This window comes from Synechococcus sp. MU1611 (assembly GCF_020514255.1).
Classification (GTDB): Bacteria; Cyanobacteriota; Cyanobacteriia; order PCC-6307; family Cyanobiaceae; genus Parasynechococcus.
This window is the reverse complement of record NZ_VTLC01000002.1, coordinates 1-54340: the sequence shown is the minus strand read 5'-3', so window position 1 is coordinate 54340 and position 54340 is coordinate 1. Positions and strand designations below refer to the sequence as shown.

General features: G+C 61.5%; 57 protein-coding genes, 1 tRNA gene and 1 pseudogene (1 of these 59 cut by a window edge). 32 read left to right on the top strand and 27 right to left on the bottom strand.

Going from position 1 to position 54340, the window contains the following annotated elements:
• The 3 genes in view from FZZ92_RS04760 to FZZ92_RS04750 are tightly spaced (each overlapping or abutting the next) and all read left to right on the top strand, a layout consistent with a single transcriptional unit that may run on beyond the window.
• On the top strand, positions 1-387 hold the final stretch of the coding sequence (locus FZZ92_RS04760; protein ID WP_226422716.1) for a heavy metal translocating P-type ATPase. Its footprint begins 1923 nt before the window's first position; 387 of the gene's 2310 nt are visible here — the last part of the coding sequence; its start codon lies off the left edge, out of view; the stop codon is at positions 385-387.
• Entirely contained in the window at positions 384-1013 is a 630-nt protein-coding gene (gene tmk, locus FZZ92_RS04755; protein ID WP_226397363.1) for a dTMP kinase, read from the top strand. Before FZZ92_RS04760 ends, tmk begins: the two co-directional genes overlap by 4 nt.
• Entirely contained in the window at positions 1010-1951 is a 942-nt protein-coding gene (locus tag FZZ92_RS04750) for a DNA polymerase III subunit delta' (RefSeq protein WP_226397362.1), read from the top strand. The genes tmk and FZZ92_RS04750 overlap by 4 nt, the downstream gene beginning before the upstream one ends.
• 17 nt (positions 1952-1968) lie before the next feature.
• Here FZZ92_RS04750 and FZZ92_RS04745 read toward each other — a convergent pair whose 3' ends face one another.
• From FZZ92_RS04745 to FZZ92_RS04730, 4 genes are all read right to left on the bottom strand, one after another.
• Entirely contained in the window at positions 1969-2757 is a 789-nt protein-coding gene (locus tag FZZ92_RS04745; protein WP_115024390.1) for a response regulator transcription factor, read from the bottom strand.
• Between the two features lie 281 nt (positions 2758-3038).
• Positions 3039-3110, bottom strand: a tRNA-Asn gene (locus FZZ92_RS04740).
• 16 nt (positions 3111-3126) lie between these two features.
• A complete protein-coding gene (locus FZZ92_RS04735; protein WP_226422715.1) occupies positions 3127-3864 on the bottom strand; it encodes an ABC transporter ATP-binding protein in 738 nt (245 codons plus the stop codon).
• A complete protein-coding gene (locus FZZ92_RS04730) occupies positions 3806-4069 on the bottom strand; it encodes a hypothetical protein (protein WP_115095001.1) in 264 nt (87 codons plus the stop codon). Before FZZ92_RS04730 ends, FZZ92_RS04735 begins: the two co-directional genes overlap by 59 nt.
• A 164-nt stretch (positions 4070-4233) precedes the next feature.
• On the opposite strand from FZZ92_RS04730, the gene psbD reads away from it, so the two are divergent.
• Positions 4234-5289 (top strand): photosystem II D2 protein (photosystem q(a) protein), encoded by a 1056-nt coding sequence (psbD, locus tag FZZ92_RS04725; RefSeq protein ID WP_166018486.1) that lies wholly within the window; start codon positions 4234-4236, stop codon positions 5287-5289.
• Between the two features lie 53 nt (positions 5290-5342).
• Here the strand turns inward: psbD and FZZ92_RS04720 are convergent, their stop codons facing one another.
• Positions 5343-6083 carry a hypothetical protein gene (locus FZZ92_RS04720; RefSeq protein ID WP_226422714.1) on the bottom strand — a complete coding sequence of 247 codons (741 nt, stop codon included), beginning with the start codon at positions 6081-6083 and terminating at the stop codon, positions 5343-5345.
• Positions 6084-6170: 87 nt separating this feature from the next.
• Here FZZ92_RS04720 and FZZ92_RS04715 point away from each other — a divergent pair, with 87 nt between their 5' ends.
• Together FZZ92_RS04715 and FZZ92_RS04710 are read left to right on the top strand one after the other, a co-directional pair.
• On the top strand, positions 6171-7106 hold the full coding sequence (locus FZZ92_RS04715; RefSeq protein WP_226399062.1) for a hypothetical protein: 936 nt from the start codon (positions 6171-6173) through the stop codon (positions 7104-7106).
• 29 nt (positions 7107-7135) lie between these two features.
• Positions 7136-8626 (top strand): annotated as a pseudogene (locus tag FZZ92_RS04710) (DUF2079 domain-containing protein); the annotation flags it as partial.
• Between the two features lie 7 nt (positions 8627-8633).
• Here the strand turns inward: FZZ92_RS04710 and FZZ92_RS04705 are convergent.
• Genes FZZ92_RS04705 through FZZ92_RS04690 form a run of 4 tightly spaced genes read right to left on the bottom strand, consistent with a single transcriptional unit; the run spans position 8634 to position 14322 of the window.
• Positions 8634-10082 carry a DUF2079 domain-containing protein gene (locus tag FZZ92_RS04705; protein ID WP_226422713.1) on the bottom strand — a complete coding sequence of 483 codons (1449 nt, stop codon included), beginning with the start codon at positions 10080-10082 and terminating at the stop codon, positions 8634-8636.
• Positions 10060-11595 (bottom strand): glycosyltransferase family 39 protein, encoded by a 1536-nt coding sequence (locus FZZ92_RS04700; RefSeq protein WP_226422712.1) that lies wholly within the window; start codon positions 11593-11595, stop codon positions 10060-10062. The genes FZZ92_RS04705 and FZZ92_RS04700 overlap by 23 nt, the downstream gene beginning before the upstream one ends.
• Complete coding sequence (locus FZZ92_RS04695; RefSeq protein ID WP_226422711.1) at positions 11558-12688, bottom strand: glycosyltransferase family 2 protein; 1131 nt, start codon at positions 12686-12688, stop codon at positions 11558-11560. The genes FZZ92_RS04700 and FZZ92_RS04695 overlap by 38 nt, the downstream gene beginning before the upstream one ends.
• Positions 12689-12711: 23 nt before the next feature.
• The gene (locus tag FZZ92_RS04690) at positions 12712-14322 is read right to left on the bottom strand and encodes a glycosyltransferase family 39 protein (protein ID WP_226422710.1); all 1611 of its coding nucleotides are present in this window, start codon (positions 14320-14322) and stop codon (positions 12712-12714) included.
• A 70-nt stretch (positions 14323-14392) separates the two neighbouring features.
• Here FZZ92_RS04690 and FZZ92_RS04685 point away from each other — a divergent pair, with 70 nt between their 5' ends.
• From FZZ92_RS04685 to FZZ92_RS04660, 6 genes are all read left to right on the top strand, one after another.
• Positions 14393-14533 carry a hypothetical protein gene (locus FZZ92_RS04685; RefSeq protein ID WP_226409869.1) on the top strand — a complete coding sequence of 47 codons (141 nt, stop codon included), beginning with the start codon at positions 14393-14395 and terminating at the stop codon, positions 14531-14533.
• A gap of 219 nt (positions 14534-14752) precedes the next feature.
• Positions 14753-16264: an iron uptake porin gene (locus FZZ92_RS04680; protein WP_226422709.1), complete on the top strand. Its 1512-nt coding sequence runs from the start codon at positions 14753-14755 to the stop codon at positions 16262-16264.
• 221 nt (positions 16265-16485) lie between these two features.
• Positions 16486-18138: an iron uptake porin gene (locus FZZ92_RS04675; RefSeq protein WP_115025403.1), complete on the top strand. Its 1653-nt coding sequence runs from the start codon at positions 16486-16488 to the stop codon at positions 18136-18138.
• Positions 18139-18249: 111 nt separating this feature from the next.
• Entirely contained in the window at positions 18250-19218 is a 969-nt protein-coding gene (gene cysK, locus FZZ92_RS04670) for a cysteine synthase A (RefSeq protein WP_166018493.1), read from the top strand.
• Positions 19215-19883, top strand: a complete 669-nt coding sequence (locus FZZ92_RS04665; RefSeq protein WP_166018494.1) for a J domain-containing protein — start codon at positions 19215-19217, stop codon at positions 19881-19883. The genes cysK and FZZ92_RS04665 overlap by 4 nt, the downstream gene beginning before the upstream one ends.
• Positions 19880-21946 carry a glycosyltransferase family 39 protein gene (locus FZZ92_RS04660; RefSeq protein ID WP_226422708.1) on the top strand — a complete coding sequence of 689 codons (2067 nt, stop codon included), beginning with the start codon at positions 19880-19882 and terminating at the stop codon, positions 21944-21946. The genes FZZ92_RS04665 and FZZ92_RS04660 overlap by 4 nt, the downstream gene beginning before the upstream one ends.
• Here the strand turns inward: FZZ92_RS04660 and FZZ92_RS04655 are convergent.
• Positions 21925-22179 (bottom strand): NAD(P)H-quinone oxidoreductase subunit O, encoded by a 255-nt coding sequence (locus FZZ92_RS04655; protein ID WP_115025407.1) that lies wholly within the window; start codon positions 22177-22179, stop codon positions 21925-21927. The two genes, FZZ92_RS04660 and FZZ92_RS04655, sit on opposite strands and share 22 nt — an antisense overlap.
• Positions 22180-22261: 82 nt before the next feature.
• Here FZZ92_RS04655 and FZZ92_RS04650 point away from each other — a divergent pair, with 82 nt between their 5' ends.
• Positions 22262-23191, top strand: a complete 930-nt coding sequence (locus FZZ92_RS04650; RefSeq protein WP_226422707.1) for a TIGR01777 family oxidoreductase — start codon at positions 22262-22264, stop codon at positions 23189-23191.
• On the opposite strand, the gene FZZ92_RS04645 is transcribed toward FZZ92_RS04650, so the two are convergent.
• From FZZ92_RS04645 to FZZ92_RS04630, 4 genes are all read right to left on the bottom strand, one after another.
• The gene (locus tag FZZ92_RS04645) at positions 23139-23411 is read right to left on the bottom strand and encodes a hypothetical protein (RefSeq protein ID WP_166018497.1); all 273 of its coding nucleotides are present in this window, start codon (positions 23409-23411) and stop codon (positions 23139-23141) included. The two genes, FZZ92_RS04650 and FZZ92_RS04645, sit on opposite strands and share 53 nt — an antisense overlap.
• Positions 23408-24577 (bottom strand): lipid-A-disaccharide synthase-related protein, encoded by a 1170-nt coding sequence (locus FZZ92_RS04640; protein ID WP_226422706.1) that lies wholly within the window; start codon positions 24575-24577, stop codon positions 23408-23410. The genes FZZ92_RS04645 and FZZ92_RS04640 overlap by 4 nt, the downstream gene beginning before the upstream one ends.
• Positions 24578-24745: 168 nt before the next feature.
• Positions 24746-25165, bottom strand: a complete 420-nt coding sequence (locus FZZ92_RS04635) for a hypothetical protein (protein ID WP_166018499.1) — start codon at positions 25163-25165, stop codon at positions 24746-24748.
• A gap of 49 nt (positions 25166-25214) precedes the next feature.
• Entirely contained in the window at positions 25215-25607 is a 393-nt protein-coding gene (locus FZZ92_RS04630; protein WP_166018500.1) for an iron-sulfur cluster assembly accessory protein, read from the bottom strand.
• 70 nt (positions 25608-25677) lie between these two features.
• Between FZZ92_RS04630 and zds the strand changes: the two genes are divergently transcribed.
• Genes zds through FZZ92_RS04615 form a run of 3 tightly spaced genes read left to right on the top strand, consistent with a single transcriptional unit; the run spans position 25678 to position 28056 of the window.
• Entirely contained in the window at positions 25678-27144 is a 1467-nt protein-coding gene (gene zds, locus FZZ92_RS04625) for a 9,9'-di-cis-zeta-carotene desaturase (RefSeq protein WP_166018501.1), read from the top strand.
• On the top strand, positions 27144-27581 hold the full coding sequence (locus FZZ92_RS04620; protein WP_166018502.1) for an SRPBCC family protein: 438 nt from the start codon (positions 27144-27146) through the stop codon (positions 27579-27581). Before zds ends, FZZ92_RS04620 begins: the two co-directional genes overlap by 1 nt.
• Positions 27556-28056: a hypothetical protein gene (locus FZZ92_RS04615; RefSeq protein WP_226422705.1), complete on the top strand. Its 501-nt coding sequence runs from the start codon at positions 27556-27558 to the stop codon at positions 28054-28056. Before FZZ92_RS04620 ends, FZZ92_RS04615 begins: the two co-directional genes overlap by 26 nt.
• Here FZZ92_RS04615 and FZZ92_RS04610 read toward each other — a convergent pair.
• The 5 genes from FZZ92_RS04610 to FZZ92_RS04590 form a co-directional block, all read right to left on the bottom strand.
• Entirely contained in the window at positions 28035-28829 is a 795-nt protein-coding gene (locus FZZ92_RS04610; RefSeq protein ID WP_226399051.1) for a uroporphyrinogen-III synthase, read from the bottom strand. The two genes, FZZ92_RS04615 and FZZ92_RS04610, sit on opposite strands and share 22 nt — an antisense overlap.
• Positions 28826-30028 (bottom strand): glycosyltransferase, encoded by a 1203-nt coding sequence (locus tag FZZ92_RS04605; RefSeq protein WP_226422704.1) that lies wholly within the window; start codon positions 30026-30028, stop codon positions 28826-28828. Before FZZ92_RS04605 ends, FZZ92_RS04610 begins: the two co-directional genes overlap by 4 nt.
• Before the next feature lie 65 nt (positions 30029-30093).
• Complete coding sequence (locus FZZ92_RS04600) at positions 30094-31695, bottom strand: glycoside hydrolase family 3 N-terminal domain-containing protein (protein WP_226422866.1); 1602 nt, start codon at positions 31693-31695, stop codon at positions 30094-30096.
• Complete coding sequence (gene rbfA / locus FZZ92_RS04595; protein ID WP_226422703.1) at positions 31676-32080, bottom strand: 30S ribosome-binding factor RbfA; 405 nt, start codon at positions 32078-32080, stop codon at positions 31676-31678. Before rbfA ends, FZZ92_RS04600 begins: the two co-directional genes overlap by 20 nt.
• Positions 32080-32286 carry a DUF751 family protein gene (locus FZZ92_RS04590; RefSeq protein ID WP_226422702.1) on the bottom strand — a complete coding sequence of 69 codons (207 nt, stop codon included), beginning with the start codon at positions 32284-32286 and terminating at the stop codon, positions 32080-32082. The genes rbfA and FZZ92_RS04590 overlap by 1 nt, the downstream gene beginning before the upstream one ends.
• Before the next feature lie 289 nt (positions 32287-32575).
• Here FZZ92_RS04590 and FZZ92_RS04585 point away from each other — a divergent pair, with 289 nt between their 5' ends.
• The 5 genes from FZZ92_RS04585 to FZZ92_RS04565 all read left to right on the top strand — a co-directional run bounded on the left by FZZ92_RS04585 (position 32576) and on the right by FZZ92_RS04565 (position 35991).
• Positions 32576-32830, top strand: a complete 255-nt coding sequence (locus tag FZZ92_RS04585) for a DUF1651 domain-containing protein (protein ID WP_166018557.1) — start codon at positions 32576-32578, stop codon at positions 32828-32830.
• 216 nt (positions 32831-33046) lie between these two features.
• Positions 33047-33658, top strand: coding sequence for a hypothetical protein (locus FZZ92_RS04580; RefSeq protein ID WP_166018511.1), 612 nt, complete (start codon positions 33047-33049; stop codon positions 33656-33658).
• Between the two features lie 205 nt (positions 33659-33863).
• The gene (locus tag FZZ92_RS04575) at positions 33864-34505 is read left to right on the top strand and encodes a hypothetical protein (protein WP_166018512.1); all 642 of its coding nucleotides are present in this window, start codon (positions 33864-33866) and stop codon (positions 34503-34505) included.
• A 241-nt stretch (positions 34506-34746) separates the two neighbouring features.
• Complete coding sequence (grrA, locus tag FZZ92_RS04570; protein WP_226422701.1) at positions 34747-35109, top strand: GrrA/OscA1 family cyclophane-containing rSAM-modified RiPP; 363 nt, start codon at positions 34747-34749, stop codon at positions 35107-35109.
• A 156-nt stretch (positions 35110-35265) separates the two neighbouring features.
• Positions 35266-35991, top strand: coding sequence for a glutathione S-transferase family protein (locus FZZ92_RS04565; protein ID WP_226422865.1), 726 nt, complete (start codon positions 35266-35268; stop codon positions 35989-35991).
• Here FZZ92_RS04565 and FZZ92_RS04560 read toward each other — a convergent pair.
• Positions 35957-36634, bottom strand: coding sequence for a DUF6816 family protein (locus FZZ92_RS04560; RefSeq protein ID WP_226422700.1), 678 nt, complete (start codon positions 36632-36634; stop codon positions 35957-35959). The genes FZZ92_RS04565 and FZZ92_RS04560 overlap by 35 nt on opposite strands.
• On the opposite strand from FZZ92_RS04560, the gene FZZ92_RS04555 reads away from it, so the two are divergent.
• Positions 36633-36896 carry a chlororespiratory reduction protein 7 gene (locus FZZ92_RS04555; protein WP_166018518.1) on the top strand — a complete coding sequence of 88 codons (264 nt, stop codon included), beginning with the start codon at positions 36633-36635 and terminating at the stop codon, positions 36894-36896. The genes FZZ92_RS04560 and FZZ92_RS04555 overlap by 2 nt on opposite strands.
• Before the next feature lie 2 nt (positions 36897-36898).
• Here the strand turns inward: FZZ92_RS04555 and FZZ92_RS04550 are convergent, their stop codons facing one another.
• Positions 36899-37474: a shikimate kinase gene (locus FZZ92_RS04550; protein ID WP_226422699.1), complete on the bottom strand. Its 576-nt coding sequence runs from the start codon at positions 37472-37474 to the stop codon at positions 36899-36901.
• A gap of 51 nt (positions 37475-37525) precedes the next feature.
• Here FZZ92_RS04550 and FZZ92_RS04545 point away from each other — a divergent pair, with 51 nt between their 5' ends.
• The 4 genes from FZZ92_RS04545 to FZZ92_RS04530 all read left to right on the top strand — a co-directional run bounded on the left by FZZ92_RS04545 (position 37526) and on the right by FZZ92_RS04530 (position 40800).
• Complete coding sequence (locus FZZ92_RS04545; protein WP_226422698.1) at positions 37526-38446, top strand: 6-carboxytetrahydropterin synthase; 921 nt, start codon at positions 37526-37528, stop codon at positions 38444-38446.
• An 8-nt stretch (positions 38447-38454) separates the two neighbouring features.
• Entirely contained in the window at positions 38455-39129 is a 675-nt protein-coding gene (locus FZZ92_RS04540) for a dihydrofolate reductase family protein (RefSeq protein WP_226399023.1), read from the top strand.
• Positions 39130-39207: 78 nt separating this feature from the next.
• Positions 39208-40383 carry a GNAT family N-acetyltransferase gene (locus FZZ92_RS04535; protein WP_226422697.1) on the top strand — a complete coding sequence of 392 codons (1176 nt, stop codon included), beginning with the start codon at positions 39208-39210 and terminating at the stop codon, positions 40381-40383.
• A gap of 9 nt (positions 40384-40392) precedes the next feature.
• A complete protein-coding gene (locus FZZ92_RS04530; RefSeq protein ID WP_226399025.1) occupies positions 40393-40800 on the top strand; it encodes a DUF4346 domain-containing protein in 408 nt (135 codons plus the stop codon).
• Between the two features lie 3 nt (positions 40801-40803).
• Here FZZ92_RS04530 and FZZ92_RS04525 read toward each other — a convergent pair whose 3' ends face one another.
• Positions 40804-42378, bottom strand: a complete 1575-nt coding sequence (locus tag FZZ92_RS04525; protein WP_226422696.1) for a B12-binding domain-containing radical SAM protein — start codon at positions 42376-42378, stop codon at positions 40804-40806.
• A 144-nt stretch (positions 42379-42522) separates the two neighbouring features.
• Between FZZ92_RS04525 and FZZ92_RS04520 the strand changes: the two genes are divergently transcribed.
• Positions 42523-42615, top strand: a complete 93-nt coding sequence (locus tag FZZ92_RS04520) for a cytochrome B6 (RefSeq protein ID WP_115025429.1) — start codon at positions 42523-42525, stop codon at positions 42613-42615.
• Here the strand turns inward: FZZ92_RS04520 and FZZ92_RS04515 are convergent.
• Both FZZ92_RS04515 and rimO read right to left on the bottom strand, forming a co-directional pair.
• Positions 42608-43831 (bottom strand): MFS transporter, encoded by a 1224-nt coding sequence (locus FZZ92_RS04515; RefSeq protein ID WP_226422695.1) that lies wholly within the window; start codon positions 43829-43831, stop codon positions 42608-42610. The genes FZZ92_RS04520 and FZZ92_RS04515 overlap by 8 nt on opposite strands.
• Complete coding sequence (gene rimO, locus FZZ92_RS04510; protein ID WP_226422694.1) at positions 43828-45204, bottom strand: 30S ribosomal protein S12 methylthiotransferase RimO; 1377 nt, start codon at positions 45202-45204, stop codon at positions 43828-43830. The genes FZZ92_RS04515 and rimO overlap by 4 nt, the downstream gene beginning before the upstream one ends.
• Before the next feature lie 85 nt (positions 45205-45289).
• Here rimO and FZZ92_RS04505 point away from each other — a divergent pair, with 85 nt between their 5' ends.
• Positions 45290-46219 carry a vitamin K epoxide reductase family protein gene (locus FZZ92_RS04505; protein ID WP_226422693.1) on the top strand — a complete coding sequence of 310 codons (930 nt, stop codon included), beginning with the start codon at positions 45290-45292 and terminating at the stop codon, positions 46217-46219.
• Position 46220: 1 nt separating this feature from the next.
• Here FZZ92_RS04505 and nadB read toward each other — a convergent pair whose 3' ends face one another.
• From nadB to FZZ92_RS04490, 3 genes are all read right to left on the bottom strand, one after another.
• A complete protein-coding gene (gene nadB, locus FZZ92_RS04500; protein ID WP_226422864.1) occupies positions 46221-47879 on the bottom strand; it encodes an L-aspartate oxidase in 1659 nt (552 codons plus the stop codon).
• 71 nt (positions 47880-47950) lie between these two features.
• Positions 47951-48358 carry a photosystem II complex extrinsic protein PsbU gene (psbU, locus tag FZZ92_RS04495; protein ID WP_115025434.1) on the bottom strand — a complete coding sequence of 136 codons (408 nt, stop codon included), beginning with the start codon at positions 48356-48358 and terminating at the stop codon, positions 47951-47953.
• A gap of 112 nt (positions 48359-48470) precedes the next feature.
• Complete coding sequence (locus FZZ92_RS04490) at positions 48471-49181, bottom strand: DUF3120 domain-containing protein (RefSeq protein WP_226422692.1); 711 nt, start codon at positions 49179-49181, stop codon at positions 48471-48473.
• Between the two features lie 111 nt (positions 49182-49292).
• Between FZZ92_RS04490 and FZZ92_RS04485 the strand changes: the two genes are divergently transcribed.
• Genes FZZ92_RS04485 through FZZ92_RS04470 form a run of 4 tightly spaced genes read left to right on the top strand, consistent with a single transcriptional unit; the run spans position 49293 to position 54212 of the window.
• Positions 49293-50156, top strand: coding sequence for an undecaprenyl-diphosphate phosphatase (locus tag FZZ92_RS04485; protein ID WP_226422691.1), 864 nt, complete (start codon positions 49293-49295; stop codon positions 50154-50156).
• Positions 50157-50175: 19 nt separating this feature from the next.
• Positions 50176-51573 (top strand): TIGR03279 family radical SAM protein, encoded by a 1398-nt coding sequence (locus FZZ92_RS04480; RefSeq protein WP_115025437.1) that lies wholly within the window; start codon positions 50176-50178, stop codon positions 51571-51573.
• 24 nt (positions 51574-51597) lie between these two features.
• Positions 51598-53415: a TolC family protein gene (locus FZZ92_RS04475; RefSeq protein WP_226422690.1), complete on the top strand. Its 1818-nt coding sequence runs from the start codon at positions 51598-51600 to the stop codon at positions 53413-53415.
• Positions 53409-54212, top strand: a complete 804-nt coding sequence (locus FZZ92_RS04470; protein WP_226399034.1) for an inositol monophosphatase family protein — start codon at positions 53409-53411, stop codon at positions 54210-54212. The genes FZZ92_RS04475 and FZZ92_RS04470 overlap by 7 nt, the downstream gene beginning before the upstream one ends.
• The last annotated feature ends 128 nt before the right edge of the window (positions 54213-54340 follow it).

Genomic DNA, 54340 nt, shown 5'->3' with positions numbered 1-54340 from the left:
CTGCAACGCCTCGAGCAGCTGCGTCAGCTCGAGCGGGTGGCGATGGTGGGCGACGGCATCAACGATGCGCCGGCTTTGGCCGCGGCTGATCTTGGGATCGCCATCGGTACTGGAACGCAGATCGCGCAGGACTCCGCTGGTCTTGTGCTGCTTGGCGATCGGCTCGACAACCTTCCCGAAGCCCTCAACCTGGCCCGCCGCACTCTGGTGAAGGTGCGGCAGAACCTGTTCTGGGCCTTCGGTTACAACCTCATCGTTCTCCCCGTTGCTGCGGGAGCCCTGCTCCCCAGCCACGGCGTGCTGTTGTCGCCTCCGCTGGCAGCGCTGCTGATGGCCTTGAGTTCCATCACCGTGGTGATGAATGCCTTGGCTCTTCGCTTGCCATGACTGGACGTCTCATTGTTTTGGAGGGCATTGATGGCTGCGGCAAGACCACGCAGATCCGTCATCTGGTCGATTGGTTGCCCACAAGCGGTCTGATGCCGAAGGGCGCTTCTTTGGTTTGTACCCGTGAGCCCGGAGGGACCCCCCTCGGACGCTCGATTCGTGAACTCCTGCTGCATACAGTCGACCAGGAGGCACCAGCTCCCACCGCCGAGTTGCTGCTGTATGCCGCTGATCGGGCTCAGCACGTTGAAACGTTGATCCGTCCGGCCCTGGAACGTGGCGACTGGGTTCTCAGTGATCGCTTCGCGGGTTCAACCTTGGCGTATCAGGGCTATGGCCGTGGCTTGGATCAAGACTTGATTCAACGGCTTGAACAGATCGCTACCACTGGCTTGCAGCCCGATCTCAGCCTCTGGCTCCGCCTTCCTGTTCAAGCCAGTCTTGAGCGGCGCCTTGGGGACAAGCAAGACCGCATCGAAGCGGAGGGAGCTGCATTCCTGGAACGGGTCTCGCAGGGTTTTGCGCAGTTGGCGCAGCAGCGCTCCTGGTGCTCTGTCGCTGCTGACCAGTCAGCGAGTGCCGTCAGTGCTGCTCTGGAACGTCGGCTTCAGGAGCATCTGGCTTGAGCGCGCTGTTTGAGGATCTGATCGGCCAGCCCCTCGCAGTTGATCTGCTGTCGGCAGCCCTCGCCCAGGGGCGCGTGGCACCGGCCTACCTCTTCGCCGGCCCTGAGGGGGTCGGGCGTCAACTGACGGCAGTGCGTTTTCTGGAGGGTCTGCTGGCCGATGGTCAGCCCTCTGCCCGGGAGCGGCGACGCTTGCTGGAGCGCAATCACCCTGACCTGCTCTGGGTGGAGCCCACGTATCAGCATCAGGGGCGTTTGCTCACCCGTGCTGAAGCCGAGGAGGCGGGACTCAGTCGCCGGACCCCGCCACAGTTGCGGTTGGAGCAGATTCGAGACATTGGCCGCTGTTTGGCACGGCAGCCCGTGGAGGCCCAGCGAGGCATGGTGGTGATTGAAGCCGCCGAAGCGATGGCGGAGGCAGCGGCAAACGCCCTGCTGAAAACGTTGGAGGAACCAGGCCATGGGGTGCTGATCCTGTTGACATCAGCCCCTGAGCGGCTGCTCAGCACCATTCGCTCCCGTTGTCAGTTGATCCGTTTTCTCAGGCTCAATCCCGAGGCCATGGCACAAGTGCTCGAGCGCACCGGTGCCATGGCTCAAGACGCGCCAGAACTGCTGGCGCTGGCTGCCGGTTCTCCAGGTGCTTTGATCGATCATCGCCGCAGCCTGGCGGGTGTACCGGAGGACTTGGTTCAGCGCTTCAACGCCCTGCCTGCCAATCCGATGGAGGCTCTGTCATTGGCGCGCGATCTGTGCGAAGCCCTGGATGGCGAGCAGCAGCTGTGGCTGATCGGCTGGTGGCAACATCGGCTTTGGCACTGCGGTAGCTCCGCTGCGATGCTCAAGCGACTGGACATGCTGCGCGGTCAGTTGCTCTCTTTCGTACAGCCTCGTCTGGCCTGGGAGGTGGCGCTTCTGGATCTCACGCCATCCGTTTAACAGGCCGTCTGAGCTGGTCAGGCCGAGGCCCGATCCCCTTGCTGCTTGCGTTCTTCGCGGGCCATCGCAACGACGTCCTCAAGGCCATCCATCTGGGCGCTAGTGGGGAGCTCCAGGCAGTAGCCCGCTCCATACACCGTCTTGATGAACCGTGGCTTGCGGGGATCGGGTTCCAGCTTGGTCCGCAAGTGCCTGACATGCACACGGATGGTCTCAATGTCGTCATCAGGCTCGTAGCCCCAGACTTCCTTGAGGATCAACGAGGGAGCCACGGTCTGTCCGTGACGCTGGAGCAGACAGTGGAGAAGTTCGAACTCCAGGTGCGTGAGCCGCACGGGTTGATCGAACCAAATGGCTTCAAAGCGCTCGGGCACCAGGGTGAGGGGGCCGTAGCTGAGGATTTCGTTGTGATTGCTCGATCCAACGGGTGCACGATCACTGCGACGCAGCAAGGCCTTGACCCTGACCTGAAGCTCCTCCAGATCGAAGGGTTTGGTCAGGTAGTCATCGGCACCTGAATTGAAACCGCTGACTTTGTCCTTGGTGCCACCCAGAGCTGTAAGCATCAGGATCGGTATTCCCGCTGTGCGCTCATCTCGCCGCAGACGCTGACAAAGGGTGAGACCGTCCACCTTTGGCAGCATCAGATCCAGCAGGATCAGATCGGGGGTGTACTGGAGAGCAAGGGCCTGACCTTTGATGCCGTCGTCGGCGCGCTGCACGTCGAAACCACTGTGCTCCAGATGACCGCTCACCAGGTCGCGCATGTCCTGGTCATCTTCGATTAGCAGGATGCAAGGCTTCATTGGTTCGGCGGCAATGCGGCTGGAGAAAAAGGAGCGCTTGTCTGTCGGGATTAACGCTGAGCAGATTCTCTCAAGCTTTTCAAGTGTCTGCAGATTTTGGGTGGCGAGTCAGTGATGGGCTTGGTTGCAGGAGATCGTCTGCAGTGACAGCGATGTGAAGGCTTTTTTAGTTTTGTTTCTCGATCAGCTGTTTAGGAAGTCTTCCGCTTCGGGCAATCACCCGTCACGAAATTCCTTTTTTTGTCAATAAAAAAGCCACAGCATCTGCTGTGGCTTTAAAGCTCCCCGGGCGGGATTCGAACCTGCGACCAATCGATTAACAGTCGACCGCTCTACCGCTGAGCTACCGAGGAATGGCTCCCGGAGACCTTACCTCTCGAATGCGCCGCCCTGCAAGCGTCGTTGCAGTTCCCTTCCACTCGTCCAGGGGCCAATTCGACCATCGCGCATGCGGGCTGCACCGTCAGCGAAGCTCAACTCCCCCAGCCTGTGGGTGATCCAAAGGGCTGTGATCGGTTGGATAGCGTCTCTGCAAAGGCGTTGCACGGTATTCAGCACCGTGGTCTGACTCTCGGGGTCCAGCAGGGCGGTCGGCTCGTCTAGCAGCAGTAGGCCGGCGTCACTCGCCAGGGCTCCAGCGATGGCCAGGCGTTGTTTCTGGCCGCCGCTGAGGCTGTGAATGGGTCGGTTCTCCATCTCAGCGAGGCCGAACTGTTTCAGCAGGTCACGCACTGCGCTTTGGCGTTGCCTCCCCAGCCCTTGGGAGTCCATCCCGAGCATCAGGTCACTGCCGCAACTGGGAAGCAACAATTGATGGTCGGGGTTTTGAAAGACCAGAGCAGTTTTGGTTCGGCAGTGAATTTGTCCGCTCTGCGGTTCCAAAAGTCTTGAAATCAGGCGGAACAGGGTGCTTTTGCCGCTTCCGTTGCTTCCCACAAGCATCCATAGGCCAGGGCCTGGGATCACGAGGTTGCAGCGATCGAGGGCCTGATGGCCGTTCGGCCAACGATGGCTGACGGCCTCAACGCTTAGTTCAGCGGTGGCGGTTTCAGGAATCAAAGGAAAAGCCGGGTCGCTTGCTGCCACCCGTCGCTGAAGCCTTCTCATAAAGCTGAACAGCGAGAACCTCACTAACCAGCAGCGTCACTTTTTTCCCTTCCACTTTCTCGCAGGTGAGCTCCAGGAGACGGGGTTGGCTGTGGTCGATGGCTTGGCGGATCTGCTGATACAGCGCATCGGCATCAGCCAGTTCTTTCCGCTGGACAGACACAGGGAGAGGACTCATGCGCAGGGCCAGTTCGATGACGTACACAGCGTTGGAAAAGATCGATGCGTCATCTTCGCGGAGGGGGCGGCATCCCGTCGGTTCAGAAATGCGCATTTCTACTCATCCCTTGCAAATGGGTGCGGGGAGCCGCCCCATTTCGGCGATCCCCCCCTAGGCTCGCTCGTGTAACGGATCATGAAGCACCTCTCATGACGATCGCTGTAGGACGCGCGCCACAGCGGGGATGGTTCGACGTCCTCGATGACTGGCTCAAGCGCGACCGCTTCGTATTCATTGGCTGGTCTGGCATCCTTCTCCTTCCAACGGCCTACTTGGCCATTGGTGGCTGGCTGACCGGCACCACTTTCGTGACCTCCTGGTACACCCACGGCATTGCCTCCTCGTACCTGGAAGGTTGCAACTTCCTTACCGCTGCTGTGTCCACCCCCGCTGATGCGATGGGTCACAGCTTGCTTCTCCTCTGGGGCCCTGAAGCCCAAGGTGATTTTGTTCGCTGGTGTCAGCTCGGTGGTCTTTGGGCCTTCGTTGCTCTACACGGCGCCTTCGCTTTGATCGGCTTCATGCTTCGCCAGTTCGAGATTGCTCGTCTGGTTGGCATCCGCCCTTACAACGCCATCGCCTTCTCCGGTCCGATTGCGGTGTTCGTCAGTGTCTTCCTGATGTATCCCCTCGGCCAGAGCAGCTGGTTCTTCGCGCCCTCCTTCGGTGTGGCAGCGATCTTCCGCTTCCTCCTCTTCCTCCAGGGCTTCCATAACTGGACCCTGAATCCCTTCCACATGATGGGCGTCGCCGGCATCCTCGGCGGTGCACTGCTCTGCGCCATTCACGGCGCCACCGTGGAGAACACCCTGTTTGAGGACGGCGAGCAGGCCAACACCTTCAAGGCGTTTGAGCCCACTCAGGAAGAAGAGACCTATTCCATGGTCACCGCCAACCGCTTCTGGAGCCAGATCTTCGGTATCGCCTTCTCCAACAAGCGCTGGCTGCACTTCTTCATGCTGTTCGTGCCTGTGATGGGCCTGTGGACCAGCTCCATCGGCATCATCGGCTTGGCCCTCAACCTGCGCGCCTATGACTTCGTGTCACAGGAAATCCGCGCTGCAGAGGATCCCGAATTTGAGACCTTCTACACCAAGAACATCCTTCTGAATGAAGGTCTGCGTGCCTGGATGGCACCGGCTGACCAGCCGCACGAAAACTTCGTCTTCCCTGAAGAGGTTCTGCCCCGCGGCAACGCCCTTTGATCGCAAGAAGATTGTTTCCATCAACCGCCCAACAGGGCGGTTTTTTTTTTGGTTTATTGGTCGTCTTGAGCGGCAGTTAAACGAAGAGTGATGTCGACGCTGTCCTGTTGGGCAAGCAGTGCACGCATCAGCGCATCGATAAGAAGAATGATCCCAACCAGTTCCAGTGCTTCTTCGAGACCTGTGATGGCGCCATACCAGGGGCTATGCAGGCGGATCAGGCTCGATCGAACAGCAAAGCTGCCGATCATCTCCATGCCAATGGCTCCGCCTACATAGACGGCGCCTGAACGCAGCAACCCTGTTGCCGTTGCTCTGGGGATCGACCCGAGGAAGCTTCGAAATTTCCAGAGCATGATGAGGGCTAGGGCTGCGTAGGGCACCACCCAGGTGGATGCCAGGGCTGGGTGCACCTGGTGTCGTAGCCCTGGAATGATCAGGATCTCGTGAATCTGCAGTGCTTCGTCGAGTGCCAGAAAGATGAAAATCTTGGACAGCAAACGCCAGTCATCTCCTGCGTCGGGGTTGCTGTTGTGACCCAGTCGCTGCATCAACAGTGCTGATATCAGCAACAGAGAGCTGCTGAACAGGGTGGGCAGGTTGAGCTCCCGGTCCATGTTGAGGCTGTCGAGCCAATGCTTCTCCGCCCCGAAGCCATAAATGCCCACTTGAACGACGCAGTGGGCCACCAGAAACCCTGCGGTGATCGCCGTTAGTAGGTTGCGGACAGACCGGGGCGTGATGGGGATGATCCCTGCTTGGCTTTGGTCCGCTGCACTGGGTTGCTGAGTCACGATTGGCTTGTGTGCAGGACGAATATCGGCCCCGCTCTCCGGTTCTAAACCTCTGCTTAACCTGCGCTTCGCGCAAGAGACAGGTTGGTGGCAGTGATCTACACACGGGGTCGCGGCCTCAAGACCGCTGTTACCAGATTGTTTGTGGTGATTGCGGCGGCGTCTCTACTGACGGTGGTGGTGCAACTGGTGAGCACTTCGTCTGGCGGATCTTCCCTGGATCTCGGTTGGGTTGTCTTGGCGGGGGTGACTACGGCCGTGGCGATCTGGGCTGCCCGCTCCAAGTGGTTGCTGCGGTTGCTGTCGGTTGCCGATCCCTTGGCTCATCAAGGGCGTTCCCGCTCGGTATGGGGGCTCCTGGCTCTTGTGGTTTTGCTTGTGGTGGCGCTGAAGACCGGCTCGGCGGATCGTGATGCCTACAAAAATCTGGTGTTTGGCGAAGGGGGGCTGGTCGAGTGGAGCCAAGTGCTTGTCCTGGTGCTCGCCACCCGAGCGGCCTGGCTGATCGGCACTGATTTGAATGCACGTCTGGAGGAACGCCGACCTGGGCGCCTGTTCCAGATCGGTGCCGGATGCCTCGCCCTGGTCTTGATGGAGGAACTCGCCTGGGGTCAGGTGATCTTCAGTTGGCGGACCCCGCCCTTGTTGAACGAGATCAATGCCCAGAACGAGACGACCCTGCACAACATCGGTTGGTTTCAGGATCGACTGGATGTCGGCACGTTCTTCGCGACCCTTGGGGTTTTGGCTGTTGTGGTTTTGGCGCCTCGCTGGATGCGAGCTCTAACCAAACAGTGTTCGGAGCCGATGGCGGCCGTGACCAGGGCCCTCACCCCCGCTTCCTACAGCTGGCCGTTGTTCCTGGCGGTTTCTGCACTGGCGTTCTTCATTGCCACGCGGACCTTTTCCGACGTGATCCTCAACAGGGATCAGGAGTGGGGTGAGCTGGTGCTATACGCGTCGATCTATCTCTTGCTGCTGCGGACGCGGGTGCTGCTTGGCCCCGTGCAGGACGCTCCGTAACCTGCCCAAAATCCATCCAGGACGGCTGCATGCGTCGACCCAGCGGCATTGATGCGCCCTCCACGACACGGTGGCCACGCAACGTGTTGGCGATGGCGGGCCTGTTTGCCCTGATCTGCTTTGCGTTGCAGCTCTGGCGGCTGTTCAGCCTCAGCGCGACCTATGACCAAGCCCTGTTTCTGCAGGAACTCTGGGCCACCGCTCAGGGGCGGCCTTTTGAAAGCAGCCTTTCATCCGTGTTGTCCGGAGCGGTGGTGGTCGGCGATGGTCTTCCGTCCATCGATTACTTGCACTTGGGGCAGCATGCCAACGTCCTCACCGTGCTCATGGCCCCCCTGGTGGCTGTGTTCGGGATGTGGGCGCTTCCTTTGCTTCAGGTGGGGCTTCTCGCCGCCGCGGGGCTCGTGTTGTGGAGATTGGCCGACTCGCGACTGCCGCGCCCCTTGGCGGAGCGGATCACGCTGGCTTACTTCCTCAGTGGCGCGGTGATCGGTCCGGCCCTCGAGAACTTTCACGATCTGGTTTGGTTGCCTTTGTTGGCGTTCCTGGTGGTGGGAGGCCTGCTCGATGGCTGCCGTTGGCGAGTGTTGCTGTTTGGTGCCTTGTTGCTGTTGGTGCGAGAAGACAGTGGTTTGTTGCTGTTTTCACTCGGGCTTTGGGCCTTGGTCCGTCGTCCCGGTCAACGCATCACCGGCGCCCTGCTGATGCTCGTTTCCTTTGCGTGGGTTGTGTTGGTCACCGGATGGATTCAACCGATGGTGGACTCCTCCTTGTCGGATCGCTTTCTCAAGGAGAAGTTCGGCCATCTGGTGGACGATCCTTCGGGGGGAACCGTTGCTGTGCTTTGGGCGATGCTGCGCCAGCCCTTGGCCTTGCTAGACGCCTTGGTGTCGCCGCCGGGAGCAACCCTCGGCTTTGTGCTGGCGTTGAGCCTGCCGCTCGTGCTGGTGCCCTTGCTCTCGGTGGATGCGGCTTTGCTGATGTTGGCTCCGTTGCTGATTGCGTTGCTCTCCCAGGGGCGATCGGCGTTGTCGGTCACGCTGCGCTACGTGCTTGCCCTGGTACCCGGGCTCTATCTCGGTGCTGTGCTCTGGTGGCAACGGCACCCGGAGGTCTGGTCGAAGTTGTGGCTGCGTCGCTGTTGGACCGGGGCCCTGTCCCTTGGCCTTGTGCTCACGCTGGTGGCTAACCCGCATCGCACCTTTTCGGCCGTGATCCCCGACAGTTTTTCCCCTTGGGCCTATGTGTCACCGCAGCAAATGCTGGACCGCCGCCAGGCGGCTTCACAGGCTGTGGCTCTGATTCCAGCTAATGCCAGCGTTGCTGCGGATACGCCTGTGCTGCCGTTGTTGGCCCAGCGGGAGGCGGTGATTCGTTTCCCTCGGCATGCTCAGTACCGCGATCGCCAGGGACGCGTTCAACCGGTGGACTGGGTTGTCGCCCTGCCCGGTTACTACACGCCGTTGGCTGAGGTGTTCAAGGGTTCGCGCAACAAACAGCAGCGCATTAAGCGGGAACTGCGGAAGCTCAAGGAGTCGGGTGACTATCGCTTGGTGCATTGCCATGGCGGGGCTGTTGTTTTGCAGCGGCAGGGGCTCGACACAGCTCCAGGCCCGATGGCCAGCTCCGACAGGTCCAGTTCCTGTCCCTGGCTTGAGTAAGCAAGCTTTTTTGAACCTTTCGGCTCGATCCCCAGCCCGGGTCACTGGGATTGAGCAGCAGCACGTTCCAGGCCGCAGCGTCGTGGGCCATGCTCTGCTTTTTCTTGGGGAAGCTGATGATGGTGCGCTGGCTGAGCTGCGGTACCAGATAGCTGGTGGTGAGCACCGCGTCCTCTTGTTGGATCAGGACCTTGGCCTCGTGAACGGCCTGCAGCTGGGGCAGTCGGGCCAGGTAGGGCCCGGTGAAGAACCAGGGCTTGGCTAGCACGAGCCAGCAGGCCACAGCCCAGCACAGCATCCAGGGAAACGTCCGCTGGGGTTGGTGTTGCTGCTGCAGACCATCGATGCAGGCCGCCACGGCCACCACCGCCAGGGGCAGGCTGTAGTGATGCACCAGGGTCCGATAGCTGGCGGCCGCAGAGAGCAGATTCACCAGCACCAAGGGCAGCCCCATCAGCAGTGTGCTGACGGAGCCCCGACGCCACAGCCAGATGCAGGGCAGGCAGAGCAGCAGCAGGTATTCCGCACCACCGCTCCAATCAAGGCCACTGAGAACGGTGGTTGGATCGCCACCTAAATGGCTGAACATGCGTGATGCGGCTTTGGGCCCTTCGCCGTTCCGCAGCAGTGGATAGAGCCAACGGCTGAGGATGAGCAGCCATCCAATGCTTAGGCCGCCCGCCGCAAGGCTCCAGCGCCAACGCCGGCGCCACGCAAGATCGATGGCCATGCCGGATGTGATCAGCACAAGGCCATCGCGGCAGCCGAGCAGCAGCAGCAGCAGTGCCAACCAGAGCCGGGGGCGGCCTTCGCGTTCGGCCCAGAGCGCCAGAGCAAAGGCGGGCATCACCCAGGTTTCGGGATGGAAATCAAACAAAGCGGCGTTGAACACCACCGGCTGCAACCACCAGAGGCTGCAAGCCAGCCAGCAGCGTCGTCGCGATAACCCGGCTTGCTCAGCCAGCCACCAGATCGGCAGCGCTGTGAAGCTCAGGGCCAGGGCCTGACTGGCCAAGAGCCAATGCAGGCTGGGCAACATCCGATAGGCCCCCCCGGCCAAATACAGCATCCAAGCTCCGTGGTCGGCCAGCACATGCACCTGCTCCATCGAGGAGATCGGTGCGGCTCCAGATCCGATCAGCCAGGCCCATTGGTCGAACAGTCCGAGGTCGTAGGCATTGCTTTGGAGCAGGCCATGCCGCGCCGCCGCAACACCCCAGAGAAGCAGGCCCAGGCCTGCACTCAAGACCACCAGCAGCTGGGGGCAGCTAGGGGGGAGCGATGGTTGGGATTCAGCCCTGGGGGTGGAGCTCATCAATCGGAATCAGGTAGGTCTGGCTGCGCGGGTCCACCCAGGCGCCAGGGCTTGAATCCACCATCTCCCGCAGAATTCGTTGCCGCTGCTCCGGCATCGGCCGGTAGGTCTTGTCCCACACGAAGCTGCCGGCGAGATGGCTGGCTCCGGCCTTCTTCCAGCGCTGGATCCGCTCCGGTGTGAGTTGCTTGCTGGAGATCAGCCAGCCCTGACGGCGGGCCAGGTTGAGCAAGGTTGGATCGGTGCTGGTGACACTCACGATCCGTGCGTCGATCGGCAGATCCCTGCGGATGGTGAGGGCTAGGGGCATCCATGCCTGACGTTGCCGATGCTCCACGGCCCAGTAATCCAGCGAGAGCACCGTGAGACTCACCACCAGGGCAAGGTTGAGCAACAGCCGACGTTGCCAGCGGGGGCGATGCTCTTTCCAGGTCTGCCAGCCGAGGCCGATGAGCGGAGAGCTGAACAGAAGCAGCGGCAGCTGGTAATACTCATGAATCGTGCTTGAGCGCATGGTGGCGATTGTGCAGAGCAGAACGCCCAGCAGTCCGCTGATGGCGATCTGTCCGCCACCGCTGCGCCAGCTCGCCCTGAGGCCGAGCAGCAGGAAGGGCACTCCCACAAGTGCCAGGAGACGCAGGCCAATCCGCAGCAGAAGGTTGATCCAACCGTTGAGGTCCAACAGAAGACTGAGGCTGCTGCGATCGGCTCCCGACCCCCAGAACCCAAAGCTCAGGCCACTGGCTTGTCCCAGTTGATGGGCATGCCAGTACCAGCCGGCGATCGCCCCAAGGCTGGTGCTGATGTAAAACCAAAACCCTGGATGCCTTAGCAGTCGCATCAAGCGACTGAGCAGGGTTTGCCAAGGGGTGGCATGGTTCTGGGGGTTGGTGCTGAGTTGCACCATCAGCAGGGGAAGTCCCAGCCAGAGCAGGGGAATCACCTTGATCAAGCCCGCTGTGGTGAAGCAAAGCCAGCTCAGCGCTAGAGCCCATGGCAATCGTTGTTCACGCCAAAGGCTCAGGCTTTCCAGGGCCCCTGCGGCACAGAGCAGCAGCAGGGCTTCGGCTTGGAAGGCGCGCCCGAAATACACCCCCAAGGGTGCGATGGCAAAGGCCAAGCCAGCCCACCAACCGGCTTCGGGGCTAAACCAACGCCGGCCGAGTCGCATCACCAGCCAGATGGTCAGCCCGCTGCAGAGCACCGACAGACCGCGACCCAGCCATTCCTGCACGCCCATCAGGGTGTAGAGGCGGCTCACCAGAAAGGGGTAGATGGGAAATTCCGACTCCACAAAGCCGGCACTGGCCCCACTCCAGTCGATCTGAGGCAGCCAGATCGGTGTGCCCGCCTGGCTGAAATGCCTAGCCATGGCTGCCGTGTCGGCCTGCCGCCAGCTGTGAATGCCGAGCACCGGCATCCAGATCTGCACCAGCCGCAGCAGGCTTCCCAGGCCGATGGGCAGCCAGGCCGGCCTAGGGGCTATTCCAGACAAAGCGGGATGAAGCCGCATAGTTCCAGACGTAGACGACAACAATGCCCGCTAATTGGGCCCAGAGCGCATGGGCCTGGATCAGGGTGTAAAAACTGGTGGCCAGGCCGACGTTGGCAAGTGCCGGCAGGGAGGCCACCAGCAGGAACTTCAGCAACCCCCGGATCAGGTGCCGTCCGCTCTGACGCCGATCGCGAAAAGTGAGAGCGTTGTTTACCAGATAGTTCGAGCTTGCTGCTGTGATCACGGCCACTGGCAGAGCCTGCTGAAACGAGAGGTTGAGCAGGCCCATCAGCAGAGCGGTGGACATCAGCTGAACCACCACACCCGAGGCGCCAACAAGCCCGAAGCTGATCGCCCGCCGCGGCAGCAGCCGCAGGGTTGCGGTGTGAATCAGGGACACCAGGAAGTCCCAGAGGATGGCGAGGTCGAGCTTGGAGTTGCCATGCAAACGCGGCTGAAAGCTCAGCGGGATTTCACCCACCTGCAGGCGGCCGCTGCTGATCGCCAGGAGCTCGTAGAAGAATTTGAAGCCGTTGACGTCCACCTGGCGCACCAGCGGTAGACAGCTGTTGAGCCGCAGCACCATGAATCCGCTCATGCAATCGGTCAGGTGCCGATAGGACCTTGGAAGACTCCAACGGGCCAGACGGTTGGCGAGGGTGGAACCATCGGTGCGTCGATCACTGAGGCCGCGAATTTCGGAGTGGTCCAGGAATCGGCTCCCCGCGACCAAATCCAGGTCGTCGCGTTCAAGCAGCTGCACTGCCTCCCCAACGGAACTGGGCTCGTGCTGGCCATCGCTATCCATCACCACGGCGGTGGAATAGAGGGCTGCGATGAGTCCTTCTTTGATGGCGCTGGCGAGTCCGGAGCGTCCCACCCGCTGAATGATCCGGATCCTGGGGTCCTGACGGGCCAGACTGCGCACCAGATCAGGGGTCCCGTCCCGGGAATCGTCATCGACGACCAGGATCTCGAGCGGATGATCGGTCCCCAGCCGCAACAGTGATTCGATCACCTGGCGGATCGACCCGCCTTCGTTGAAAGTGGGCAGCACGATGGACAGGCCGCTGTGGCTTGTCTGTCCTTCACGTTCCGCGGTGGACGACACAGTGCGCTCCAGTCCGGCTCAGGCTACCGACAGTCGGCCAGGCTCCACTGCCCCGTTTGGCCCTCGATGATGCAGTTCTCCTGAGGTTTGTCGCTGAGACGCCGACTCCTTCCACCTTTGAAACGCGGGATACGTTGTTCGGCGTACCAGTTCAGGCTGGGACGTTCGTCGTAGCCCTTCAGAGTTAACTCAGTTCCAGAGTTGTCTCGGGCTAAGGCTGCAACGGGTCGCACTGGCCAGGTTTCGTTGAGTTCCCACAACCACAGTGGGGAGTGAAACAGCAGGGCCAGAGCCGCCACATTGCCGCAGGCCAGGCTGATCACCCCGAGGCGCCGTTGACCCGGGGAGGCGGATCGCAGCCACCATCCGCCGCTACACCAGCCGAGGCCCAGTACGGCCGCTAGTCCGCGATAGGGCGCAAGGCTGCTGCCGATGTTGCTGAAACTGCTCAGCCACAGCAGCAGGAGGAGCAGGCCGAGTCCGCACCAAAACGATGGAAGCTGCAACAGCAGCCAGCGGCAGGGTGGCCTTGGGCTGTCCGGTGAAACTGAATCCGGTGAAACTGAAGACGAGGAGGGTCGCTCCACCAGCCAGACCAGCAGCGGCGCGCAGAGGAGGGCGATCGGCAGCCAGAGCGGGTGGCTGTACCAGGGAAGCTGGGTGCGTAGCGGCAGAATTGCTCCAGCCAGGGTGAGCAGGCTGGCCAGTGACCATCGTCCCCAGCGGCTCTGGCGCCACCGCCAGGCCCAGATCAGGGCAAAGGGCACCAGGGGCAACCAGGGCCAGCCCCCCTCCACGATTTCGATCACGGGGACTCGCCACCCCAGATCACTGCCTTCGCCTGCATCCAGCAGAACCCGCCCTGCGCCATCACCACCCCAGAGCCAGAGCGCCTCGGCCCCCCGGATGTGGGCATGCCACAGATGCCAGCCCATTCCCGGTACCAGCCCCAGCATGAACCCAGTGCAAGCCGTGGCACGGTTGTTCCAGGCTTTCCATTCCTGGCCCCAGACCAGCGCCAGGCCGGCGGCCACGGCCGAGGGCACCAGCAGGGGTGCCTTGAGCAGCAGCATCGCGCTGGCCATCAGGCCGGCCACCACTCCCCAGAGGCCGCTCCATCGGCTTTGGTTGAGTTGCAGCAAGGCCAACCACAGCAGAGCCATGGCCGTCAGCTGCGTGCCATCCAGCATGGCCAGGCGTCCGTGCCGAGCCACTGGGAGCAGCGATAGCAGGATCACGCTGGTGGCGATGGCGCTGGAGCGATCTCCAGGCCGCAGCGTCCATTGCAGCCAACCTCCGAGGGGGACCACCAAGCAAGACAGCAAGGCCGGCGCCAGCCGGATGGTCCACTCCGAGGGGAGCTGGTTGGGCTGCGTCGTCGCGCCGATCACCAGTGCGATCAGGCTGTGCAGTCCTGGTGCCTTGTTGAGGTACGGCGCGCCCCAGAGGGTGGGCAGCAACGGGGCTTCACCGAGTCCGTGGCGAACTTCGAGGGCCACCCTTGCCACGGTGGCCTCATCGAAGTCCCGTAGGGGGAGATCCCCGAGGCCAATCAGAGCAAGAACGGCAGCGACAAAGCCGAGACCAATCAATGCGATCCAGGGGGCTGAGTCAGGAGCTGAGCCGGAGCGCATGGGTGCTCCTCATCGCATCAAAAACTGAGTATGGTCCGGGTGTTCAGGATGCAGCGACGTGGAGTGGTGAATGCTTCCTTCGGGAAGCGAACACAATTCCGAAGGCGTGGCCGGCATTCACAATCCTTCAGGAGGAGGTGTCCATGATTTCCAGTTGTTTGATTCAGGGTCTGCTGATCGCGGAGAACGCCGGCTGAACGGCGCCTTCTGACTGATCATCCGGTTCCGCGGCAAAAGCGGACCCGGCGAGAGCCCCCGCTCGGTTTACCGGACGGGGGCATCGTTTTTAAGAGCCCTCTGCTCGGCCCAAACAGTCGTCGTTGATACATGTCGATGTAAAGACCGGCACAAGTCGACTTGGATGTTCGATGGCTGCCTCTCAAAATCTGGAGATGGCGTAGTTGCGCCTATTTCCTGTGTGAGGAATTCAATGAAGCTTTTCCAGCAACTGCTGGTGGCTCCTGCCGCCCTTGGCCTTCTGGCCAGTGGCGCTAATGCCGCCGAGCTGAACATCAACGGCGTTTCTGATTACGCGGCTTCCGCTGATCAGGTGACCAGCGTCACCCAGTTCTCCGACGTCTACCCCACCGACTGGGCCTATCAGGCTCTGGCGAACCTGGTGGAGCAGTACGGCTGCGTGGCTGGCTACCCCAACGGCACCTTCCGTGGCAACCGGGCCATGACCCGCTACGAAGCGGCTGCCCTGTTGAACGCTTGCCTCGACCGGATCACTGAAGTGACCGACGAGCTGCGTCGCCTGCTCAAGGAATTCGAAACCGAGCTGGCCATCCTCAAGGGTCGCGTTGACGGCCTCGAGGCTCGTGTTGGCGAACTGGAAGCAACCCAGTTCTCCACCACCACCAAGCTGAAGGGTAAGGCTGACTGGGTCTTTGGTGCTGCCAAATTCCACGGCGACGGCAGCGATGCCGCCGCAGCTCTTGAAGGTGGTACTTCCTTCAGCTACAACCTGGCGTTGAACCTGGAGACCAGCTTCACCGGTAAGGACCTGCTCTACACCCGCCTGCGTGCAGGCAACATGAGCAACGTCTACGGCGGCAACGGCATCTTTGCCCAGGAGTACGGCTTTAACTCCGACAACGCCGTGGTTGTCAACCGTATGTACTACAGCTTCCCCATCGGTGATGACTTCACCGTGGTTGGCGGCCCCATGGTCCGTATGGACGACATGCTGCCGGTGTGGCCTAGCGCCTATCCGTCTGCCATGACGTATGACTTCTTCACCTACGCCGGCGCGCCTGGTGCTTATAACCTGGCTCTCGGCGCTGGTGCTGGTGTGTACTGGAAGTCCGATGACTTCAGCATCTCCACCAGCTACCTGTCGATCAACGGCAACGACAGCAACCCCAACACGGGTGGCATCGGAACCAATGGTGCAGGCTTCAGTGCCACAACTCAGCTTGCTTACGCTCCTGAGAACTGGGGTATCGCTGCTGCTTACACCAAGGCCTCCAGCGAAAACGGCGTTGGCCTCTACCAGGGCAATGCCAACTATGAAGCTGCTGCCATCTCCTACGTCGGTGGCCAGTCCAACTCCGTTGGCCTGAGTGCCTGGTGGACCCCTGAAGATTCCGGCTGGATTCCTTCCATCAGTGCCGGCTACGGCGGCACCTGGCTCGAAGCCAACAACGGCACCGACGCCTACACCAACTCCTGGTATGTGGGTCTCGAGTGGGATGACGTCTTCCTGGAAGGAAACTCCTTCGGTATGGCCGTCGGCCAGCCCACCTACATCGTGTCTGTCGACGACGACGACTACACCGAAGGTGCTGGCTACGCCTGGGAATTCTTCTACAAGTTCCAGGTCACCGACAACATCACCGTCACCCCTGCCATCACCTACCTGAGCAAGCCCTTCCCTTCTCAGGACTCCAGTGGCTTGAACGCCATGAGCGGTCTGATCAAGACTCAGTTCAAGTTCTGATCACTGGTTCCGAGGCTCTTTATGGAGTCTCAATCCATTCAGAAATTTCAGCTCTCCACTTCGGTGGGGAGCTTTTTTTTGCGGCTTAACGCTTGGTAGATGGTCTTAACCGATACCTAAACAACTCTTGAGTTGCCCTTACTGCCAGGGCGAAGTCGTGCCCATAGCGTGAGTCCGCTGGCATGTCTTGCCGGCACTTTTCTCTTGGTGTGAGAACCCAAATGAAGCTTTTCCAGCAACTGCTGGTGGCTCCTGCTGCCCTTGGCCTTCTGGCCAGTGGCGCTAATGCCGCCGAGCTGAACATCAACGGCGTTTCTGATTACGCCTCTTCCGCTGATCAGGTGACCAGCGTCACCCAATTCTCCGACGTCTACCCCACCGACTGGGCTTATCAGGCTCTGGCGAACCTGGTGGAGCAGTACGGCTGCGTGGCCGGCTACCCCAACGGCACCTTCCGTGGCAACCGGGCCATGACCCGCTACGAAGCGGCTGCCCTGCTGAACGCTTGCCTCGACCGGATCACTGAAGTGACCGACGAGTTGCGTCGCCTGCTCAAGGAATTCGAAACCGAGCTGGCCATCCTCAAGGGTCGCGTTGACGGCCTCGAGGCCCGTGTTGGCGAACTGGAAGCAACCCAGTTCTCCACCACCACCAAACTCAAAGCCAAAACCGTCTGGGTCGCTGGTGCGACACGCGCCAAAGGTGACAACTACAACACGGGTGGCGAGAAAGGTGCACGTGATGCCTACAACGCTGATTACGGCGGCTTCTCCTTCAGCTACGACCTCCGTCTTGGCCTGAAGACCTCCTTCAGCGGTAAGGATCTGCTCTACACCCGCCTGCGTGCGGGCAACATGGGCGACACCAGCGTGTGGGACGGCAACGGCGTCAGCTTGAACAAACTCGACACTGCTGCTCCTGGCGGCAACATCGTCGAGATTGATCGTATCTACTACCGCTTCCCCCTCGGCGACAGCTTCACCATCCAGGTCGGTCCTCTGACCCGGAACACCGAGATGATGGGCTACAAGGCCACGGCTTACGCCAAAGGCGGCACCAAAATCCTCGATTTCTTCGGTGGTTCCCTGGGTACCCCCGGCGTCTGGAACAAGGAAACCGGTGGTGGCTTCGGTGCCGTCTACAGCAACAAGAAGCAGGTGGAGAAGGGCAACCCCTACTTCACCGTCGCTGCGAACTACGTTGCTGACTCCGGTGAGGCCAATGACAGCAACCCCAACACGGGTGGCTTCATGACCGACAACTCTGAAGGCAACATCACCACTCAGATTGCCTATGGCAACAAGCAGTGGGGCTTTGCCGCCGGTTATCGCTACGGCCAGTGCGGCGCCAAGTTCCGCACCGGTACGGAGTATGCCGTTGGCGACAAGTTCGGCACCCCTTGCACCGTTACTAACGCTGATGGTGAAAGCGTGCGCTCCGGTGCACAAAGCAACAGCGTCTCGCTGCATGGCTTCTGGCGTCCCGAAGATTCTGGTTGGATGCCTTCCATCAGCGCTGGTGTGGGTAAGTCCTTCCTGAGCGGCAATAGCGATTGGGATGACGCCACCAACAAGCGCGGCATGGCCAGCTGGATGGTGGGCCTCACCTGGAACGATGTCCTTCTTGAAGGCAATGCTCTGGGTTATGCCGTGGGTCAGCCCCAGTTCGTTTACGACGTCGAGGATGGCTTTGTGGCTGATGGCGGTTACGCCATGGAGCTCTGGTACAGCTTCCAGGTCACCGACAACATCCAGATCACCCCAGCCATCTACTGGCTCAGCCGTCCTTTCGGTGACGAAACCCAGAACGTCAATGGCGACTACAAGTCCCTCGGCGTCTTCGGTGGCCTGGTTCAGACCACCTTCAAGTTCTGATCTCTTGGCCTGATCTTGGTTGGGCCATCAGAACAGCTTCCCTCACACACACATCAAGCCCTTCCCTGCGGAGGGCTTTTTTTATGGTTGTTCCGCGGGCAAGCTGCACCCATGAGCATTGCGCCTGATATCACGGCCCTGATCGGCGGCACGCCCCTGGTGCGCTTGAACCGCCTGCCTCAGGCTTGCGGCTGCCAGGCCGAGATCCTGGCCAAATTGGAGAGTTTCAATCCCTCGGCCTCGGTCAAAGACCGCATCGCCAGCGCCATGGTGCTGGAGGCAGAGCAGGCCGGCACGATCGTTCCCGGCCAAACAGTGCTGGTGGAACCCACCAGCGGCAACACCGGAATCGCCCTGGCCATGGTGGCGGCGGCCCGGGGCTACCGGCTGATTCTCACCATGCCGGACACGATGAGCACCGAGCGTCGAGCGATGCTGCGGGCCTATGGCGCAGAGCTGCAGCTCACTGACGGTGCCCAGGGCATGAATGGGGCGATTGCCCTGGCCAAGGAGTTGGTGGCAGAGATCCCCAACGCCTATCTGCTCCAGCAGTTCGACAACCCCGCCAATCCAGCCGTGCATGAACGCACCACGGCCGAGGAGATTTGGCGCGATACGGAGGGCCAGATCGATGCCTTTGTGGCAGGGGTGGGGACCGGTGGCACGATCACTGGCTGTGCCCGGCTGCTGAAAGAGCGTCAGCCGCAGCTCCAGGTGATTGCCGTGGAGCCCGAGGCCAGTGCCGTTCTGTCTGGGAGGCCGGCGGGCGCCCACCGCATTCAGGGGATCGGGGCCGGTTTTGTTCCTGCGGTGCTGGAACTGGATCGGATTGATTCGATCCTCACGGTGAGCGATGAGGAGGCGATGCAGGTGGGACGGCGACTGGCCCGGGAGGAAGGTCTGCTCTACGGCATCAGCAGTGGAGCAGCCATGGCAGCGGCCCTCCGCGTTGGCCAGGATCCCGCCATGGCGGGCAAACGGCTGGTGGTGATGCTGGCTAGTTATGGCGAGAGATATCTCTCAACACCAATGTTCAGTGCTGCTTCGCAGCTTCCCGCCCGGAGGGATGGCCAGCTGTGAGCGACCCCTATGCCGTGCTTGGTGTCAGCAGCACCGCCAGCAACGCTGAAATCAAAGCGGCCTATCGCCAGCTGGTGAAGCAGCACCATCCCGATGCCGGCGGCGACGATCAGCAGATGCTGGCCCTCAATGCCGCCTGGGAAGTGCTTGGCGATGCCGAGCGCCGGAAGGCATTTGATCGCACGCGGCCCCAGCCGGGGCGTGCTGCATCGCCGGCGGATCTTCGCCGGGCCAGCCGTGCCCACGAGCGCTCGGTGGCGGCTGATGACGCTCTGGTGGAGTGGCTGCGGCGGGTCTACGCCCCGATCGACCGCATGCTCGGTGAGGTGATCAATCCCTTCCCCAAGCAACTCAAAGCACTGTCGGCTGATCCCTATGACGACGAGCTGATGGAGGCGTTCTGCAGTTATCTCGAGGCGAGCGGCAGCCGGATGGAACGCGTCAAACAACTGTTCCAGTCATTGCCCACGCCGGCCTCGGCCCGTGGCTTCGGCCTCAGCCTGTATCACTGCCTCTCGGAAGTGGAGGACGCTCTGGCAGAGCTGGAGCGCTACACCATGGGCTACGTGGATGGTTACCTCCACGATGGTCGCGAGATGCTGCGCGAGGCCAAGCAGCGACGCAAGCGGCTCCAGGATGAGCGGCGTCGGTTGGAGATCGTGTGAAACAGCGCTGGCGTTTCTGGGCTTGGGTTGCCCTGATCTGGGTGCTGTCAACCCTGGTGGATCGGCTTTGGTGGACGCTGCAGACCGGTGTCCCCGCCTGGGATCAGGCTGACTACCTCAACAGCGCCATGGACCACGGCCGCGCTTTGGGATTGCTGCCGGGTGGCGGTTGGCAGGGTTGGCAGGCATTGCTGGATCTCTCCCCGAAGATTCCGCCGTTGGCCTCATTGGTGAACGGCACTGTGATGGCGTTGAGTGGCGATGCCCCGGAGCAGGCGGCCTGGAGCCTCAGCCTCTGGCACGGGCTGCTCCTTGTCGTGATGGCGGGCTGGGGGAGGCGGCTGCAGGGGGAGGGCCTGGCCCTGATCGCTTGCCTTTTGGCGGCATTGACGCCGGCCTTCCTGGATTTGCGGACGGATTACGTGCTTGAGATGGCCCTTGTGGCCAGTTGCAGCCTGGCGATCTGGCGTCTCGGGGTCTGGTGCGACCCCCAGAGCGGTGGCCGTTGGGGGCAGGCCTGGGGATGCACCGTGGCGGCTCTGGCGGCGGTGCTGGTGAAGCAGAGCGCCTTGCTGGTGCTTGTGCCCGCCGGTTTCTGGGCCGCCGGGATGGCGATTCGCCGGGGTGGCCCCTGGTTGCGTCAGGCCCTGCTGTTGCCCTTCCTCACGGCCGCGCTTGTTGGCCCCTGGTTGCGTCACAACTGGATCACCAGCCTCGGCGGTACCAACCGGGCTGTGTTCGAGTCGGCGGCCCGGGAAGGGGACCCCGGCGTGCTCAGCCTGGCCAGTTGGCTGTGGTATCTGCGCCTGTTGCCGGAGCAGCTGGGCAGTGTGCTGCTTTTGGTTGGTCTTTCGGGGGTGCTGCTCTGGTGCTGGCAGCGCCAGCAGGTTTCAACCGATCACGCCTGGTCTTGGCGCTGGCTCGTCATCAATCTCGTCGCGGCCTGGGTGCTCACCACCCTGAGTCCGAACAAAGGCGATCGCTACATCGCTCCCCTGCTTCCCGCCCTGCTGTTGCTGCTGGCCCGGGGTTGGTGGCAGTGGGGGCATTGGTTGCAGGCCAAACGCTCAGCGTTGGTCTGGCCTCTGTTTGGAGCAGGGCTGCTGGCCTGTGTTCCCGCGGGCTGGGCCCATCAGCTGCATCGTTTTGAAGATCGCCCCCGCGGCCCGGTGGAGGCTCTGGTGCAGGCCGCTGGCGGTGCGGACCCCAGCACCCCTCCCGCCACTTTGATCGTGGTGCCCAGTACCTCTGATCTCAACCAACACAACGTCAGCTTCTACGGCCGTCGCCGGGGGGGGCAAACCGTTGGACGCCAGCTGGGTGGCAGCCGCCGTGACAGTGAGCCTGTGTTGGAGCGGGCGGAATGGGTGGTGTTGGCGGAAGGGGACCAGGGATCGGTGCGCAAGGCGGCACGGCATCTGGATCACGCGGTGCGCAGCAGCGGTGTGTTTCAGCTGGTGAATCAGTTTCAGCGTCCCAGGGGGGGCAGTTATTCCCTCTGGCGCCGTCGCTTGACCCACCCGATTGCAGAACCATCCTTTGCGGATCGTTTCCCCAACCTCGCCGCCGGGCTGGCCGCCGGGCCGGTGGGGCTGGATCCAGTGTTCGCAGCTGTGGGGCAGGAGCACATGCTCGATGGCCATTTCAGCTATCGAGACCCGGTGCGCGCAGAGGCCCTGGAGGCACTGGCCCAGGATCCGCAGGCGATTCGACCACGCTGGACCCTGGCGCTGCTGGCGGTGCTTGAGAACCGACCGGCGCAGGCATCAGCGCAGTTCGAGCACTTGCAACGCCTGTTGCCCGACAACCCTTGGCCGGCGGCTTATCGCAGCGTGGTCAACCTGGCGGGCTGGAATCCCTGGCAGGCCGCCGCAGCTGCAGACGCAGCGACCATCTCGAACCCAGTACTCGTGGCCTTGGGGGATCTCAGCGGGGTCCTGTCGGGTGCCGTTTGGCGCATCCCCGCCGCCATGACCTCAGTCCCTGCGGCCGTCACGGCCGTGGAGGAAGCGCTGGAGCCCTCCTCGAATCAAGAGCAGGATCAGGAGCAGGCTTCCAGCTGATCCATCCGTAGCCACACATCGGGTACCGGGCGATTCCAACGCACCTGGCCGTATTCCCCCTTGACTAGCAGCAGCTCACCGGGGCCTTCAAAGATGTACGCGGGTGCCGTGGGGTCGCTGGCAGCCGCTTCAAGGCTGGCGCTGTAGGCGGCCTTGTTCACCCTGACCAAAGCACCTTTCCGCAACGCAGCAGGCTTGGCCTTGGCGGGAGCAGCGGCGTCGGATTCGGCCATGACAAGAAATGGTGATGCCCCCAGGCTAAAACCAATCGCCGACGAACCCCTCTAGCCTCCCAGCCGCATCACCCCCGCTTTCATGCGTCTGCTGCTGTTCGGCTGCACTGGTTTCGTTGGCCGTGAGCTTCTGCCGCTCCTGTTCCAGGCCGGCCATCAGCTCACGGTGGTCAGCCGTCGATTGGCCCGTGGTTACAACACTGAACGGGCGGATGGGCGACTGATCTGGATGCAGCTCGACCCCACCAGCAGCAGCACCTGGGCCGATGCTGGGCTCCTGGAAGCCCTGAACCAGGCCGATGCGGTGGTCAACCTGGCGGGGGAACCGATTGCTGAGAAGCGTTGGACCCCAGCTCACCGGCAGTTGCTGGAGACCAGCCGTCTGCAGACGACCTCGCAGCTGGTGAAGGCGATCGAGGCCTGTTCAACCCCGCCAAAGGTGCTGGTGAACGCTTCGGCGATCGGTTTCTACGGCTCCAGCCTGGAGCAGCGTTTTCTCGAATCGAGCAAACCCGGCAACGACTTTCTCGCCAGCTTGTGTCAGCGCTGGGAGGCGGCTGCCGAGGCGGTTCCTTCTTCGGTGCGGCAGGTCACCCTGCGGATCGGCATCGTGCTTGCCGCTGACGGCGGCGCGCTCGGAAAAATGCTGCCGGTGTTTCGTACGGGTTTTGGCGGTCCGATCGGCAGTGGCCGCCAGTGGATGAGTTGGATCCACCGCAGTGACCTTTGTGCCCTAATCCTCCAATCCCTCACGGACGAGAGCTGGACTGGCGTGATCAATGCCGTTGCTCCCGAGCCGGTGTCGATGGCGGCCTTCAGCAAGCAGCTGGGACGCAGCCTGGGACGCCCCAGCCTGCTGCCGGTCCCTGGACCGGTGCTCCAGGTGCTCCTGGGGGATGGCGCCAAGGTAGTGCTAGAGGGCCAGCAGGTCGCTTCGGAGCGGCTGGACACCATGAACTTCAGCTTCCGTTACCCCGATCTGACTTCAGCACTCGCCGCTGCCACCAGCTGAAGATGCCGCTCACCAGGGCCGCCATGATCAGCAGGCTGATGGCCGGTGCGAAGAGGGGTTGCCACAGCACCTGAACCCGGTCCATGAGCCAGTCATCCCCTTGGCTTTGGCCCACCACCGCAACCGCAAAGACCCCAGCTCCGACAAACACAAACAGCACGTTCACCATCAGCAGGCGGTCCAGCCAGCGTTTCCAGGCCGGTTCTGAAGGGGCACTCATGGCAGCAGTGCACTGATGGCTGCCGCCATTCTCTGGCCTCCGCCTGCCTCCCCGAGGCGTCGTTTTGCTTCCACTCGGCATTGCTGCTGAAAGATTGGATCCCCTCGGAAGCGATCCAGCAGCGCCAAGGCCAACTCTGCTGTGGCCTTGAGGGCCTCACTGCTACCGCTCTCCCCGGGGGCGCAGAACACGGTGGGGCCCAGCAGGCGCCGCTGGGCTTCTGCGAACGCCGCGGTGAATTGCGGCCCCTGGCCTGGTACCTGCAGCACCGGTTTGGCCAGTCCAACGGCTTGCTCGATGGCGGTGCCCGCCATGCCGATCACCAGATCGCTGTTCTGCAGTACGGCCTTGAACGCTCCGCGGCGCACGTTGATCGACACGGCTCCATCGCGCTGCAGCACGCCGTTCGTCAACCGCCAGCCGATCCTGTTGCTCAGTCGCTGCAGGCTGACGTCATCCAGACTTGGCACCAAGGCCAGATCCACGCTGCAGGGTGGTGTGGTGGGGAGCAGCTCCATCAGCTGCAGCAGCAGCTGCAGGTTCTGCTCCAGTTCCGGTCGGCGGCTGCCGGGCACCAGACCGATGTGCTGACCGCTGGCTGGCGCTGTGGGTGCCGCAGTCAGCACTGAATCCATGAACGGATTGCCCAGGAAGGTCACTGGTCGATGCAGTTGGTGACTGAGATCCTCAGCGGTGCGTTGATCGCGGCTGTAAACGGCCTTGAACCGTTTGCTTTTCAGCAGAGCGGCGCAGGGCCAGGGCAGGCGCAGCTGCCCTTCGTAGTGGCTGGAGTAGGCCACCAGGTATGTCGCAACGGGGCGGTGACTGAGCCATGCCGCGATCACCGGGATCACATCCCCCACCACCAGGATCAGATCAAAGCGATGCCGGTGACGCAGCAGACGAATCAGTCGTTTGAGTAGATACAGCACCTGTCCCTGCAGCAGTTCTGTCAGGCGACCCTGAAGGCTGGTGTAGCCGATGCCGCCGGTGCTGAATTCATGACTGCGTCCCAGCAGCGGCACGCCGGCCTTGCGGTAGGCGCTGCCGAGTCCCGCCAGGGGGAGCGCCTGCACGCTGTGCCCTTGCTGCTGAAGTTCTTGGGCTAGCAGGGCGCCGGAGAGGTCTTCGCCGTGGCCATTGCTCAGCAGAAGGATGCGTGCCATTGCGGGGTTCTCTCTCACTAAATCCACCTATTCGGATCCGGAATGCCGTTGGCGTGTTGGGACCGCAGTCGGGTGATGGTCCAGGTGGCTGTCATGCAGGGGCTGTCATGCAGGGCTGTCATGCAGGCAGTGCGCGTGACCGGGCTTTTGGAGGGCGGGTTGTTGCAATCAGAGTTCAAGCCAGGCTTTCACTTTCTCGAGAGCCTTCCAGCCTGGTTTGCGCTCGAGGCCATCGGTGATTGAGGCCTTGAGTTCGCTGGACACCTCCGGGGCAAGGGTCATCACTTGCTGCACCACCTGGATGTGGTCCCGCACGCCCTTGGATTGCGTCTCCAGCAAGGCCAGGCTCAAATTGATCCTGGCCTGCGGGTCCTGGCCGTTGAGCTTCACGGCGAAGCGTGCTGATCGCAGCGCTTCCTCCGGCTGATCGCAAAGCAGCTGCAGCCAGGCCAGACAGGTCCACCCCGCCGACTGGCGGGGGGCGGCTTCAACGATCTGGGCGAAATCAGGCAGCACCTCTTCGGCAGCGGCGCCGCTCTGGTATCGGGCCATAGCCTGCTCAAACAGGCTGTCCTGGGAAGTCTCCATCAACGGGGAGAGGGCAGTGATCTCCCCTCAGAGTCCCACGTGGCTTCGCTCACACTGCAAAAGAACTGCCGCAGCCACAGGTTTGGCTCGCGTTGGGGTTGGTGAAGTTAAATCCACCACCAATGAGGGCTGTGCTGAAGTCCAGCTGCATTCCGTAGATGTAGAGCAGGCTCTTCGGATCGCAGATCACCCGGAAGCTCTGGCCATTAGAGGCCACATACTCGTAGGTCTCGTCGTCGTCGAGGGTGTCGGCGGCGGACACGAAATCCATCGTGTAGCTCATGCCGCTGCAGCCGCCGGAGCGGACTCCGACGCGCAGCACCTGGTTGTCACCCTGTTCGCCACACAGCTTGGCCAGCTGCTGCATCGCCGGTTCGGTGATCAGGATGCCCTTGCCGTCTTTGGCGGTATGGGCCGGCGCAGTATCGGGGGTGGAGGTCATGGTCAACGCAGGCTCGTGCTCTCACTCTATGAACGCTCATACATAGAGTCGCCTTAGTTGACCAGATCTTGTGCGGGTCGCGATCGTTGGTTCCGGCCTCGCCGGTCTCTCCGCTGCTGTTGACCTCGTGGATGCAGGCCATGAGGTGAATCTCTACGAAGCCCGTCCGTTCATGGGCGGAAAGGTGGGCAGTTGGGTGGATGAGGGAGGTAACCACATCGAGATGGGGTTGCACGTCTTCTTCTTCAATTACGCCAATCTCTTCGCCTTGATGCGCAAGGTCGGGGCGTTTGAGAACCTGCTGCCCAAGCAGCACACGCACCTGTTCGTGAACAAGGGGGGCGATCTACGGGAGCTGGATTTCCGCTTCCCCATCGGTGCGCCGTTCAACGGCCTCAAGGCTTTCTTCACCACACCGCAGCTCAGCTGGATCGACAAGTTGCGCAATGCCCTGGCCCTGGGCACCAGCCCGATCGTGCGTGGTTTGGTGGATTACGAGGGAGCGATGCGCACCATTCGTGCTCTCGACTCCGTCAGCTTCCAGGATTGGTTTGTGGGCCATGGCGGCAGCCCTGAAAGCATCCGGCGGATGTGGAACCCCGTCGCCTACGCCCTGGGTTTCATCGACTGCGAGGCCATCTCCGCCCGCTGCATGCTGACCATCTTCATGATGTTTGCGGCCAAGACTGAAGCTTCCAAGCTCAACCTGCTGAAGGGATCCCCCCACCGCTGGCTCACGGGCCCGATTTTCGACTACATCCAGCAGCGTGGCGGCAAGTTGCATCTGCGCCACCGGGTGAAGCAGGTGGAATTCAGCGAGGGTGAGGCGCCCGAGATCACCGGCCTCCAGCTGGGAACGCCTGAGGGTGATGTCCGTGTTGAAGCCGATGTCTATTTGGCGGCGTGTGATGTGCCGGGGATTCAGAAGTTGCTGCCCGAAGCTTGGAACCGCTACCCCCAGTTCGAGGCAATTCATCAGCTGGAGGCCGTGCCGGTGGCCACGGTTCAGCTCCGCTACGACGGCTGGGTGACCGAGTTGGGGGATTCCCACGAGGCCCAGCGTCGGGATGTGGCGACACCTACAGGTCTGAACAATCTGCTGTACACCGCTGATGCTGATTTCAGCTGCTTCGCTGATCTGGCATTGGCCAGCCCGGAGGACTACCGCAAGGAAGGAGAAGGATCCCTGCTGCAATGTGTGCTGACTCCAGGGGATCCCTGGATTCCCAAGTCTGTGGACGAGATCGTGGCTCACACCGACCGTCAAGTGCGAGAGCTGTTCCCCTCAGCCCGCAACCTCAAGCTCACCTGGAGCAACGTGGTGAAGCTGGCCCAGTCGTTGTATCGGGAAGCCCCAGGCATGGAGCCCTACCGCCCTGAACAGCGCACACCGATCTCTAATTTCTTCCTTGCCGGCAGCTACACCCGCCAGGACTACATCGATTCGATGGAGGGAGCCACGATGAGCGGTCATCTGGCAGCGGCGGCCATCCTTGATCGGCCTGTGAAGCTGGCCACCAACGCGGCGGTGGCCTGATGGGACGCTGGCTCGAACACACGGTCACCACCGAGGTGCAGGCATCGGCCGCCAAGGTCTGGGAGGTCTGGAGTGATCTCGAAGCGATGCCCCGCTGGATGCGTTGGATTGAGTCGGTCAAGCCCCTGGAGGATCCCGATCTCACCGATTGGACCCTGGCGGCTCAGGGCTTTCGCTTCAGCTGGAAAGCCCGGATCACGCAGCGGGTCGAAGCCCAGCAACTGCATTGGGAATCCGTGGGGGGACTGCCCACCAAGGGGGCGGTGCGCTTTTATCCCGAAGCTGACGACCGCACGGTGGTCAAGTTGAGCGTGGCCTACGAATTGCCGCGGGTCTTGGCACCGTTAATGGAACCCAGCATCCTGGGGGGCATCGTGACCAAGGAGCTCCAGGCCAATCTTGACCGTTTCCGTGACCTGGTGGAAGCAGGCGGCTGAGCGCTGGTTCCTTCCCGTAGTTGTGTTGGTGTCAGTGGCGGGCTGTGGTGGTGAAACGCCAACGGTCACAGCACTGCCATCGGCTCCAGTGCAGCCTTCGCCGTTGCCCGAAGCGTCTGCTCCCGCAGCTCTTGCCATCGGCCTGACCCCATTGCCCTCGGCCGAGGAGGTGCAGCAGGCTACCCCTGGTGGACGGGTCGATCCCTTCGGTCCACTGTCCGGTGCGGATGTTCAGGAAGGCACGTCCGTCATCACCCCGATAGTGACGGGAGTTCTGATGGTGGGCAACCAGAAACGCGCCATGGTGACCACCGCCAGCGGCAGCGGTGTGATCTGTGTGGGTGCCGATGGCCGCTGCGAGGATGACGCTCCGCTGGTTCTGCCGACGGGATGGTCGGTGCTCAGCATCGATATGGTGAGCGGCTGCATCCGCCTGTCGCTGAACGACGAACCTCAGGACTTTTGCATCGCCTGAGCACAGGCGTCGGCCAGTCCCTCGAGATCGTGGGGGTCGGCCTCGGAATCCACCCGCCCGAAGCATTGCAGGCAGCTGCGGCTGGTCTGGGGGCCGATCGAAATCACTTTCACTCCCTCCAGTCGATTGGTCCACCCTGGGCCGAAGCGTTGCTCCAGTAGCTGAGCGGTGTGCTCCGCCGTCTTGCCGCTGCTGAAGGCGATGGCATCGACGCTGCCCTCGTCCAAGGCGGCTGCTGTTGGGTCCGGCATCGAGGAGGGGCATCCGGATTCGTAGGCCGCCACCTCCACCACCCGCACTCCGGCCTCGCCGAAGGCATCCGCCAGCAGGGTGCGACCACCGCTTTGCACTCGTGGCAACAGCATCTTGAGGCCCCAGCCCGACACTGGGAAGTGATCGATCAAGCTGTCGGCCACGAAGCTTGGGGGCACAAAATCCGCTGCAGCCCCAAGGTTCTCCAGCACTTGCGCCGTCTTGCGGCCCACCGCCGCAATCTTGAGGCTGGCGGGGCGCCGGGCCAGGCAACGCCCGATGCGTTGCAGCCGCTGCTCCACGGCCTGCACGCCATTGGCACTGGAGAACACCAGCCAGTGAAAGCTGTCCAGCTCCTCAAGGGCGTCATCCAGTGGGCCCCAGTGGTCGGGTGGTCCGATCACCAGGGCCGGAAGGTCCAGCACCGTGGCACCTCGCTGCTCCAGCAGCTGACGCGCGGCCCCCTGCTGGTCGGCCGCGCGGGTGACGATCACCGTTCGGCTCTTCAAGGGATGGCTCAAGCGACAGCCTCCCCGTTCAGCTTCACGACCCCCTGCACTTTCTCCCGGAGCGCGTCGGCCGCGTCGGACTGCCCCTGCGCCTGAAGCAGGCTGATGGCGCGGATGAAGCTGCTGCGGGCCGCATCGATGTTGCCGCCCAGCAATTGCGCCACCGCGTTGTTCTGATGGCACGCGGCGTTGTTGGGATCCAGGCCGAGGGCGCGCCCGTAGGCCTCGAGGGCCGCAGCGAGGTCACCGCGCCGTCGTTGCATCAGCCCCAGGTTGTACCAGGCCAGGGCCACTTCCGGGGCGCGCTGGGCGGCGGTTTGGGTGAGGCTGATGGCTTCCTCAAGGTCGCCCTGTTCCATCAGTCGGGCCGCCAGGTTGAGTCGGGCTCCCAGACTCACCCGGGTGTCGAGGGGAATCTCCAGCGCTTGCCGGTAGCAGCGCACCGCTTGGGCGGGATCGCTGGGGGTCAGGGCCAATCCCAGGTGCAGCAGCAGCTCATAGCGTTCGGCACTGCCCCCATCACAGTGTTGGAGTCCCGCTTGAAGTAGGGGAATGGCGTCGTCGGTCTTGCCTTCACTGATCAACAGACCCCCGAGCTTGGCGCTGGCGTAAGGATCACCGGGGCGGTCCCGCAGGTCGTCTTCCATGGCCTGCCGCAGCCGATCCGCCTTGTCGCTGCCCTCCAGCAGCTCCGGTCTGTAGCCGTCGTGGAGGATCGCAGGTTCACTGCAATCGGCGATGCGCCATTGGGGTTCCGTCTCCAGCAGGGCGCGAACGCTGTCGTCGATCATCGAGTGATAAGGCCGACTCCACTGGATTGAGGGGTGGCGGCGGAACAGGCGACTGACGCTGGAATAGGGCGCCATGGCGGCTCCCACCTCGTAGCGCAGCAGGTTGATCACCAGCACATCGGGCTGGGCCATCAGAGCCTTCAGGGCGGGGATGGCCTCGGGGCGCAGCTGTTCATCGGCATCCAGCACCAGCACCCAGTCACCGTTAAGGAATCCCATGGCCTGGTTACGGGCCGGGGCGAAGTCCCCAGGCCAGGTGATGCGTTCAACCCTGGCTCCGGCGGCTTCGGCAATGGCCACCGTGGCATCGCTGGAGCCGGTGTCGACCACCACCAGCTCGTCGGCAAAGCCCTGCACGGAGCGCAGACACTCCCCGAGACGCGCCTCTTCATCGCGCACGATCATCGAGAGGCTGAGCATGGCCGGCCGGCTGGAAGTTGGCGAGAGGTTAGATGCGGTTGGTCCGTGCGGTTGATTGGATGTGGTCAGTCGGTGAATGCACCGCCTCCGCTAGCCGGCGAACTGGTGGGAAACAGCGCGGTGAGCACCTGGCGCTGGGCCTCCTGCATCTGGCCAGCGGAATAGGCGGCCGGACAACCGCTGGGCAGAATGGGCTGAAGGCTCTCCCAGAGGTAGGGGCTGCCGTAGATCACGACCCCGGCCAGTCGGTTGAGGGTGACCAGTTGTTGGATGGCTGCAGCCCAGGGCTCCTGAGCGTCACGCCCAGCGCGGAAGGGGTTGCCCCGCAGGAAGAGTTGCAGCATCACCGGGCCATTCCCCAGGCCTTCCAGCGCAAGGGGTGCCTCCGGCTGGCCGCTCCAGGGCGACAGGCCTTCTCCATGCAGCACCACCGAGCGAAATCCTTGGGTTTCGGGAATGCGCAGGGCCGGTGACCAGCCGCTGAGGGCGGCTGCGCTTGGTAACAGTGAATCCACCCGCACCAGGTTGATCCCTGCGTCAGCCCGCACCACTGCATCGCGGATGGTGACGCTGTGGCGCACCAGCTCCGCTTCCAGGGCCTGGTCGGCTGCCGTGACAATTGGCCCTGAAGGGGCGCTGATAGGGATTGATTGCAGAGCATGGGCACGGCGCTGACGGCTCTCCTCCAACCGCTCGAGGGGCAGTCGTCCGCTGTTGAAGCCAGCGCAGAGGCCATCGATCGCGGCATCTGCATCCGCCGGCATCAGGATCAGGTCGGCTCCGGCGTCAAAGGCCAGCACGGCCGCTTCTGCTGCGCCATGCCGTGCGCTGATCGCTTCCATCACCAGGGCATCGGTCACGACCAGACCGTTGAACCCCATCTTGCGCCGCAGCAGATCGGAGAGGACGGCCTTGGAGAGGGTGGCGGGCTGCTCTGGATCCAGTTCCGGCAGCAACAGGTGGGCCGTCATCACGCTGTCAATGCCGGCGGCAATGGCGGCACGGAATGGGGGCAGTTCCACCTGTTCCAGCCGTTCGCGGCTGTGGGGCAACACCGGCAGGTCGAGATGGGAGTCGCTGGCGGTGTCGCCGTGGCCGGGAAAGTGCTTGGCGCAACCGAGCACATCGGCCTGCGATAGCCCCCGCTGAAAAGCCACGGCCAGGGCGCCCGCACTGCTGGGATCCTCCCCCCAGGCCCGCACATTGATGACGGGGTTGGCGGGGTTGTTGTTGACGTCGCACACCGGTCCCAGCACCCAGTTCAGGCCGCAGCGGCGAGCCTGTTCGCCGGTGCAGCGGCCGTAGCGTTCGCTTAGTGCCATGGCCAGCTCGGGGTCGCCCCGGTAGAGGCGTCCAAGGGCCAGGGGCGGCACCAGCCAGCTGGCGCCCTCGAAGCGTTGGCCCACGCCCTCCTCCACGTCTGCACAGAACAGCAACCGCTGGCTACTCCACCCCTGCAGTTGCTGGGTGCGTTGCTGCAGCTCCACGGCGCTGCCCCCCAGCAGAATCACGCCGCCGACACCTTCCTGAAGCAGACGCTGAAGTGTGCCGTTGGGCAGTTCCCATTGCGGGTAACGGCGCTGGTGGTCGCTGAGATGACCACTGGCCCGCAGCACCAGCAGCTCAGCCACCTGGCGACGCAGGTTGCTACTCGCTGGGGTGTTCATCACTCCCCGGTGGAACCTCACCTCGCTGCTGCCGTTCATCCTCGAGGCGATTCAGCAGCCCCAGCATGGAGCTACCGCGTTCCAGGCCGCGGTCAAGTTGGAACACCACCTCGGGGGAGCGGCGCATCTGCAGCCGCCGCCCCAGTTCTCCCCGCAGGAAACCGCTGGCGGCCTGAAGGCCTTCGAGCACCTGTGCGCGCTCCTGGGCCTCTCCGAACACGCTCACAAAGATCTTGCAGTGCTGCAGATCGCCGGACACCTCCACTTCGGTGATGCTCACCATGCCCTGGTGCACCCGTTCATCCCGAATGCCATTGATCAATAGTTCGCTGACTTCTTTGCGGATCAGCGCGGCAACCCGCTCCACTCGACGCCCCTGTGCCATCACGCCATCGGTGCTGAATTCACCATGGCATGCAGCACAAGTATGAGGCTGATTCCCCCGCTGATCAGGGCGCCGATCAAGGCGACGGCTGTGACGGGATTGCTCCGGCGTGCGACTAGGGGTTCGGCGACGGAATTCATCACCCCGAGGGTGAAGGCCACCAAGTAGCGGGGGTAACGGGAGACGTTGAGGAAAAACTCTCTCATATCTAGTTATTGCAACGTTTTTGGAGGTGTTTGGAAGGCTTAGACAATTCTTGGGCAGAGGCTGCTGACGCAGCACAGATCCATAACGGACCGGTGTTCAGCAAGAGATGCCTTGGATGCGTGGAGTTTATTCGGCTCAAAAAACCGTGAGGGAGTTTGCCTGAGACTTCTAGATCTCTTGTAATTGCAGTGCATCTGCGGGGTTATTGGACATGTTTTATCCAACGCCTTGGACAGGCTGGCTCGATCTATTGATGTGACCTGCAATAGCTTGGTACATATGAACTAAATCAGAGTTTTTGGGTCAGAGGGCTTCATCCAAGATCCGGCGACCAAAGAAACGAAGCGGTTTCACCGGGATAAGAAGAGCTGGATCAGAGATCCAAAGGTCTTTTTCGACACGGGGATACCCATACCGGAAGAACCACCACTCCTCAAGACACGTGTGCATCTGCGCAGGGACGCTGCAGAGCAGCTCTGGAAGGAGTTGCATCGCGTTGGCTGGCAACAAGTGGAGCCTTGTTGGGGAGGGAGCCTCTGCTGAGCTCTAGAACGAAGGGGGTATGGGGGGAATCAGCGTCCTGGTGTGTATGTAATTAGGGCCTGGAAATTTCTGTTGGAAGATCTGATGCGATGCAACCTCAGACAAAAGCAACTGCAGCAGGGTGAGCGCCTGAAGTAGTGATGCACGCTTTGGGCGTCGACGTGGCAGAAGTAAGTGGGCTGGGCACCAGAAACGGTTTGAGACCACAATTGGCTCATGATTCGCGCCGCTCTCGCAACCATTGCTCTGATTGCTGGAGCAATTCCTGTAACTGCTGCTGGTGATGTCGCCCCTGAAATCCACCAGCTCTGTCTTCAAGCCGCCGACTATCGCGGCTGTGTAGAGGCTCAGGCTGGAACCCCTGAGTACCTCGGCAACAAGTGCCCTGAAAATCACGCCTATGTCGGCGAAGGCAAATGCCAGCGCGTCTACTGCGACTGGGTTGGACTTGGCGGAGGTCACCACGAACCGCTGGTTGCTGGCAAGTCCACCTGGCGCTGCGGAAACAACTACAACTTCTGGAAGGACGAGCTGCAGGTTGGAATCCTGCGTCTTGGTGCCACCGTCGAGGTCGAGCAAACCTCTACCTGCCCTTCAGTCGCTCCTCAAGAAGGTTGGAACTCCAGTTGTGAGCATGCTGAAGACAATTGGCGAGCCATAGAGGCTGAAGCGAAGCGCCCTAAATGCTCCAAGAGGCTTGTTGCGTTCGAGTGCGACTGGAGCGCCTACTTGGAGGCAAACCCTGGCATGAAGGCATGGGCTGAAAGCAACCCTGAAGCCGCTGAAAAGCAGCGCATCAAGTTGGAGGCTGACCCACTGAAGAAATGATCGGGACGAGCAGGGCAGGCTGCTTGGTTGGCACCTGGGGGAGAGCCTCAACTCAGATGCGAGAGAATGTGATCTCAGCCCAATCCTTCCATTCTCTGGGTGAGTCCTTCTCGAACAAACACCTGCTTTTAGGCGCAGTACTCTCCAAGGCAACTGGAGACACCTCAGGCTTTGTCAGTAAGATTGTGAAGACGACTGCAGAGACATGACATTTCTTCAGCGAATCAAAAAACCAGCAGAAATCTACGTATTACTCGCTACATTTATTTTTACCGAACAATTCGATCGAAACCTCAACCTCGAGGCAGTAGAAGAAGGAGCAATAAAAAACTTCCTAGAAGTTGCACATGCTTTTCTGGACGCCCTTACCAACCATATGCAGCCAATTGGCGCCATATTTTTTGGCTACACATTTATCCTTATTGTCTTGAATTTGGCGAACAAGGGAGTGAGAAAAGGCGTCGATATATTGGCAATATTTCTCTCAGTGTGCTGGATTTTAGAGCTTGTTATCATGAATTTACTTCTTGTTGCCCCGATCAAAAGCCCAGTCCTTTTAATTGTTGAACTTCTTCTATTTATACCCATAATTTTGATCTGCTTTTCGTGGTGGTATTGGCGCATCAATGAAGGTCGTTCGATCAGGAATTTACCTCCTGCCATTCTGGTCTATGATGCACCTGGGGCCATGGAATATTTCTTTTTTGCGGCCGAAGTTTGTTTTGATTACTCGCAAGATTCATGCAAGACTGCCCCCTCGAAAGCGGTAAGACTTTTAAATGGATTTGTTGTTCTAGACGTTTTTGGCCTCACCCTATCCAGGGCCGTCGATCTTGCCATTGGCTAGCAAAAAAGTGTTTTTTTGGGCGAAAGCACTACAAGATCGATCGTAAATAAGCCAAGAGGCGACACGATTGTCGCCATCCATCTCTCGACAAGACCTCACATACAAGCCACCCCGTCAGCGATGGCGGGGATTTTTATTGCTTGACCAGATCGGGGAACACTTCAAGCAGTCACGTCTGACACATGACCCGCCGCTTCCACTATGGCTAGTACTTCAGAAATTCAGCTGCTCAATGGGCCTAATGAAGCCAACCACCCTTCTTGGAACACTGATCCTGCTCAGCACCTGGAGCAGTGTTGGCGCCACTGAGGCCGGAACATATTCAGTTCAAAAAGCTGACAACAGCATCGAGCAACGCATTGCTGCTGCACGGAGTGACGACGGCTGGTCGCACCTGTTGAATGCAAAGCTGCACAAACCGCTGGATATCGCTGCTTGGGGTAACGGTCGCGGACGTGGCTGGGCCAATGGCGGTGGCTGGCGCAATGGTGGCGGTTTCGCTAATTCAAGTGGTGGTTTCGCTAACGCCGGTGGTGGTGGCTGGCGCAACGGTTCAGGTGCCTGGGGCAACGGTGGCGGGCGACGTGGCTTTGTGAATTGGTAGAACTGCGAGCTGACTTAACCCCGTCAGCATTGCGGGATTTTTATTGCCTACCCAGATGGGGGATTCGTAGCCCTGAAATTGGGCAAAACTCCCGCATGGTTCTGGCGAGCTTCGGAATGTGCTGGCTACTCTGCCGGGCCTATGGCTGTTTTGGACATGCTGGAGCTGCATCAATTCCGCCATTCCGCCTTCTGCCTCAAGGTGCGGATGGTGTTGCAGGCCAAAGGGCTGAGTTTCCGCACCGTGGAGGTGACCCCTGGCGTTGGCCAGGTGGCCGTGTTCCGGCTGTCCGGGCAACGGCAGGTGCCTGTGCTGGTGGATGGGGAGCAAGTGATTGCCGACTCCAGTGCCATTGCGCTGCACCTGAATCGACGTGAGCCCGACCCTGCTTTGCTGCCGGCTGATCCACGTCAGGTTGCCCAGGTGCATCTGTTGGAGGACTGGGCCGATACCACCTTGGCGATGGCCGGTCGCTCGTCTTTGGTGCAGGCCGCGGCATTAGACCCAGAGCTACGTGTTGCACTGCTGCCCGACGATCTTCCCGATCCCGTGCGTTCGGTGATGGGTGTGATCCCCGGCGGTTGGGTCAGCAACATCACCGAGCTGGTCAACCAGAACGAACGCACCGAGCTTCTTGCCAGCCTTGAGCAGCTCGCCGCCTCGGTGCAGGCCAGCCCCTGGTTGGTCGGCGATAGCCTCACCTTGGCCGATATCGCCGTGGCAGCCCAGCTGTCGCTGCTTCGATTTCCCCCCTCAGCGGGTTCGGCCCTGGCTGGCAAGGGTGTGCCCGGGTTGAGCGATCACCCCAAGCTGCAGCCCCTATTCCAATGGCGTGACCAGCTCGAACTCAAATTGATGGAGCGGACGCTGGAAGAGGTGTGAAGCGCAGTTTGTAGTGGTGCTGAGCAATGGCCTGATCCCGCAGGCTTTCCCCTGGGGAGGCATAGCGCCCTTGCCACTGCTCAGCGCAGATGTCTTTGCCGCAGCGGTTGTAGCGGCTGAGGGTTTCGATTCTGCTCAACCGCGGAGGTCCTGGGGCATGCAAGATTTGCAGCACCAGTTCGTCTGCAAGAAAAGTCTCAGGGCTCGGGCTCTCTTGGCGGCGGCCCGTCACCGTTGTCTCCAGGAACAGGTCGCCTTTCAGTCGAGCGATCTGGCGATTGGCGGAGTCGGGGTCTTCCTCGACCCCCAGCAGCTGCTCCCCGAGCAGGGCTCGGCCAATGGCTGTGGCATTGAAGCTTCGATCGCCGATCAGGCGACCGCGTCGGTCGGCCTTGAACCGTGCCTGATGGCGCAGAGCTGGATCGCCAGGGGCATCCAGATCAATGCTTTCCACTTGCCAGAGCCCGTCAAACCAGTCGGGATAAACCAGGTCGTCCCGATTCGAGGGCCGCGGCAATGGTGCTGGAAGGCTCCAGTCGGGCCAACTGTTCAGCCGCTGCTCAAGGCTGCCTTGAGCCCAGGCGGGGCCGCCACTGAGCAGGATGGTGAGGCTGATCAGCAGCATCCACAACCCCCGTTCCATGTCTGATCCCCTGATCCGTGCCCTTGATGACTATGTGGTGCTGGAGCCCGGCAAGCCGGAGAAGCTGCTCAGCGCTGCCGATACGTTGACATGGCTGAGCGGTTGGTTGCGCAGGCTCGATCAGCTGCCGGCCGATCTCGCGGATCAACCCGATGTGGAAGCGGCGGCTCAGCGTTTGATCGACACGGCCTGCGATCTGGAGATCAGCCCCGGTCTGACCTTGCAGTGGTTTGCAGTACGGCTGGAGCCGCCAACGGCTTGATTTCAGTCGGTGCGGCGTTGGCTCGGATCTTTCAGCAGGCTCGGAAGCAGCTGCAGAATCCCATCGGCGACCACGTCCGGGGTCTCGTCGTTGATCACCACCGTGAGATCGGCTTCGGCGTAAAGGTGCTGTCGCTTGTTCAGCAGCGCCTTCAGGTCGGCTTCTGGATCGGCGGTCTGCAACAGCGGACGCACCGTGCTGTCGGCTTTAAGACGTTGCATCAACTGGTCGGGGACCACATCGAGCCAGATCACGATGCCGCTGTGCAGCACCCCCCAGTTCTCCGGTTCGGTCACCACACCGCCACCGGTGGCCACCACCAGTGAGTGGCGCTGACTGATGGCATTCAGCACCTGGCTTTCCAGGCTGCGGAAGCCTGCTTCGCCATCCCGCTCAAAGATCTCCGGGATGCTGCAGCCTGCTGCCTGTTCGATCACAGCATCAGCATCGACAAAGCCGTAACCCAGGCGTTCGGCCAGGGGCCGTCCGGTGCTGGTCTTGCCGCTGCCCATCATTCCCACCAGGTACAGGCTGCGCCCGCCCAGTCGCTGCTTAAGGGTGGGGGTGGAATCCGCCATGACTCGGAATCGGCATTAGCTCATTAGGATGCCTGGCGGCCGGAACGTCACATGACTGAAACGAAGTCACCAGCGCGGCACGGCCAAGGTCGTGGCTGTGTCATTACCCGGCGGGCCTGTTTCAGCGCCAGCCATCGCTATTGGCTGCCGGAGTTATCCGCCGATGACAACGCCGCCCGTTTTGGGCCCTGCGCCTTGGCTCCAGGCCATGGTCACAACTACGAACTGATCGTGTCCATGGCCGGCGGACTGGATGCCGACGGCATGGTGCTCAACCTCTCGGAGGTGAAGCACGCCATTCGTAACGAGGTCACCGGCCAGCTCGACTTCCGCTTCCTCAATGAGGCCTGGCCGGAATTCGATGTTTCCGGTCCTTCCGGCTGTCTCCCCACCACTGAGGCCCTGGTGCGGGTGATTTGGCAGCGCCTCAGCCCGCATCTGCCGATTACGGCTCTGCGCCTCTACGAACAACCGGGCCTTTGGGCCGACTATCTCGGACATCCCATGGACGCCTTCCTCACCATCCGCACTCACTTCGCTGCTGCCCACCGCCTGGCTCGCCCGGAGCTCAGCCAGGAGGAAAACGAAGCGATCTACGGCAAGTGCGCCCGCCCCCATGGCCATGGCCACAACTATCTGGTGGATGTGACCGTGCGCGGTGAGATTGATCCCCGCACCGGCATGGTCTGCGATCTGTCCGCCCTGCAACGCCTCGTGGATGATCTGGTGGTGGAGCCTTTCGATCACACCTTCCTCAACAAGGACGTGCCGTTCTTCGAAGAGTGTGTGCCCACAGCTGAGAACATCGCTTTGCACATCACCGATCGTCTCTCCAGCCCGATCAAGGCGATTGGTGCCAGCCTTCACAAGGTGCGGCTGCAGGAAAGTCCGAACAATGCGGCTGAGGTCTATGCCGAAGCACCGCAGTTGGAGATGTCACCGGCTGCCCTCGATGCAGTGGCGGCCGTCTGACTGACGGCTTGACGCCCCAACGCCCCACCTCTCAATGCCCCACGGTCCGGCTGGTGCTGGCCATCAGCCTCGACGGCCGCTTGGCACCGCCTCAAGGCGGTGCGGCCCAGCTGGGTGGAGCCGGAGACCGGCGTGCTTTGGAGCAGGCACTGGCTTGGGCAGATGCCTGCCTGATTGGCGCTGGGACCTTGCGCGCCCATCAGTGCACCTGCTTGATCCGTAACCCTCAGTTGTTGGAGCAGCGCCTGCAGGAGGGGCGACCACAGCAGCCGGCCGCTGTGGTGGTCAGCCGATCGCTCGGCTTCTCGCGCACCTGGCAGTTCTTTGACCAGCCACTTCAGCGTTGGCTCTTGGCTCCGGCACCCATGCATCAGGGCTTTGATCGTTGGTTCCCTTTGGCGCCAACCTGGCCGGAGCGGCTCCAAGCGCTGGGCGCGGCTGGGATTCAGCGGCTCGTGCTTTTGGGTGGCGCTCAACTCACCGCAGATCTGCTGGCAGCGGACTGCGTCGATGCTCTCCAGCTCACAGTGGTGCCCCAGCTGCTTGGCGGTCCCTTCAGCTGGTTGCCACTCACGGATTCGCCATTGCCTGCTTCTTTGGTGCAACCGGGCGCCTGGCAGTCCGATGGCGTTGAGGACCTCGGTCACGGGGAGTGGCTTCTTCGCTACGAGAGGATCCGCTAGGGAACTTTCCTGAGCCTTTAATCAGCCCGTGGTTCTCTCTGGTTAAGGTCATCAGCGATGGCCAATGACACCGTCTGAATGACGTCACTCACGGCCCGCTGGCATCGCTCCATCAACGAGATCACTGAGCAGCAGTGGAACAGCCTGGTTGGAGACGATGCGATCCCCTTTTACCGCTGGAGCTGGTTGGAGGCCCTGGAAAGCTCCGGCAGCACCATCCCTGATCAAGGCTGGCAACCCTTGCATCTGGCCCTCTGGCGGGATGACAGTCCGATTGCTGTGGCCCCTCTGTTCCTGAAGGGGCACAGCTATGGCGAGTTTGTGTTTGACCAGACCTTTGCGCGCCTCGCCGCTGATCTGGGCTTGCACTACTACCCCAAGCTCCTTGGGATGAGCCCGGTCAGCCCCGTGCTGGGGTATCGCTTTCATGTGCGGGCTGGAGAGGACGAGGCTCTGCTCACACGGGAGCTGCTGCGGGCGATTGATCGCTTCTGCGAACAGAACGGCATCCTCAGCTGCAATTTTCTCTATGTGGATCCGCAGTGGCGGCCCCTGGCGGAATCGGGAGGCTGCGCCGCTTGGCTGAACCAGCAGAGCCTCTGGAGCCGAGGCGATGATCAGAGCTTTGAGGACTATCTCAAGGGCTTCAATGCCAACCAGCGCCGCAACATCAAGCGGGAGCGCAAGGCCGTAGCCAAGGCGGGAATCACAGTGACGCCGCTCAGCGGAGACCAGCTCGATCTGAAGCTGCTTCAGACCATGCATCGCTTTTATGAGCAGCACTGTGCTCGCTGGGGACCCTGGGGCAGCAAATATCTGGAGGAGGGTTTTTTTGAAGCGCTGGCACGGCTGCACCGCGATCAGCTGGTGCTCTTCTCAGCCCACCGCGGTGATCCTCACGATCCGGTCGCCATGTCGATGTGCGTCCAGGACGGCCGTCAGTTGTGGGGCCGGTATTGGGGCAGCAACGAGGAAATTGATTGTCTCCACTTTGAAGTCTGTTACTACGCCCCGATTGAATGGGCCCTGGCCAACAACATCACCAGTTTTGACCCTGGAGCCGGTGGCAGTCACAAACGTCGCCGGGGCTTTGTGGCACGCCCTCACGCCAGCCTGCACCGGTGGTACCAGCCCCAAATGGATCAGTTGATCCGCACCTGGTTGCCGAAGGTGAACGGCCTGATGCTGGAAGAGATCGAGGCCATCAATGCGGAGCTGCCCTTCAAAGCAGAACCTCCTGCCTTGGCTTTGTAGGTTGAAGGCATGACCACAACCCCTGAAGCACCGGCATCGACCGCCGCCGCGATGGATGCCCTGGATCATCGCCTGTCTCAGCGTTTCATCGCCTTGGACCCGAGCGGATATTTCCTGATCAAGCTGGATCGTGATGCAGCCGAACTGGTGCTGGAGCACTACGGCAACACCATTGATGACAAAGGGCTGGCCAGAGATTCCGACACCGGTGAGGTGTTGCGTTGTGACGGGGCAAATGCCCCCCGGCGGCCCTCAGCGATCTATCGCGGCCGTACAGCCAAACAGCTCGGCATTGATCTCACTGAGGGGGATGAGCCTCATCCGCTGAGTCTTCTCGATCATGCCCTTTATCTCGGGCGAGAGTTGCAGAAGGCCGAACAGTGTCTCCGAGACGGCACGGACTATGTGCAGGACTGAGTTTTAAACGGGTTGTAATTCTTTTGGAGTGGTGGGTTCTTCAGGCGGCAAGGATTCCAGCTGCTCGCGGATTTCCTGCTGAACGATCGAGCGGTACTCGAGGAAGTGCTCGTTGTGGGCCAACACGACCAAAAACTGCTCCAGCAGAGCAGGGTTATGGCGGGCCATCCCAAACATGTATTTCCAGAAACGACTGCGGGTATCGCGTTTGATCCCCTGACGCCAGACCACGGTGCTCAAAGCCTTGATATCAATCCACGTCGGAAGCTTTGCGGCAGCTTTCCAGCGGGGGGCACCCATTTTCAGGTAGTAGCTGTAGACCCGATCCATGTAGGCATTGGGTTCGTAGAGCGCGCAGAAGGCTTCCACGTACTCGTTGGCGATGTCTCGGATCGGTCGGGTGGGTTCGAAGTTGAGCAAGTTGGTCTGATTCACGCCCTTGGCGGCATCTTCTCCCTGAATCAGCCGACCTTCCCGCTCCAGCCGCGCCCACAGGGCTGTCTTGGGTAAGGCCTGAAGCATGCCCATCATCGCGGCGGGAATGCCGGTGCGGGTCACGAAGTCCACGATCCGGCGGCCTGCTCCATCCTTTTCGCCGTCAAAGCCGATGATGAAGCCAGCCATGACTCGGATGCCGTTCGCCGTGATCCGGTCAACAGCAGCATCGAGCGGGTTGCGCGTGTTCTGCACCTTGCGGGCTGTTTCCAGGCTGGCTTCATCTGGGGTTTCGATGCCCAGGAAGACGCTTTCGAATCGCGCATCGTGCATCATCCGCATCATCTCGTCGTCGTCGGCCAGGTCCACGGAGGCTTCAGTGGCGAAGCTGAACGGGTACCCCCGCTCCTTCTGCCACGTGCGGATCTGCGGTAGCAGCAGCTTGGCGTTGCGCTTGTTGCCGATGAAGTTGTCGTCCACCAGGAAGATCGACCGTCGCCAGCCCAGGTCGTAGAGGTACTGCAGCTCCGCCACCAATTGCTCGGGGGTTTTGGTTCGGGGTTTGCGGCCGTAGAGAACGATGATGTCGCAGAACTCGCAGTTGAAGGGGCAGCCGCGGGAGAACTGAACGCTCATCGAGTCGTAGGCGTCGAGCTGCAGCAGATCGAAGCGGGGAATCGGTGTGGCAGTGACGTCCGGCTTGTCTCCCTCTGAGGTGAACCGACCCTTGGTGTCGCCCCGTTCCAGGGCTTCCAGGAACATCGGCAGGGTGATTTCCCCCTCATCGAGGATCTTGAAATCCGCCAAATCCAGTTCGGGTGCATCCGGTGTGGAGCTGGCGAAGGGGCCTCCGATGGCCACTGGTAGGCCTCGCTGCTTGGCCTTGCCGATCTGCACGGCCATGTCGTCCTTCTGAACGATCATTCCCGAAATGATGACCAGTTCGGCCCAGCTCCATTCCTCTTCTGTCACCTCCCGCACGTTGCGGTCCACCAGCTTCATCTCCCAGTCCTGGGGCAGCAGCGCAGCTACCGTGCACATCCCCAGAGGAGGCAGCAACACCTTGCGGTTCACCAGCTCAAGGATCTTCTCGTAACTCCAGAAGGTCTTTGGGAACTCGGGGTAAACAAAAAGGGTACGCATGGCGTCGGGCGTTGATGGATGGACGTCCGGTTGGCCCGGTTAGAGATACCTCTCAATAGGTATCGGCTGTTCACAAACCCTAAGCGCAATGGCCTGAACCCAGGCGAATGTCTGATCTAATAGTGGTCACCTCAGTACTTGCACATGGGCGTCGGCATTTATCTCGGCCTGGTTGGTTCTGGTCTGGTGACGGCTTTTGTGCTCACCAAGATCCTCAAGGGAATCAAGCTCATCTGAGCTGTTCCAGACGCTTCGCCCCTCGTTTTCGCATCCAGAGCACAGCCACAGCAGCGCTGAGGCCTCCGGTGAGTGCAAAGGCCGTTGACAGGCTGGTGGTCTTCACCAGCAGGGCAATAAGCAATCCACACATGCCGCCTCCGCCCAGGAAGGCGATCTGGCTCAGTCCAGCCATGCGGCCGCGCATCACCTGTGGTGAACCGATCTGACTGATCAGGTTGCAGCTGCTCAGCAGTCCGGCGGTGCCGGCGCCGATCAGGAAGGCCATGGCCAGGCTGAATCCTGGCCCGGGTGTGCGGGCCATCCCCAGCTGGGCCACAGCGGTGACCAAGCCGAAGCTCCCGAGGGTGAGGAACGGGCGCCGGCAGAAACGTTGGCTGTTGCGTTGCAGCACCGCGCCGCCCACGATGCTTCCGGCGGCCAGCACGCTGGTGAAAAGCGCCAGGTCTCCAGGATCGGGTCCCAGCATGCGATCTGCAATCAATGGGGCCAGTCCCGGGTGGTAGAACCCGATCAGACAGAGAACGGCGGTGAAGCTGAGCACCCCCTGTAGGGTGCTGCCGCAGTGGCGCCAGGCATTGAGCAAGCTGGCGTCCTGGCCGCCGCCGCTGCGCACCTCCTGATCCCGATTCGGACTGAGCAGGAACATCACACTGGCGATCGGCAGCAGATAGCTGGCCGCATCAATGCCCAGGGCCCAGGCCGGGCCCGTGGCCACCAGTAACCAAGCACCGATTGGGGGGCCCACCAGCTTGCCCACGTTGAACACCACCGAAAAGCTGGTGAGGTAGCCCGCCAGCTGCCCGGGTTGCTCGACCAGGATTGAGCAGTACTTGTTGCGGGCTGTCAGCTCATAGGCGCCGGCGATGCCCACCAGCAACGTGCTGCAGAGCAGCAGCAGCACCTGGGGTGTGCCCTCCAAGAGAGGAATGGCCAGTGCCCCCAGGCCTGAGGCGGCCAGCAGCGCCCATTGCGCCTGCACCAGCACCCCTTCACAGCCCACGCGGTCGGTGCGCACTCCCGCTGGTCCGCTCACCAGCAGGGTCGGCAGCGACAGCGCGGCGAAGTTCAATGCCAGCACGAAGGGATCCACCTCTCCTTTCATCAGGATCCAGCCCTTGGCGGTGATGCCGGCGAACGAACCGGCCGTGCTCACGCCGGAGGCAATCAGAAAAAGCTGGCGTTGCTGCTCGGCCTGCAGTTTGAAAAGGGTCAACCCTGGCGTCTAGCTGCGGCCACCATGGCGCGGGCACCCACAATCCGCCCGCTGAGGTCGTAGATGTCAGCACCGGTGATCTCCACCGGCACCAGGCTCCCCGGTGCGGCCTGTTGACCATCGGCGCCGGGTTGCACCCGCACTTCGCCGTCCACTTCTGGAGCAAAGCGGGCGCAGCGACCGATCATCTCGCCGGTTTGCGGGTTGTGTTGTTCGATCAGCACGTCCACGGTGCGACCCACCCAGCGGCTGTTGCGTTCCGCCGAAATCGGTTGTTGCAGAGCCATCAGGGCATCCTTGCGTGCCTGGGCCACCTCTGGATCGACGCGATCGGGCAGGTCGGCAGCTGCCGTGCCGTCCTCCGGCGAGAAGGTGAACACCCCCACGTGATCGAAGCGCTGCCGCTCGAGGAAGCCCATCAGGTGCTGGAAGTGCTCTTCCGTTTCGCCAGGAAACCCCACGATCAGCGTGGTGCGCAGCACCGCGTCGGGGAGTTGCTCGCGGATCTGATCCAGCAGGCGGTCGTTCACATCCGCCTGCCAGGGGCGGTTCATCGCCCGCAGCACCTCCGGATGGCTGTGCTGCAGCGGCAGATCGAGATAGGGCACCACGTTGGGCACCTCCCGGTAGGCCGCCAGCACATCCGGGGTCAGCCCGGTGGGGTAGGCGTAGTGCACCCGGATCCAGGGGATCTCCACGTCGCCCAGGGCCCGCAGCAGTTCCGCCAGCTTGGGTTTGCCGTAGAGGTCGAGGCCGTAGTTGGTGGTGATCTGGCTGATCAGGATCAGCTCCTGCACCCCCTGTTCGGCCAGTTGGTGGGCTTCGGCCACGATCGATTCGATCGGTCGGCTGCGCTGATCCCCCCGCAGCTTCGGAATGATGCAGAAGGCGCAGCGGTAATCGCAGCCCTCGGCCACTTTGAGGAAGGCCACCGCCTGGTCGGTGGTGCGCTGGCGCGGCAGATATTCATCGCCCACAAAGGTGGGAACGGCGCTGACCCGGTTGACCCGCTCGCCTGCCTCCACCCGCTGCAGCACGTCAACGATGTGCTGGTAATCGCCGGTTCCCACAATGGCCTTGGCTTCCGGAATCGACTCCAGTAATTCCTCCTGGAAATGCTGGGCCAGGCATCCCGCGATGATCAGCTCCTTGCCCTGTTCTGCCAGTCCCACCAGGGTTCGCACCGATTCCTCGCGGGCGTCCTGAATGAAGCTGCAGGTGTTCACCACCACCACGGCGGCATCGTTTTCATCGGTGCTAACGCCATAGCCCGCTTCCGCCAGCAGCCCCACCATGTGTTCGGTGTCGACCCGATTCTTCTCGCACCCCAGGTGGGCGAACGCGACCGTCGGTTTTGTCGGGGTGCTTGTCATCACGTCGCCGGCAGGCCATCTCTCAGCCTACGAAGCGGCTTGATCACGCCGGAACTGACAGAATTCGAATACTTGAAGATCAAGGATGGGCACCACCCGTCTCTTTAGCCGTCGACGCCAAGATTCAGGCGCGAAATGGGCCCGCATCGCCATGGCGGTGCTGGCCACTGCTGGGCTGATCGACACCGGTTCGATCACCCTCAAGCGCTGGGGCCTGCTTGGCAACCTCACCTGTCCGATGGGGGCTGACGGTTGCGACAAGGTGCTCAACAGCGCCTGGGGGACGGTCTTCGCTGAGATCCCTCTTTCGCTGATAGGAGTGCTGGCCTATGGCGCGGTGCTCCTGATGGCGCTGCTGCCCTTGTTGCCAGGTCTGCAGGAAAACAAGGCCGACCTCTCGCGACGCACCTGGTGGGGCCTGTTCACGGTCTCCCTAGCGATGGCCGTCTTCAGCGGTGTGCTGCTGGGCGTGATGCTGCTCAAGATTCAGGCCTTCTGTTTCTTCTGTGTTCTCTCCGCGGCGCTGTCCCTGGCTTTGTTGGTGCTCTCCATCATTGGAGGCGGCTGGGAGGATCTGGGGCAGCTGCTGTTCCGCGGTGTGCTGCTGGCCCTGGCCGTGCTTCTGGGGGGCTTGATTTGGGCGTCGGTGGTCGATCCCAATCGGCCCGAGACCGTGGCCAGCGGCACCGGCGTTGCCCCGCTCGTCACGACCGAGAGCACACCTGCGTCGATCGCCTTGGCCGAGCACCTCACCAGCAGTGGCGCGGTGATGTATTCCGCTTACTGGTGCCCCCATTGCCATGATCAGAAGGAGCTTTTCGGAAAGCAGGCTTCCGATCAGCTCAAGGTGGTTGAGTGCGCGCCTGATGGTGAAAACAATCAGGCTGACCTCTGCCGCAGCAAAGGATTAGAGGGCTTCCCCAGCTGGGAGATCAATGGCAGCGTCGACTCCGGCGTGAAAGGGCTCGACACCTTGGCGGAACTCAGCGGCTACGACGGCAACACCGACTTCTAAATCAAGGGCGCACGGCTCGGGTGAAGATGCCCTGCTCTCGTTGCTGCCTGGAATGCTGCCGCCATTGCGGCAGCGGCGCCGGAGCATCGCTGCGGTAATGACCGCCTCGGCTTTCTCCGCGAAACAGGCAGGCCTCCAGCATCAGACGGCTGGTTAAAAGCCGGTGGTGCAGATCCAGCAACAGGTTCAGATCGCGTCGGCTGCTTTCCGCCAGCAGGCGAGGGGCACAGGGGTCCGCTCGCCTGCTGGCCCGAAGCAGAGGCTGCTGTTCCAGGTGCTGTTCGTCCTCCTTGACCTTGGTTAGGGCCTTGCGCAGTCCGGAGGCGGACCGCTCCACACCCGCCCGCCGCCAGCAGAGTTGTCGCAGCTGTTCGATCGCGTCGATCAACTGCGAACTACTGCTCCCGTCCAGGTCGAGCTCGAGGGGTTGGGCTGTGCCGTTGGTAGGTGTCGGCAGGGCTGGCCCGAGCTCGATCTCCTTGAGTCGATGGGCGAACACCAGGCACTCCATCAGGGAGTTGCTGGCAAGACGGTTGGCCCCATGCAGGCCGGTGCAGGCCACCTCCCCCACGGCATAAAGCCCCGGCAGTGTGGTGGCGGCCTGCAGATCCGTGGCGACTCCTCCCATCCAGTAGTGGGCAGCCGGGGCCACGGGAATCGGCCGTTCCAAGGGATTGAGTCCGAGTTCATCGCAGCGGTCCAGGATTGTTGGGAAGCGTCGCTCCGCTTGGTCGCGCGGGATGGCGGCGAAGTCCAGCCACATCTGTTTCACCTGCTGCCGCTGCATGGCTTGCATTAAGGCCCGGCTCACCTGATCCCGCGGTGAGAGGTCGCGTTGGCGCAGATGGGCCACAGGGCTGCCCCCGAGGGAATCCACCAGCACTCCACCTTCGCCGCGAACGGCTTCGGAGATCAGAAAACAGGGTGCGTCATCCAGGCGGATGGCCGTGGGATGGAATTGCACGAACTCCAGATCTTCTACTGCAGCCCCCGCTTGCCAGGCCAGGGCGATGCCCTCGCCGCAGGCCTGGGCAGGATTGGTGGTGTTGGCAAACAGATGGCCTCCCCCGCCGCTGGCCAGCACGACAGCGCGGGCTTCGATGCCGTGAAGATTCGCCCCATCCAGCACCTGCACGCCGCAGCAGCGCCTATCGCGCACCAGCAGCTGGGTCACCCGGACGCCGCGGCGGTGCAGCAACCCCGGCCGTTGCTCGACACGATCCCGCAGCACATCCACAAGAGCCCGTCCGGTTTGGTCCTGCACATGCAGGACTCGCCTGTGGCTGTGGGCTGCTTCCAGGGTGGTGGCAAGACCGTCTTGATCCCGGTCAAAAGCCATGCCCAGTTGGTCAAGACGATCCACGCAATGGGGTGCCTCCTGCACCAGCAGTCGCACCGCATCGCCATCACAGAGGTCAGCTCCGGCCAGAAGGGTGTCCTCGGCATGGCTGTCGGCGCTGTCTTCCTTCCGGGTCACCGCGGCGATGCCGCCCTGGGCCCAGCGGCTGGAGGAACGCCGCCCCGTGTTGCGGTTGAGAAGTAAGACCTTCAGCTCTGGGGGTAGATCAAGGCAGGTCATCAACCCAGCTGCCCCGGCACCGATCACCACCACGTCCCAGGGACCTGAGGGGATGGGATCAGAGCAGCGGGGCTGTGCCATCACGGGGACAAAAAAACCGCCGGTGGTCCGGCGGTTCAAGCAATCACAGTCATTGTGACGGGGTTAATGGATCAGCGGTACTGACCGTCATTGATGCGGTCGTCGCCCTCATTCAGAGCAATGGAAGGAGGAGTGACAGTGAAATTGTCGCGATACTTGGCGAAGAGCTCTTGCTGACGATCAGTCAGGTCGAGAGACAGCACGTCGTCAACGCTGTCGTAGGGGCCGCCAAGAACAATTTTCCCGGCCATGGTCGGATACATGCCAGGAAATTGCTGGAAGCGACGCACGGAGGAATTGTTGAGGTCGACCTTGCCTTCACGTTCAGCGATCTTGTCGTCCACAACGTTGCGGATCTCGTTGCCGGAATACTTGCTGCGAAGGTCGTCGTCGGCATAAACGCTGTTGGGAAGCACAAGGCCTGCCATCAGACTTGCCATAACCAGTGCGCCGGTCAGCCAGCTCAGAAGCCGCTTCATCTCAACTCTCGATCAGGGGTCAGAACGGGACGACCGGCGTTGCCGGCTCGGGAAGACTACAAGTCGTTGCCCCTTTAAACCCTCTGATTTGCAGCAGCTTTTGCAGTTCGTTTCACTCGATCAGCCCGCTGAGCCCTGGCTGCAGCAACGCCGAGAGCAGGAATAATCCGTCTACCCAAAGGGTTGTGATCAACACAGCAGCTGCCATGGCTCCGGTCTCACCGTTGGAATCGTTGCCATTCGTGTTCAGGCGACGTCCAACGAATAGGACGATCGCAGCAGCAATCATCAGGGTGACCATGGGCAGGGGCTGAAGCAAATGCAGCCCTGCCTGATGCAGCAGTAGAGGAGCCTGATCCAGGGAAGCGGTCACGACTGCCGGCCAGAACTGCATCACGCCGGTGGCCGCCATGGCCAGGTCTGTGCAGGCTGTACCCAATAGAGATGACAAATAAAACGTTGCCGCCAGCCGCCAGCGGCCCTGCAGGCCACCCAAGGCAACAGGCAAAGCGAAGGCTTCAACGGGCAGGTGCAGCACGGGATGGGCCCGCAGCCAACCCCAGAAAATGCAGCCCGCAAGCCAGCTACCGCTGAAACCAACGAGAAGGGAACCCAGGTCGGAAGCCGTCTGGGAGCGGCTCTGATGCAACACCAGGCCGGCTGCAATCAGAACACCCGTGAAAAGGGTTGCTGAGAAAGGATCCAGACGAACCCAAGGTGCCTGCAGAAACACAGGCAGCACCACCATTGCTGCAGCGATGCGCGCGACCGGAAAGGACCACGACCGTGCGGAGGCTGAGGTTTGCCAGGTGCCGCCGATCAAATCCTTTTCATGAAGAAAGTCACGGAACCTTAGAAGACATCTTCAAGTGACGCGGCCGACATCCCTGCCTTGCGGGCCGGGGATACCGTCAAGGCGACATCTGTTGTCTCGATGGCGGACCCCTCTGCATCCATAACCCTGCTTGAGGCCTGCTGGCGTGATCTGGTGCTGGGAGTGGTGCAGGGACTCACTGAATTTCTGCCGATCAGCAGCACCGCTCATCTAAAGGTGGTGCCTGTGCTCTTGGGTTGGGGCGACCCTGGCGTTTCTGTTACCGCCGCGATTCAACTGGGCAGCATCGTTGCGGTGATCGCCTATTTCCGCAGCGATCTCAGCCAGGTGCTGCGGGGAATCAGTCGTGCCATTCGCCATGGCCAGTGGCGGGAGCCGGAGGCACGTCTTGGACTCGCCATGGCGGTGGGCACCCTGCCGATCTTGGTGGTCGGGCTGGGCATCAAATTCTTCTGGGCTCAGGGTTACGAACAGTCGCCCCTGCGCAGTGTTCTTTCCATTGCGATCGTCTCGATCGTGATGGCTTTGTTGCTTGCTTTGGCGGAACGGGCTGGAACCCGTCGCAAGCAGCTCCCGGATGTTTCAGGGCGTGATGGCTTCGTGGTGGGCGTGGCGCAGGCGTTGGCCTTGATTCCAGGGGTGTCCCGTTCTGGCAGCACCCTCACAGCTGCCCTGTTCGATGGTTGGCAGCGGGCCGACGCCGCACGCTTCTCTTTCCTGCTCGGCATCCCCGCTATCACGATTGCGGGGCTGGTGGAACTCAAGGATGCTCTGGATGCCAGTGCTGGTAACGGCCCCCTCCCGTTGTTGGTAGGCATTTTTTCAGCTGCCTTGGTGTCCTGGCTGGCGATTGATTGGTTGCTGAAGTTCCTCCAGCGCCACAGCACTTGGATCTTTGTTGCCTACAGGCTGCTGTTCGGTCTGCTTCTGCTGGTCTGGTGGGGCGCTCACGGCGCACACTGAGTTCAGATGAAGTCGGCTTGTGTGGAATGAGCCATCCGCTGGAGTTGCCGTAGCAGCTCTGGATCCAACCAGCAGTGGCCGCCAGCCGCAGCCTGCTGTGGTGGCCTCCGTAGAGGCCGGCTCGATCGGGGAGGAGTTGGGTTTTGAGCCGGGCGATCAGTTGCTCAGCATCAACGGCATTCGACCACGAGATCTGATCGATTACCGCTACCTCTGCGTGGATGAGGAGCTTTGCCTTGAGGTGCGTGATGCAGCGGGTGCTCTGCATCAGGTGGAGTTGGAAAAGGAGGCTGATGACGGTCTTGGCCTGGCCTTCACCGAGGCCCTGTTTGATGGCTTGCGTCAGTGCAATAACAATTGTCCGTTCTGTTTCATCGATCAACAGCCCCCAGGCCGGCGCGACAGTCTTTACCTAAAAGACGACGATTACCGGCTGAGCTTTCTCTATGGCTCCTATCTGACCCTCACCAATTTGGGCGAGGCCGATTGGCAGCGGATTGAGGAGCAGCGTTTATCTCCATTGTTTGTATCGGTGCATGCCACGGAGCCTGACCTGCGCTCCCGGCTGCTGGTGAACCCGCGTGCTGCCCAGGTGATGGATCAGCTCGCCTGGTTTGACCAGCGTGATCTGCAGATTCATGCCCAGGTGGTGGTCTGCCCAGGGCTTAATGACGGTCCTGCACTGGAGAGGACCTTGGACGACCTGGCGTCCTTCGCGTCTGGCCCCTGGCCGGCGGTGTTGTCCGCAGCGGTTGTTCCGGTGGGGCTTACCCGGTTCAGGCCGGCTGAAGATGGCCTTGTTCCTGTGGATCCGGCCTGTGCCCGGCAGGTGATTGCCCAGGTGGAACCCATGCAGCAGAACTTCCAGGCGGCCTTGGGCACTCGCTTTGCTTGGCTCTCGGATGAGTGGTACTTGATGGCTGGGTTGCCGTTGCCGCCTCGGGATGACTACGAGGATCTTCCGCAGCAGGAGAACGGCGTGGGCAGCATTCGAGCCTTCCTCGAAGCTCTGGATGCCGCGACTGAAGACCTGCCCAGAGCGGTTCCGCAGCCCCGTCGTTGCAGCTGGGTGGTGGGTCAGATCGTCGCACAGGCATTGCAGCCCGTGGCCGAACGGTTGAATGGCGTTGATGGTGTCGAGTTTCACCTGATCGGACTGCCGAGTCCCTATTGGGGGCAGGACCAAGTGGTGACCGGACTGTTGACTGGACAGGATCTGCTCAGTGGGTTGCAGGGGCGAGATCTTGGCGATGAGCTGCTGCTGCCGTCGGTGATGTTGCGGCAGGGGCAGCCTGTGTTCCTCGATGACATGACCTTGGAGGCCCTGGCCGCGCAGCTGCCGGTCCCCATCCGGATTGTGCATGGGGCGGCTGACGTCGTGGCCTCAGTTTTGAGTGCCGTAGGAAAAAGTCCCTAAGCTCCGCCAAAGGTTTTGATTGCTGTGCGCCGGATCACCGCGGGTATTTGTCTCGTTGCGGGCGTCGTCTCCACCGGTGTTCCCTCTGCATTCAGCCAGGAGACTGCGCAGACTGAGTCGGCATTGGTTGACCAGAACACGCTTCCCGATGCGATCGATTTGAAGGGTGCACGCCCCAAGGCTGATCCATCTGTCGTAGCTCCGGCTCTCGACGTCTTGCCGCCTCCCCTCGTTCCTTTGGCTGCTCCCCCCAGCCTGGCGCTCCCTGATGCGCCGGCTCAGGTGCGCATTCATGAGCTGCGTCCTCTCACCCTGGAGGAGGCTCTTCAGCTGGCCGAGTTCAACAGCCCGAAGCTCAAGGCTGCTGCCAGTCGGGTTGATCAGGCCAAGTCTGCACTCCGCGCAGCGATTGCAGCTTGGTACCCCACTGTCGACCTCTCGGCCAGTGGTCTCCCTGAATATCTCAAGTCGTACTCCTACCAAAATCCAGATTTCGTCCCAGATCGGGTAGTTCGAAAACCCACGACCCGCGTTATCAATCCCGTCACCGGTGAAAAAAGTGGGACCAATCCCAACACCGGTGAAGAGTTCACAAAGCCTGTCACGCGGGATGGGTACAACGAGCGCTACGGCCGAGAGTGGCGTCTCAATGTCAACTTGCAGGTCAGTTGGGACCTGATTAATCCCGCACGTGTTCCCCAGATCGCTGCAGCTCGGGATCAGTTTGAGCGGGCGCGCGATTCCTATCTCATAGCTTTGCGTGATCTGCGTCTTAACTCAGCAACTGCCTACTTCAATCTGCAAGAAGCTGATGAAGGTGTCCGCATTGGCCAAGTCTCGGTTCAGGCTTCGTTGGTGAGTTTGCGTGATGCACGGGCCCGCTTCAACGCAGGCGTCAATACCAAATTGGAGGTTTTGGAGGCAGAGACTCAGTTGGCTCGCGACCGCAATCTGCTCACCACTCGTTTGGGTGAGCAAAGCGTTTCGCGTCGTCGGTTGGCATCGCTGCTCGATCTTCCACAGGATGTGACTCCAACCGCAGCGACACCTGCTCGCCCATTGGGCTTGTGGGAGCCATCGCTTGAAGAGAGCATCGTTGCTGCTTACAACTACCGCGAGGAGCTCGACCAATTAATCCTCGATATCTCCATCAACAACAGCCGAGCTAATGCGTCTCTTGCCGCTGTTCAGCCCGTTCTCAGGTTTGTTAACTCCACCTCGACAAGTCGGACCCAAGGTCAGACCGGTCAGACGTCGAACGATATTGATATGGGCAATTTCACATACGGCTTTCAGAACAGCACGGCGTTGACGGCAACCTGGCGCTTGTTTGATGGCGGACGGGCCCGCGCCCAATACCGGCGCTCCAAGCAGGCCGCAGACGAGAGCCGATTCAATTTCGCCGATACCCGTGATCAGATCCGGCTTGAAGTTGAGGACAGCTTCATCGATCTACGAACAGCCATTCAGAGCATTGAGACCACGTCTAGCGAGGTGGTGTCATCTCGAGAATCCCTGCGTCTGTCGCAGCTTCGGGTCCAGGCTGGCGTCAGCACCCAGCGGGAAGTGGTTAACAACCAGCGTGATCTCACCAACGCTGAGCTGCGATACGCCGGCGCAATTCGCGATTACAACACCAATCTGGCGCAGCTGAGGCGCCGAACAGGTTTGGATGCCTTGGTGGTTTGTAATGCCGTGTCGCTGCCGGCAGCCAAGCCGGTACCTGATCAAGCACCGATTCCCATTGAGCCAACGCCGCTCAAGTCCGCCTGTCCCTCCTTAGCTTTCTCAGATTCGACGGTGAATCAGACTGAGAGCAGTCCTGTTCAGCCTCTGTGGTGACGTTGGTGCTCAGTGACGATCAACTGAGCTCAGTACATTTGCTGCTGGATCGCATTCGTGCTCGTCAGCTGCAGGATTTTGGCCAGATCGGTTCCGATGTGAAGCCGGATGGTTCCTTGATCACCGACTGCGATCGCTGGAGTGATGCCTCTCTGGTTGAGGGCTTGGCCAGCATTGCCCCAGGGGAGGGCGTCCTCAGCGAGGAGGGATCCAAAACAGTCCCAGCCACGCGGGCCTATTGGGTGGTGGACCCTTTGGATGGGACCACCAATTTTGCGGCCGGCATTCCCTATTGGGCGATTTCCGTGGCGCGTTTTGTTGACGGCCGACCCAGTGAGGTCTTTCTGGATGTGCCAGCACTGGGGCAACGCTTTGTCGCTCTGCGTGGCCGCGGCGCCACCCGAAACAATCAACCGCTCACGTCTGAGACCCGAGCGTTGGCGACCAGTGCCTGTGTTTCGCTTTGCAGTCGTTCGATCCGTGTGCTGCAGCGCAAACCTGATCAGCGCTTCCCTGGAAAGATTCGCTTGCTTGGTGTTGCCAGCCTCAATCTGGTGAGCGTGGCGATGGGGCAGACCATCGCTTCACTAGAGGCCACTCCCAAGATCTGGGATTTGGCTGCGGCCTGGTTGGTGCTCGACGAACTCGGTTGTCCAATTCGCTGGTTGGATGTGGATCCAGCTCAGCTCTCTCCGGGTGAGGACGTTGCTGAACGGGGTTTCCCCATGTTGGCGGCAGGTTCATGGGCTCATCTGGCGCGTTTCCTTCCATGGGGAGAGGCTCTGGTGCAGCCTTGAAACGTGCCTCTTGCGAGCTGGGGAGATGTGGTGTTATGGTTTTGTCTTGCGCGGGAGCCGAGAGGCGAGCGCGCAAGCCGAAGCGCTGAAGGCGAAAGTCTTGATGTGTCTGAGGCGACTTACAAGAT

What these genes read in the sequence shown, in the direction of transcription:
- tmk (WP_226397363.1), top strand. Translation starts at nt 384, where the DNA reads ATGACTGGACGTCTCATTGTTTTGGAGGGCATTGATGGCTGCGGCAAG.
- FZZ92_RS04745 (WP_115024390.1), bottom strand. Translation starts at nt 2,757, where the DNA reads ATGAAGCCTTGCATCCTGCTAATCGAAGATGACCAGGACATGCGCGAC.
- FZZ92_RS04735 (WP_226422715.1), bottom strand. Translation starts at nt 3,864, where the DNA reads ATGAGAAGGCTTCAGCGACGGGTGGCAGCAAGCGACCCGGCTTTTCCT.
- psbD (WP_166018486.1), top strand. Translation starts at nt 4,234, where the DNA reads ATGACGATCGCTGTAGGACGCGCGCCACAGCGGGGATGGTTCGACGTC.
- FZZ92_RS04705 (WP_226422713.1), bottom strand. Translation starts at nt 10,082, where the DNA reads ATGAGCTCCACCCCCAGGGCTGAATCCCAACCATCGCTCCCCCCTAGC.
- FZZ92_RS04700 (WP_226422712.1), bottom strand. Translation starts at nt 11,595, where the DNA reads ATGCGGCTTCATCCCGCTTTGTCTGGAATAGCCCCTAGGCCGGCCTGG.
- FZZ92_RS04690 (WP_226422710.1), bottom strand. Translation starts at nt 14,322, where the DNA reads ATGCGCTCCGGCTCAGCTCCTGACTCAGCCCCCTGGATCGCATTGATT.
- FZZ92_RS04685 (WP_226409869.1), top strand. Translation starts at nt 14,393, where the DNA reads ATGCTTCCTTCGGGAAGCGAACACAATTCCGAAGGCGTGGCCGGCATT.
- FZZ92_RS04680 (WP_226422709.1), top strand. Translation starts at nt 14,753, where the DNA reads ATGAAGCTTTTCCAGCAACTGCTGGTGGCTCCTGCCGCCCTTGGCCTT.
- FZZ92_RS04675 (WP_115025403.1), top strand. Translation starts at nt 16,486, where the DNA reads ATGAAGCTTTTCCAGCAACTGCTGGTGGCTCCTGCTGCCCTTGGCCTT.
- cysK (WP_166018493.1), top strand. Translation starts at nt 18,250, where the DNA reads ATGAGCATTGCGCCTGATATCACGGCCCTGATCGGCGGCACGCCCCTG.
- FZZ92_RS04655 (WP_115025407.1), bottom strand. Translation starts at nt 22,179, where the DNA reads ATGGCCGAATCCGACGCCGCTGCTCCCGCCAAGGCCAAGCCTGCTGCG.
- FZZ92_RS04650 (WP_226422707.1), top strand. Translation starts at nt 22,262, where the DNA reads ATGCGTCTGCTGCTGTTCGGCTGCACTGGTTTCGTTGGCCGTGAGCTT.
- FZZ92_RS04645 (WP_166018497.1), bottom strand. Translation starts at nt 23,411, where the DNA reads ATGAGTGCCCCTTCAGAACCGGCCTGGAAACGCTGGCTGGACCGCCTG.
- FZZ92_RS04640 (WP_226422706.1), bottom strand. Translation starts at nt 24,577, where the DNA reads ATGGCACGCATCCTTCTGCTGAGCAATGGCCACGGCGAAGACCTCTCC.
- FZZ92_RS04635 (WP_166018499.1), bottom strand. Translation starts at nt 25,165, where the DNA reads ATGGAGACTTCCCAGGACAGCCTGTTTGAGCAGGCTATGGCCCGATAC.
- FZZ92_RS04630 (WP_166018500.1), bottom strand. Translation starts at nt 25,607, where the DNA reads ATGACCTCCACCCCCGATACTGCGCCGGCCCATACCGCCAAAGACGGC.
- FZZ92_RS04620 (WP_166018502.1), top strand. Translation starts at nt 27,144, where the DNA reads ATGGGACGCTGGCTCGAACACACGGTCACCACCGAGGTGCAGGCATCG.
- FZZ92_RS04605 (WP_226422704.1), bottom strand. Translation starts at nt 30,028, where the DNA reads ATGCTCAGCCTCTCGATGATCGTGCGCGATGAAGAGGCGCGTCTCGGG.
- FZZ92_RS04600 (WP_226422866.1), bottom strand. Translation starts at nt 31,695, where the DNA reads ATGAACACCCCAGCGAGTAGCAACCTGCGTCGCCAGGTGGCTGAGCTG.
- rbfA (WP_226422703.1), bottom strand. Translation starts at nt 32,080, where the DNA reads ATGGCACAGGGGCGTCGAGTGGAGCGGGTTGCCGCGCTGATCCGCAAA.
- FZZ92_RS04590 (WP_226422702.1), bottom strand. Translation starts at nt 32,286, where the DNA reads ATGAGAGAGTTTTTCCTCAACGTCTCCCGTTACCCCCGCTACTTGGTG.
- FZZ92_RS04580 (WP_166018511.1), top strand. Translation starts at nt 33,047, where the DNA reads ATGATTCGCGCCGCTCTCGCAACCATTGCTCTGATTGCTGGAGCAATT.
- FZZ92_RS04575 (WP_166018512.1), top strand. Translation starts at nt 33,864, where the DNA reads ATGACATTTCTTCAGCGAATCAAAAAACCAGCAGAAATCTACGTATTA.
- grrA (WP_226422701.1), top strand. Translation starts at nt 34,747, where the DNA reads ATGAAGCCAACCACCCTTCTTGGAACACTGATCCTGCTCAGCACCTGG.
- FZZ92_RS04565 (WP_226422865.1), top strand. Translation starts at nt 35,266, where the DNA reads ATGCTGGAGCTGCATCAATTCCGCCATTCCGCCTTCTGCCTCAAGGTG.
- FZZ92_RS04555 (WP_166018518.1), top strand. Translation starts at nt 36,633, where the DNA reads ATGTCTGATCCCCTGATCCGTGCCCTTGATGACTATGTGGTGCTGGAG.
- FZZ92_RS04560 (WP_226422700.1), bottom strand. Translation starts at nt 36,634, where the DNA reads ATGGAACGGGGGTTGTGGATGCTGCTGATCAGCCTCACCATCCTGCTC.
- FZZ92_RS04550 (WP_226422699.1), bottom strand. Translation starts at nt 37,474, where the DNA reads ATGGCGGATTCCACCCCCACCCTTAAGCAGCGACTGGGCGGGCGCAGC.
- FZZ92_RS04545 (WP_226422698.1), top strand. Translation starts at nt 37,526, where the DNA reads ATGACTGAAACGAAGTCACCAGCGCGGCACGGCCAAGGTCGTGGCTGT.
- FZZ92_RS04535 (WP_226422697.1), top strand. Translation starts at nt 39,208, where the DNA reads ATGACGTCACTCACGGCCCGCTGGCATCGCTCCATCAACGAGATCACT.
- FZZ92_RS04530 (WP_226399025.1), top strand. Translation starts at nt 40,393, where the DNA reads ATGACCACAACCCCTGAAGCACCGGCATCGACCGCCGCCGCGATGGAT.
- FZZ92_RS04525 (WP_226422696.1), bottom strand. Translation starts at nt 42,378, where the DNA reads ATGCGTACCCTTTTTGTTTACCCCGAGTTCCCAAAGACCTTCTGGAGT.
- FZZ92_RS04520 (WP_115025429.1), top strand. Translation starts at nt 42,523, where the DNA reads ATGGGCGTCGGCATTTATCTCGGCCTGGTTGGTTCTGGTCTGGTGACG.
- rimO (WP_226422694.1), bottom strand. Translation starts at nt 45,204, where the DNA reads ATGACAAGCACCCCGACAAAACCGACGGTCGCGTTCGCCCACCTGGGG.
- FZZ92_RS04505 (WP_226422693.1), top strand. Translation starts at nt 45,290, where the DNA reads ATGGGCACCACCCGTCTCTTTAGCCGTCGACGCCAAGATTCAGGCGCG.
- nadB (WP_226422864.1), bottom strand. Translation starts at nt 47,879, where the DNA reads ATGGCACAGCCCCGCTGCTCTGATCCCATCCCCTCAGGTCCCTGGGAC.
- psbU (WP_115025434.1), bottom strand. Translation starts at nt 48,358, where the DNA reads ATGAAGCGGCTTCTGAGCTGGCTGACCGGCGCACTGGTTATGGCAAGT.
- FZZ92_RS04485 (WP_226422691.1), top strand. Translation starts at nt 49,293, where the DNA reads ATGGCGGACCCCTCTGCATCCATAACCCTGCTTGAGGCCTGCTGGCGT.